The 45,366-nt window shown below is 68.7% G+C and carries 39 protein-coding genes; 14 read left to right on the plus strand and 25 right to left on the minus strand.

From position 1 onward, the window contains the following. Positions 1-146: 146 nt before the first annotated feature. Positions 147-458, minus strand: coding sequence for a helix-turn-helix transcriptional regulator (locus HHX35_RS41355; RefSeq protein ID WP_259405889.1), 312 nt, complete (start codon positions 456-458; stop codon positions 147-149). 269 nt (positions 459-727) lie between these two features. Next, a complete protein-coding gene (locus HHX35_RS44360) occupies positions 728-1,144 on the minus strand; it encodes a pyridoxal-phosphate dependent enzyme (protein WP_310739660.1) in 417 nt (138 codons plus the stop codon). Here HHX35_RS44360 and HHX35_RS41365 point away from each other — a divergent pair. Both HHX35_RS41365 and HHX35_RS41370 read left to right on the plus strand, forming a co-directional pair. Further along, positions 1,143-1,724: an MFS transporter gene (locus HHX35_RS41365; protein ID WP_182904061.1), complete on the plus strand. Its 582-nt coding sequence runs from the start codon at positions 1,143-1,145 to the stop codon at positions 1,722-1,724. The two genes, HHX35_RS44360 and HHX35_RS41365, sit on opposite strands and share 2 nt — an antisense overlap. 485 nt (positions 1,725-2,209) lie before the next feature. Next, on the plus strand, positions 2,210-3,361 hold the full coding sequence (locus HHX35_RS41370; RefSeq protein WP_259405891.1) for a cytochrome P450: 1,152 nt from the start codon (positions 2,210-2,212) through the stop codon (positions 3,359-3,361). Positions 3,362-3,632: 271 nt separating this feature from the next. Here the strand turns inward: HHX35_RS41370 and HHX35_RS41375 are convergent, their stop codons facing one another. From HHX35_RS41375 to HHX35_RS41390, 4 genes are all read right to left on the minus strand, one after another. Further along, complete coding sequence (locus HHX35_RS41375) at positions 3,633-4,853, minus strand: Dyp-type peroxidase (protein WP_220506507.1); 1,221 nt, start codon at positions 4,851-4,853, stop codon at positions 3,633-3,635. After that, entirely contained in the window at positions 4,850-5,338 is a 489-nt protein-coding gene (locus tag HHX35_RS41380; protein WP_182904063.1) for a copper chaperone PCu(A)C, read from the minus strand. Before HHX35_RS41380 ends, HHX35_RS41375 begins: the two co-directional genes overlap by 4 nt. Further along, positions 5,335-6,063, minus strand: coding sequence for an SCO family protein (locus HHX35_RS41385; protein ID WP_182904064.1), 729 nt, complete (start codon positions 6,061-6,063; stop codon positions 5,335-5,337). Before HHX35_RS41385 ends, HHX35_RS41380 begins: the two co-directional genes overlap by 4 nt. Positions 6,064-6,184: 121 nt before the next feature. Next, on the minus strand, positions 6,185-6,739 hold the full coding sequence (locus HHX35_RS41390; protein WP_182904065.1) for a hypothetical protein: 555 nt from the start codon (positions 6,737-6,739) through the stop codon (positions 6,185-6,187). Between the two features lie 506 nt (positions 6,740-7,245). Between HHX35_RS41390 and HHX35_RS41395 the strand changes: the two genes are divergently transcribed. The 3 genes from HHX35_RS41395 to HHX35_RS41405 are packed head-to-tail and all read left to right on the plus strand — an operon-like array spanning position 7,246 to position 9,994. After that, positions 7,246-8,163, plus strand: coding sequence for a copper resistance protein CopC (locus HHX35_RS41395; RefSeq protein ID WP_182904066.1), 918 nt, complete (start codon positions 7,246-7,248; stop codon positions 8,161-8,163). Between the two features lie 30 nt (positions 8,164-8,193). After that, on the plus strand, positions 8,194-8,667 hold the full coding sequence (locus HHX35_RS41400; protein WP_182904067.1) for a hypothetical protein: 474 nt from the start codon (positions 8,194-8,196) through the stop codon (positions 8,665-8,667). 10 nt (positions 8,668-8,677) lie between these two features. After that, the gene (locus HHX35_RS41405; RefSeq protein ID WP_182904068.1) at positions 8,678-9,994 is read left to right on the plus strand and encodes a hypothetical protein; all 1,317 of its coding nucleotides are present in this window, start codon (positions 8,678-8,680) and stop codon (positions 9,992-9,994) included. Positions 9,995-10,361: 367 nt separating this feature from the next. Here the strand turns inward: HHX35_RS41405 and HHX35_RS41410 are convergent, their stop codons facing one another. Both HHX35_RS41410 and HHX35_RS41415 read right to left on the minus strand, forming a co-directional pair. Further along, entirely contained in the window at positions 10,362-10,532 is a 171-nt protein-coding gene (locus tag HHX35_RS41410; protein ID WP_182904069.1) for a hypothetical protein, read from the minus strand. Positions 10,533-10,619: 87 nt separating this feature from the next. Then, entirely contained in the window at positions 10,620-13,109 is a 2,490-nt protein-coding gene (locus tag HHX35_RS41415) for a non-reducing end alpha-L-arabinofuranosidase family hydrolase (RefSeq protein ID WP_220506508.1), read from the minus strand. Between the two features lie 1,554 nt (positions 13,110-14,663). Between HHX35_RS41415 and HHX35_RS41420 the strand changes: the two genes are divergently transcribed. After that, entirely contained in the window at positions 14,664-15,413 is a 750-nt protein-coding gene (locus HHX35_RS41420; RefSeq protein WP_182904070.1) for a hypothetical protein, read from the plus strand. Positions 15,414-15,455: 42 nt separating this feature from the next. Here the strand turns inward: HHX35_RS41420 and HHX35_RS41425 are convergent, their stop codons facing one another. Continuing rightward, a complete protein-coding gene (locus HHX35_RS41425; protein ID WP_310739662.1) occupies positions 15,456-15,971 on the minus strand; it encodes a GNAT family protein in 516 nt (171 codons plus the stop codon). Between the two features lie 74 nt (positions 15,972-16,045). Here HHX35_RS41425 and HHX35_RS44365 point away from each other — a divergent pair, with 74 nt between their 5' ends. Then, positions 16,046-17,026 (plus strand): FadR/GntR family transcriptional regulator, encoded by a 981-nt coding sequence (locus HHX35_RS44365; RefSeq protein WP_259405890.1) that lies wholly within the window; start codon positions 16,046-16,048, stop codon positions 17,024-17,026. Here HHX35_RS44365 and HHX35_RS41435 read toward each other — a convergent pair. From HHX35_RS41435 to HHX35_RS41455, 5 genes are all read right to left on the minus strand, one after another. Further along, positions 16,978-21,411, minus strand: a complete 4,434-nt coding sequence (locus HHX35_RS41435; RefSeq protein WP_182904072.1) for a glycosyl hydrolase family 98 C-terminal domain-containing protein — start codon at positions 21,409-21,411, stop codon at positions 16,978-16,980. The genes HHX35_RS44365 and HHX35_RS41435 overlap by 49 nt on opposite strands. A 59-nt stretch (positions 21,412-21,470) precedes the next feature. Further along, on the minus strand, positions 21,471-23,417 hold the full coding sequence (locus HHX35_RS41440; protein ID WP_182904073.1) for an alpha-amylase family protein: 1,947 nt from the start codon (positions 23,415-23,417) through the stop codon (positions 21,471-21,473). 26 nt (positions 23,418-23,443) lie between these two features. Continuing rightward, the gene (locus HHX35_RS41445; RefSeq protein WP_182904074.1) at positions 23,444-24,292 is read right to left on the minus strand and encodes a carbohydrate ABC transporter permease; all 849 of its coding nucleotides are present in this window, start codon (positions 24,290-24,292) and stop codon (positions 23,444-23,446) included. Positions 24,293-24,297: 5 nt separating this feature from the next. Then, entirely contained in the window at positions 24,298-25,326 is a 1,029-nt protein-coding gene (locus HHX35_RS41450; RefSeq protein ID WP_182904075.1) for a carbohydrate ABC transporter permease, read from the minus strand. Positions 25,327-25,390: 64 nt separating this feature from the next. Continuing rightward, complete coding sequence (locus HHX35_RS41455) at positions 25,391-26,731, minus strand: ABC transporter substrate-binding protein (RefSeq protein WP_182904076.1); 1,341 nt, start codon at positions 26,729-26,731, stop codon at positions 25,391-25,393. 231 nt (positions 26,732-26,962) lie between these two features. Between HHX35_RS41455 and HHX35_RS41460 the strand changes: the two genes are divergently transcribed. Further along, positions 26,963-29,041, plus strand: coding sequence for an alpha-L-fucosidase (locus HHX35_RS41460; protein ID WP_182904077.1), 2,079 nt, complete (start codon positions 26,963-26,965; stop codon positions 29,039-29,041). Between the two features lie 628 nt (positions 29,042-29,669). Beyond that, positions 29,670-30,554: a pentapeptide repeat-containing protein gene (locus HHX35_RS41465; RefSeq protein ID WP_182904078.1), complete on the plus strand. Its 885-nt coding sequence runs from the start codon at positions 29,670-29,672 to the stop codon at positions 30,552-30,554. A 411-nt stretch (positions 30,555-30,965) separates the two neighbouring features. Here the strand turns inward: HHX35_RS41465 and HHX35_RS41470 are convergent, their stop codons facing one another. From HHX35_RS41470 to HHX35_RS41505, 8 genes are all read right to left on the minus strand, one after another. Further along, positions 30,966-32,201 carry an iron-containing alcohol dehydrogenase gene (locus tag HHX35_RS41470; RefSeq protein ID WP_182904079.1) on the minus strand — a complete coding sequence of 412 codons (1,236 nt, stop codon included), beginning with the start codon at positions 32,199-32,201 and terminating at the stop codon, positions 30,966-30,968. Continuing rightward, positions 32,194-32,691 (minus strand): Ldh family oxidoreductase, encoded by a 498-nt coding sequence (locus HHX35_RS41475; RefSeq protein ID WP_182904080.1) that lies wholly within the window; start codon positions 32,689-32,691, stop codon positions 32,194-32,196. Before HHX35_RS41475 ends, HHX35_RS41470 begins: the two co-directional genes overlap by 8 nt. After that, positions 32,688-34,148, minus strand: a complete 1,461-nt coding sequence (locus tag HHX35_RS41480; RefSeq protein ID WP_182904081.1) for an NAD-dependent succinate-semialdehyde dehydrogenase — start codon at positions 34,146-34,148, stop codon at positions 32,688-32,690. Before HHX35_RS41480 ends, HHX35_RS41475 begins: the two co-directional genes overlap by 4 nt. A gap of 307 nt (positions 34,149-34,455) precedes the next feature. Beyond that, entirely contained in the window at positions 34,456-35,532 is a 1,077-nt protein-coding gene (locus HHX35_RS41485; RefSeq protein WP_182904082.1) for an ABC transporter ATP-binding protein, read from the minus strand. After that, positions 35,532-36,599: an ABC transporter ATP-binding protein gene (locus HHX35_RS41490; protein WP_182904083.1), complete on the minus strand. Its 1,068-nt coding sequence runs from the start codon at positions 36,597-36,599 to the stop codon at positions 35,532-35,534. Before HHX35_RS41490 ends, HHX35_RS41485 begins: the two co-directional genes overlap by 1 nt. Further along, entirely contained in the window at positions 36,599-37,510 is a 912-nt protein-coding gene (locus HHX35_RS41495; RefSeq protein ID WP_182904084.1) for a carbohydrate ABC transporter permease, read from the minus strand. Before HHX35_RS41495 ends, HHX35_RS41490 begins: the two co-directional genes overlap by 1 nt. Then, positions 37,510-38,376, minus strand: a complete 867-nt coding sequence (locus HHX35_RS41500; protein WP_220506509.1) for a carbohydrate ABC transporter permease — start codon at positions 38,374-38,376, stop codon at positions 37,510-37,512. Before HHX35_RS41500 ends, HHX35_RS41495 begins: the two co-directional genes overlap by 1 nt. 77 nt (positions 38,377-38,453) lie before the next feature. Continuing rightward, positions 38,454-39,830, minus strand: coding sequence for an extracellular solute-binding protein (locus HHX35_RS41505; protein ID WP_220506510.1), 1,377 nt, complete (start codon positions 39,828-39,830; stop codon positions 38,454-38,456). 440 nt (positions 39,831-40,270) lie between these two features. Here HHX35_RS41505 and HHX35_RS41510 point away from each other — a divergent pair, with 440 nt between their 5' ends. The 3 genes from HHX35_RS41510 to HHX35_RS41520 all read left to right on the plus strand — a co-directional run bounded on the left by HHX35_RS41510 (position 40,271) and on the right by HHX35_RS41520 (position 42,516). After that, positions 40,271-41,014 (plus strand): GntR family transcriptional regulator, encoded by a 744-nt coding sequence (locus HHX35_RS41510; RefSeq protein ID WP_182904087.1) that lies wholly within the window; start codon positions 40,271-40,273, stop codon positions 41,012-41,014. A gap of 91 nt (positions 41,015-41,105) precedes the next feature. After that, positions 41,106-41,675, plus strand: a complete 570-nt coding sequence (locus HHX35_RS41515) for a DJ-1/PfpI family protein (RefSeq protein ID WP_041952814.1) — start codon at positions 41,106-41,108, stop codon at positions 41,673-41,675. A 19-nt stretch (positions 41,676-41,694) separates the two neighbouring features. Next, entirely contained in the window at positions 41,695-42,516 is an 822-nt protein-coding gene (locus tag HHX35_RS41520; protein ID WP_182904088.1) for an alpha/beta fold hydrolase, read from the plus strand. A 36-nt stretch (positions 42,517-42,552) separates the two neighbouring features. Here the strand turns inward: HHX35_RS41520 and HHX35_RS44370 are convergent, their stop codons facing one another. Further along, the gene (locus HHX35_RS44370; RefSeq protein ID WP_259405898.1) at positions 42,553-42,831 is read right to left on the minus strand and encodes a hypothetical protein; all 279 of its coding nucleotides are present in this window, start codon (positions 42,829-42,831) and stop codon (positions 42,553-42,555) included. On the opposite strand from HHX35_RS44370, the gene HHX35_RS44375 reads away from it, so the two are divergent. Continuing rightward, positions 42,815-43,054 carry an SDR family NAD(P)-dependent oxidoreductase gene (locus HHX35_RS44375; RefSeq protein WP_310739664.1) on the plus strand — a complete coding sequence of 80 codons (240 nt, stop codon included), beginning with the start codon at positions 42,815-42,817 and terminating at the stop codon, positions 43,052-43,054. The two genes, HHX35_RS44370 and HHX35_RS44375, sit on opposite strands and share 17 nt — an antisense overlap. A 550-nt stretch (positions 43,055-43,604) precedes the next feature. Here the strand turns inward: HHX35_RS44375 and HHX35_RS41530 are convergent. After that, positions 43,605-43,823 (minus strand): hypothetical protein, encoded by a 219-nt coding sequence (locus HHX35_RS41530; RefSeq protein ID WP_182904089.1) that lies wholly within the window; start codon positions 43,821-43,823, stop codon positions 43,605-43,607. A 513-nt stretch (positions 43,824-44,336) separates the two neighbouring features. Next, complete coding sequence (locus HHX35_RS41535) at positions 44,337-44,642, minus strand: hypothetical protein (protein ID WP_182904090.1); 306 nt, start codon at positions 44,640-44,642, stop codon at positions 44,337-44,339. Between the two features lie 138 nt (positions 44,643-44,780). Between HHX35_RS41535 and HHX35_RS41540 the strand changes: the two genes are divergently transcribed. Further along, positions 44,781-45,266, plus strand: coding sequence for a hypothetical protein (locus HHX35_RS41540; protein WP_182904091.1), 486 nt, complete (start codon positions 44,781-44,783; stop codon positions 45,264-45,266). The last annotated feature ends 100 nt before the right edge of the window (positions 45,267-45,366 follow it).

Consider the following 45,366-nt stretch of genomic DNA (forward strand, 5'->3'; position numbering starts at 1 on the left):
AGACCAGGGCGAGGGAGTGCGCGATGACGCCGATGACGACCTCGACCGCCATGAAGCCGAGGATGAGCGCCAGCGCGCCGGTCAGCAGACGCCGATCGGCCCCGGCGCTGACCGCGTGCCCGTGACCATGCCCGTGCCCGTGACCGCTACTCATCGTCCCGCTCCTGCTCGCCGTGTCGCATGTGGGTGATCGCCAGGTCGAACAGCATGCGTACGTGCGAGTCCGCGAGACGGTAGTAGGCCATCCTTCCCGCGCGCCGCACCTTCACCACGTTGTGGACGCGCAGCAGGCGCAGGGCGTGGGACGCGGCGGACATGCTGTGGCCGGTCGCCGCCGCCAGATCGCACACGCACATCTCGCCACCCTCCAGCAGCGCCGCGATCAGCCGCAGCCGTCCGGGGTCGGCCAGGAGCCCGAAGATCTGCGCGAGGTCCTCCACCGTCTCCGGGGCCGGCATCGCCCGCCGGACGCTCTCCACACGGTCCGCATCGACGACAGGCAGCGAACAGGAGTCGGCCGAGGCGATGGAGACAATATTTGTACTACTGTTCACATGTGAGAGCATAACGAGACGATCTCATCTGTCAACGCTCTCGACGCCGGGACACGCACACAGGCGTGAGATCTCGCCCGTAGCGTGTCCGGTTCACCGCGACCGCCGACAGGCGAGAACCGCGCTTACGAAAACCCCCGCTTCCGAGCCCGGGTGATCTCGGAAAGCGGGGGTCAGAGGTCGGCGGCCGGCCCAGCAGATGATGTGCCGCGCAGTAGGCGTCGTCGTAAATCGTGGTGTAGTAGCGGGCGGGGCCGTCGGGGAAGATGGCTGCGATCCGGGTGTCGGCGGGCGAGGTGGTGGCCAGCCAGGAGGCGACGACACAGACGGCGCAGGACTTTGGCCACCCCCGCCGAGTGGCCCCCGGTCCCCACGCTGCACACCAGCACGTCGACGCGGCCGAGTTGCTCGATCAGTTCGTGCGCCAGTCCGGCATAGGCGTCGACGTTGTCGGGGTTGTCGTACTGCCGAGGCCAGTAGGCTCCCGGATCCCGGGTCAGCAGGTGGTGCACCCGGTCCACGAGGATGTCAGCTCGGGATCGGTGGCATCGGGGGCCGAGGGACCCGTGTGGAATAGTCGTCTTCGTCATGCGCGCCTCCCTATCCTTACGGCTCGCGCGGTCGGCCGCCTTCTCGGTCGTCTGCGTGCTGCTCGGCGTGGGCGCGCACCGCTTCGCCGGCGGCACCGGCCCGGCCCTGCCGGTCCTCCTGGTGGGCGGGCTGACCGTCATGGCGGGAGCGACGGCGGTGGCGGGCCGGGAGCGGTCGCCGGCGACCGTCATCGGCCTGGTCTTGGCGGCCCAGGTCTTTCTGCATGAGCTTCTCGGGCCCGCCGTGCCGCCCGTCCGTGTGTCGGCCGTGTCCGGGGTGCACGCGCACGGCCACGCGCTGAGCGTGCACGCCGGAATGCTCACCGCCCATCTCATCGCGGCTCTGATCACCGGCTGGTGGCTGTCGCGGGGCGAGGCGGTGTTGTGGTCGATCCTGCGCACGATCGGCGCAGGCGCGATCGGGTGGCTCGCGCCATTGCTCGCGCTGTTGCAGGCCGGTGCCCGCGTGCCCGGCCGCCCCCGCCTGTTCCCGTACGCCGCGGACGACGCCCCGGGCCGCGAAGCCGTGCTGAGGCACGCGGTCGTCCGGCGTGGGCCGCCGTTTCTTCTGTCTGTGTGAGGTTCTCCGAACTCCTGTGAGCTTCGGAACGCCCGGATGCCTACCCCCGGCCGGGTTCCGTTCGGGCCGGTCGGTCGGCGGCTCGTCGGCCTGGACCGCCCCTGACGGCGGCCGGTGCCTGGCCGGGATCTCAGGCTGCCGGCGCATGCTGCCCGAGCCCGCCGTCTCCGGCCAGGGCGACGAGGTCACCGAGTCCGTCCGCGTCCACGGCACACGCGGTCATGGCGGCCGAGGACAACAGCCCCGAGGCGGGCAGCGGCTCCGACACCGAAAACCGGCCGACAGGGACACCCCTTCCTGCCCGTCGACACTCTCCAGTACAGAAAGCCACTGGGCCCGCGCGATCGAGCACGGCGCCGTTCTACGGCGCCGCCGCGAGGCGACGCCCCTCCGGCCCCTCATCGCTTGTGCGAACTCACGCCGGCGCGCCAACTCATCCCTCATATGAAGGACCATCCTCGATGGCAGATGACGAATTCCCCCTCATGCAGTTCCTCCGCCAAGGTTTCGATCCTGTGGCGGAGCTCGGACGCATTCGATCCGAACAGCCCGTCTACCCGATGCGTATGCCCGACGGGTCCACTGTCTGGCTGGTGACCCGATATGACGACGTCCGGGCGGTGCTGGGCGATACGGCCGGGTTCAGCAACGACTTCGCGAATGTGATCGCCGCTGGGGCGAACCAGGAGGACCCCGGCGGTCTCGGTTTCCGCGACCCACCCGAGCACACGCGGCTGCGGCGCCTGCTGACGCCCGAGTTCACCATGCGGCGGCTGCGGCGGCTGGACGGCGGCATCCAGAAGATCGTCAACGACCATCTTGACGCGATGGAGCGGGGCGGGCGTGAAGCAGACCTGGTCCAGGCCTTCGCCCTTCCCATCCCGTCGCTCGTCGTCTGCGAACTGCTGGGTGTGCCGTACGGCGACCGGTCCGATTTCCTCCGGATGAGTGCCGACAGGTTCGACCTGTCCGCCGGTCCCGAAGCCTCCATCCAGGCGGTCAACGACTCGATCACCTACCTGACCGATCTGGTCGCCAAGGAACGCGCGAACCCCGGCGACGGCCTGCTGGGCACGCTGCTGCGTGAGCACGGCGACGAGGTGAGCGATCGTGAGCTGGCCGGCCTGGCCGACGGCCTGCTGACCGGCGGCCACGACACCAGCACCAGCATGCTCGCTCTCGGCACGCTGTGGCTGCTGGAGAATCCCGAGCAGGCCGCCCTGGTCCGCGAGACCGACGACCACGTCGATCAGGTCGTGGAGGAGCTCCTGCGGTACTTCACAGTTGTGCAGGTCGCCTTTCCGCGCTTCGCCCGCGAGGATCTCGTACTCGCCGGGCAGCCCATCGAAAAGGGGCAGATGGTGCTCTGCTCGCTGACCGCCGCCAATCGCGACCCCGCCCTCGGCCCGGACATGGACCGGGCCATTCCGGGGCGGAAGGTGAGCCCTCACGTCGCCTTCGGACACGGCATCCACAGATGCATCGGGGCTCCTTTGGCGCAGATGGAGATGCGGATCGCTTTCCCCGCGCTGCTACGGCGTTTTCCCGGCCTGCGTCTGGCCGTGCCGTTCGAGCAGCTGGCCTTCCGCGAGATCTCCATCGTCTACGGTCTCGATGCCCTGCCGGTCGTCTGGTAACACCTCTCGTTGAGGGAACGACCGGCCTCCCGGTCGTTCCCGGACCACCTGCCGACGTCCTGCTCGCGTTCGCGGCAGACGCGGCCGGGAGGCGGCCGAGTGGCTCAGCAAGCAGGCTCAGGCGTAGAGCCTGTGAGGCTTGGCGCTGCTCGACCTGATGGTGGCGCGGCGCGTACGGCTCGGCCGTCTGCTGCGGTGCCTCCGCTGCCTGGGTCAAGCCGAACGCGCCTTCACCCTCCTGTGCGAGCGAGCCCGTGACGGTCCGGTGCGGTCACAGGGCGTCCAGCAGGCTCTGGCCGAGGTAGCCGCGGGCATTCGTCCCGGGCGGGACGGCGAACAGCGCGCTGGTCTCGTGCACGATGAACCGGCTGAGTTCGTCGGCCAGCGCCAGGCGCTGCTGGATCCGGGTGAATCCGTCCCTGGGATCGCTCTGGAAGGCGAGGAACAGCAGCCCGGCGTCCGGCGCCCCGTCGGGCCGGAGGCCGTCGAAATAGGAGAACCCCTTACGGAGGATCGTCGCCCCGCCGTTCGATGCGGGGGCGGCCTGCCGTACGTGGGCGCCGGGACCGACGGCCAGCCCGCCGTCGGGGTTCTGCCTGTCGAGGTCGAACGGGGTGAACTCGGTGCCGCCGGACAGCGGGGCCCCGGTGTCCTTGCGCCGCCCGATGATCTGCTCCTGCCGTTCGCGTGACAAGGTGTCCCACGCGTCGAGCAGCATCCGGATGCGCCGGAACACCAGATAGCTGCCTCCGCGCATCCACCCCGGATCGGTGGCGAAGATGTGCGTGTCGAACCCCGGCTCGCCCACTTTCGGGTTGCCCGTTCCGTCGAGCTGGCCCATGAGGTTGCGGGGGGTGGCTCCCTTGGCCACGGTGACTCCGTCGACCGCGTTGAAACCGCTCATCTGCCATCGCACGGCCGCCGTTCCGCGTGCCGTACGGCTCAGCGCCCGCAGGGCGTGGGCGACGACGATCGCGTCGTCGGCGGTCAGCAGCACGCCGATGTCGCCGTCGCCGCGCCCCGGGTCCAACTGGTCGCGGGGGAAGGGCGGGATCGCGGCGAGCTCGGCGGGAACGGCCGTCTTGAGCTTGCGCAACAGCGAGGCGCCGAAACCCACGGTGATCGTCAGGGAGGACGGCCCGTGGCCCAGTGCCATGGCGTCGTCTCCCGGCACGGGCTCGCCCGCCGTCAGCAGCCGGGCGTCACGTGTCCATGTGCGCAGCAGAGCTTCCAGCTGGCGGGCCGTGACGCCGGGGGCCAGGTCGAAGGCGGCGAACCACCCGTGTGCGGCGGTCGGGGCCAGGACGCCGGCCTGGTGGGCGCCGTCGAACGGAAAGCGCCGTCCGCCCACCTCCTCGGCACGCTCCCCTCGGAAGACCGAGGCCGCGGCGTCGCCGCCCACCGCTCCCGCGACGGCCGCCATGCCGGCCGCCGAGGTCGCCGCCAGCACGCCGCGCCGGGTGAACCGGCGCGGCGTGCCCGCCCCGCTCACGGATTCCGTGCCGGGGGACGATAGCCCACCGGCATGACGGGAGCGGTCACGGCGATCTGGCCGAGCTTGGCGAAGCTCAGCGTGAGCGCCACATGGTCACCCTGCCTCAGAGCCCGCGCCGGCGACTCGATCATGATGTGGTAGCGGCCGGGACTGAAGGTGAACGTGCCGTGCGCGGGTACGGTCACCACGTCGAGCATGCTCATGGTGGTGCCGGCGTTCTCGTGCATCATCGACATGTCGGAGACGTCGGTGTGGACGCCGGTGAGCACGGCGGGGACGTCGCCGGAGTTGGTGACGGTGAAGTAGGCGGCGGCCACGTCCGGCGAGGCGGGTTGCGGGACGTACGCCCCTGTCACGCGCAGATCGGAGATCTTCGCAGGCCCGGCCTGGCCGGTCGACACCCAGGCGATCGCCGCCGCGACGGCGGCCACGACGATACCCGCGAGGATCAACGGCGTACGCGATCTCGTGAGGAGGGTCATGACGCCGCTCCCTGACCGCTGGTGCCTGGAGTGGAGGTTGCCAGCGTGACCCGTCCGAGTAGTTTGCGCAGGTCGGCCACGTAGTCGGCGGATGACGTGCCCGAGCTGAAGATCAGACGGCCCTGATGGGTGCCGTCGAAGGCGATGACCTGGGCTCCGTGCGTCACCTCGTATGCGCCCTTTTTGGCCGCCGGCGGCTCCAGCGCGATCCCCGCCGACTTGGCCGCGGACCGGATCGTCGCATAGTCGCCGGTGAGCCCGACGATCGAGGAGTCGAAGGACGCGAGCCACGACTTGATGACGTCAGGGGTGTCCCGGTCGGGGTCGGTGGTGATGAAGACAACGGAGATCGCGTCGCGCTGGGCCTTGGTCAGATCTCTCAGCGCGCCGGTGAGGTCGGCCAGGGTGGTCGGGCAGATGTCCGGGCAGTGGGTGTAGCCGAAGTACACGAGCGTGAGCCGGCCCGCCGTGTCCCGCCGCAGGTCGAACGGCTTGCCGGAGGTGTCGGTCAGCGTCACGTCGGGCTCGGGAAGCGGCTGCTCCAGCCAGGTTCCGTGGAACTCGCGCGCGGGGCCGAGCAACCGTACGGGCGCCCCGGCGGTGTCCGCCGATCCCGCGCAGCCGGCGAGCACTCCGGTCAGGAGCAGCAGGGCGAGCCCGGCCGCCGATCGTCGCGCGGCTGACCTTCGCCGGGTCGCCGCCGATGTGATTGATGGGTGTGTCAAGGTCGTTCCTCGTTCTCGGGCAGGCTGACGGCACGCCTGACCATGCCGATGCCGAGGACGACCACAGGCGGCGCGGTGCCTTGAACGCCGCGGTGCCTTGCCCTTACGAGGTCCGGCGCGGTCAGACGGGATGAAGGGAGATACGCCGTCCCCTCGGGGGTCCCCGGCGGACCACGGTGTGCCGGAGCGCGGTCGTGGCCGAAAGATCGTCTTCGTCGTACGGCACGGGCGCCGCGCCCGGATGCGCGGGGGTCGGCACAGGCCCGATAAGAGCGAGAACCCGGCAGAGGTGAGACGAGACGGCGAACGCCAGCGAACGCAGGGCCCGCCAGAGCGCGCGTTCGCCCACCGACAGCCAGAAGGCGACCAACGCGCCCGCCACCGCGTGCGCGGCGAACATCGCCGGGACAGACATCCCGTCGTGCGCGGCACTCGCGCCGTGCGCGACGGTCACCGAGGCCGTGTGCCCCGGCATCATGGCGTGGGCGCCGGCGCTGTGGGTTCCGTCCGCCGGGGTCGTCCAGGTGAACCACGCGTGCAGGTAGAGCTGGACCGCCTCCACCGCCGCCAGAAGCCAGCGGGCCGACCGCTCGTGACCGGCCAGCCGGTAACCGATCACTGTGACCAGGCCCAAGGCCATGCCGGCCGACCATGCCGGCACCGGCCGTGCTGCCATCGAATCGTGACCTGCCTGGGACAGGCCGACACACACCAGGGCGAAAACCCCGGCACGCATCAGCCGAAACCATCCAGGCGGGCGCCGCACGACCTCCACCTTTGCTCTACGCCGCGTAGAGCAGCAGTCTACAGGTGGACCGGCGCACCACTTCCCCACCGAGCCCTGACCGGCCTCTGCCGCCTTGCCGCTCACGACGGCGGGATGCCTCGACGTCCTCCCGGCACCACAGCCCTCGTCGCTACCGCCGCGCCATGTCTCGGCAGTCGCGGATCGCCAGGTCACAGACTCGTCTTGTCGTCGTCATGCACGCACCCGGGGGCTGACAGCACGCATCGCCGTAGCAGCGAATAGAAAACACCGCTAATCGCAACATTCTCTACTTCTGCTGCCAACGATCCAAGTTCTGTTCTTCTGTGGTGAAAGTCGTTAACCTCGACGGAATTGGTCCCATTGGCCCAAGCCGCATCTCCCCGCCCAGGGGCCGTACCTCATGGAGAGCAGAAGTGACGTTGGCGCGCTGGTTGGGCCGGTTGCTTCTGCTCGTCGTCGTCGGCGTGGTGGCGATGGCCACCCTGTCGGCGCCCGCTTTCGCCCACGGACAGCTCGCGATGTCGACACCGGCGAAGGACGGCACGGTGCGCGAGCCGTTGGAATCCCTCTCTCTCTACTTCACCGAGGCCCCCTCCCCGAACGCGTACTTCGCGGTCACCTCTCCCAGCGGCGCCCGGGTCGACCAGCCCTGGACGCACGGCCGGCCGAAACGCCTCGACAAGCCGGTCCAGGAGTACAACCTGGTCAACGGGGTGTGGGAACCAAGCGTGTACAACACCGGATTTCCCGCGGAGGTCCCCGTCGCATACTGGCCGGAGCGGGGCAAGTACGTCGTCCGGTATCTGTCGATCGCCTCCGACGGGGAGCCGGTGCGAGGGGAACTGCGGTTCACCTACAAGGGCAAGACCTCGGGACCCCCCAAGGGCTGGCAGGCCCCGGACAACGAGCCCGACTCCATGTTGCTCGCCTCGGCCGAGCCCGGGAGCGGTGCCCAGACCCCGATGCCGGGGACCGGCGACAGTCCGGCGGCGATGGGCCCGGCGGTGCCCGAGGCCGGTGCCAGCCCGGCCGCGGTTTCCGAGGCGGGCGCCGGCCCGGCCGCGGTTCCCGAAACCGGCTCGGTCGGCACTGCCGCCGGGAACGCGCAGCCGGCCGACTCCGGCACCGGGTTGTCGGTATGGCTGGTGCCCGCGGTCCTCGTCCTGGGAGCGGGTGTCCTGGTGGTGCGGGCGGCGCGGCGGCCCGCGCCCGCCACCACGCCCGCCACCACGGCCGCGCGGCGGTCTTCCGGCCGCCCACAGGGCAGGAAGCCCTCACACGCCCCGGCGTCACGCACCCCGCACCGCCCCAAATCCGCCAAGCGACGCTGACTCGCCCGCACCCCCACTGGAGAACCACGCATGACGTTCGCCCCTGCACGCCTGCGCCCGCTGCTCGCCGCGCTCCCGCTCGGCGTGGCCCTGCTGATGGCCACGTCGGCCTGTGGCGGGTCGGATGCCGCGATCCACGCCCAATCGGCTCCCCCGGTATCGACCGAGTCGGCTTCCCCGGCTCCTGCCGACTCGGCTCCCGCGGCCCCCAGCGAGCCGGCCGCCGCCCCCGCCGACTCGGCCGTGAAGGAGATCACGGTCACCATCGCCGGCCGGAAGGTCACGCCGCCGCCGGGACGGATCGAGGTGACCAAGGGCCAGACGGTGCGGATCACCGTCACCAGCGACACCGCCGACGAGGCGCATCTGCACGGGTACGACAAGGAGGCCGGTCTGAAGCCCGGCACTCCCGTGAGCATCGAGTTCGTCGCCGACGAGACCGGGCTGTTCGAGATGGAAACGCACGAGTCGGGACTGCAGCTGTTCCAGCTCGTCGTGCGTTAGGGCCGCGGGAATGCTGCTGGCTCACGGCGTCGGCGGTCGTCAGGACCTGCCGATCCCGTTCTCGGCCGCGCTGACCGGCGCGGCCCTCGCGTTGCTGGTGTCCTTCGTGGCGCTCGGCGCACTGTGGAAACAACCGCGGCTGGATGCCGCCCTCACCGCTGCCCGCTCGGTGCCCGCCGCCCTCCAGGCGGCGGTGACCGCGCCGGCCTGGCGGTGGGTCTGGCGAGTCGCCGGGCTGGTCGCCGCCGCGTACTTCTGCATCGGGTTGATCTTCGGTCCCGATCGGGCCGACAACCCCACGGCCGGGGCGTTCTACGTCCTGTTCTGGGTCGGTCTGGTGCCGCTGTCGCTGCTGTTCGGGCCCGTGTGGCGCGGCCTGAACCCGCTGCGGACACTGCACCTGCTGGCCTGCAAAGGGCTCGGACGCGACCCCGAGCTCGGCCTGCGGCCGCTGCCCGCGGGCGTCGGATACTGGCCCGCCTGCGCCGGCCTGTTCGCCTTCGTCTGGCTGGAACTGGTCGCCCCCGAACGGGCCACCCTGCCGGTCATCGGAGCCTGGCTCGCGGCCTACGCCGTGCTCATGCTCGCCGGGGCGGTCGTCTTCGGCTCCCGGTGGTTCGGCCACGCCGATCCGTTCGAGGTCTACAGCGACCTCGTGGGCAGGCTGGCCCCGGCCGCCAGACGCCGCGACGGCGTCGTGGTCTGGCGCAACTCCCTCGACGGCATGGCCGGGCTACGACCGGCACCGGGACTGACGGCACTGGTGGTCGTGCTCCTGGGCTCCACCATGTACGACAGCCTGTCCAACGCCCCGGTGTGGGTGCGCTTCATGCAGGAGAGCGCGGTGCCGGCCCCGGTCACGGGCACCGCCGGCCTGGTCGCCGTCATCGGCCTGGTGCTCGCGGCGTACCGGGCCGCGACCGCGCTCGCCGGCCGATGGGGTGCGGCGGAGCCGGGTACGACGGCGGGCGAGATCGCCCACTCGATCGTGCCGGTAGCCGTCGGATACGTGGTGGCCCACTACTACACCCTGTTCCTCCTGGAAGGGCAGCGGACCATCGCACTGCTGTCCGATCCGCTGGACACGGGCGCCGACTGGCTCGGCACCGCCGGGTGGACCATCCAGGCGCTCGGCACCACCCCCGCGGGCGTCGCCACCCTCCAGGTCACGGTCATCGTCATCGGCCACGTGCTGGGCACCGTTCTGGCGCACGATCGTGCGCTGACCCTGTTCCCCCGGCGTACCGCCGTACTCGGGCAGATTCCCCTGCTCGTGCTGATGGTGGCCTACACCGTCGTGGGCCTGCTCCTCCTCTTCGCCGCCTAGAAGATCAGTGGAGATCTTTCGTTCTGGCCTCAGGCGAAAATGAATCACGTGCAGGGTGCGTGCCGGCGTTCTTGGTCGAGCATCGTCGGGCGCTCTTTCCCGCAGGGATGTTCGCGGACATGTATCCCTCGCGCGACCGGCGTCCGAGCGTGCCGCCACAGGTCCTGGCTGCTGCGGTGGCTCGCAGACGCTGCACGGGCTTGCCGGACGTCGATATCGTCCAGGCGGTGCTGTCTGGAAGGCGGCCTGTGGGCTGGGGTTGTGCGGGTCGCCGGCTGCTGCACCGCCCACGACTACGCCGATCCAGGCACGCCGCACATCGTCCGGGATGACGAACAGGCCCGTGCCGCGCTGGGGGATGCCCTGGTCAGCGGAAGTCGGCGTACTCCTCCTCGGTCGGCACGAACTTCACCACGTGCCGCCGCGGCACCGCCTGGCAGTGCAGAGCGGCGATCACGTCGGGTTCGGAGGGCCGGTCGTGGCCTGCGTGAGGTGGGCGGGCTCGGCCTGGCGCCGAGCCCGCCCGTTCCGGCTTCATGGTCCTGATCGTGTTTCCCGATAAGGGTCAGCTACGCCTTGGGCCTGGAACGTCAGGACCACCAGGGGCCGGATTCGCGTCATGCCGTCAGTGCTGCAGGGTCAGCAGGCCCGGCCGGTAGGGCAGGAGACCGTAGTCGACGCCGTCGGAGCTGGGGCTGCGGCCCTGGTAGAGCAGCTGCAGGTTGCAGGGGTCGACGGTCTTGGTCTGGTCGGGGTTGTTGCGCACCAGATCGCCGTGGCTGATGTCGTTGGTCCAGGTGGCGCCGCTGTTGGCCTTACCGGCGAAGGGGTTGCTCTCGGTCGCGGCGTTCGGCGTCCACGACCCGCTCAGGCTGTCGGCCGTGAACGAGCGGAAGTACCGGCCCCGCGAGCCGATCGCCTCGACGAGCATGAGGTACTTGTTCTGGCCCTGGAGCTTGTAGACCTCGACCGCCTCGAACAGGTTGTTGGTCGAGTCGCTCATGACCGTCGTGTAGTTGGAGCCGAAGCTGCCCGGGAAGTTGCCGATGGGCATGCTCTGCCGGTAGATCTTGCCGTTGTCGCCGGCGAAGAACAGGTACATGTTCTGGCCGTCACCGATCAGCGTCTGGTCGATCGGCCCGGTGCCCGAGCCGGAGATACTCGCGGTGGACAGGGTCTGCTGCGAGGACCAGCCGTTGGGGTTGGTGGGGTCGCTGGAGGTGCGGTAGGAGAACGCGGTCCCGCCCCACTGGTAGGCCAGCACCCAGATGTTCTTGGGCGCGAAGTAGAACAGCGTCGGCGCCACGGTGCCCGAGTTCATCTTGGTCTGGGTGGCCGAGGCCATGTCGGACCAGTTGGTGAACGTGCTGAAGCCCATCGAACCCCAGCCCGACCCGGTGTCGTGCGTCGTCGCGTAGACCAGGTGCTTGCCGTTGTAGACGACGTTGGTGAAGTCCTTGAGCGAGACCCACCCCGACTTCGGAGTCGCCAGCGCGCCCGTCGAGGTCCAGCGGTACGTCGACGGAAGAGCGCACGTGCCGGTCGGCGTCGGTGTGGGGCTTGCGGGCGGCGTGGGGCTTGCGGGCGGGGTGGGGCTGGAGGTCGTGGTGCCGCCGCTCCAGGTCCACTTCTGGTTGTCGCCACCCCAGCAGGAGTAGAGCTGGATCTGGGTGCCGTTGCCGGTGCCCTGTCCGACGGCGTCCAAGCACAGCCCCGACTGGACTCCGGCGATGGTTCCGTCGGAGTTGAGGCGCCACTTCTGGTTGTCGCCGCCCCAGCAGGAGTAGATCTGCACCTTGGTGCCGTTGCCGGTGCCGGCGGCGTCCAGGCACTTGTTGCCGTACACCCGCAGTTCCTGGGAGGAGGTGTAGGTCCAGGTCTGGTTGGTCTGGCCGTTGCAGTCCCAGATCTGCACCTGCGTGCCGTCCGTGGTGCTCACGTTCGGCACGTCCAGACAGCGACCGGAGCCGACACCCTTGATCGGCCCGCTACCACCATCGCCGCCGGGCTCCGTCGGCGTGGCGCTCGGGCTGGCACTCGGGCTGGCGCTCGGGCTGACCGGCGGGGTGGGGCTGGGCGAGGTGTTGGGAGCGCTGTTGAGGGCGTTGAGGACCGCGGTGTAGGCGGGCTTCTTGTTGCCGTTGCCGTCGAACAGCAGCGGGGTCTGGCTGGAGCGCCAGGAGTCGCTGTCGCGCACGCCCCACGTGGTGATGCCGACGCAGCGCGGCACGGCCAGGCAGTCGTTGACGATGTTGGCGTAGGTGGTGGCCGAGGCGCCCTCGACGTCCAGCTCGGTGATGGCCACGTCCACGCCGAGGGCGGCGAAGTTCTGCAGCGTCTGGCGGTAGTTGCTGGGATAGGGGCTGCCGCTGTTGAAGTGGGACTGGAAGCCGACGCAGTCGATCGGCACGCCGCGGGACTTGAAGTCCTTGACCATGTTGTAGACGCCCTGCGTCTTGGCCCAGGTCCAGTTGTCGGTGTTGTAGTCGTTGTAGCACAGCTTGGCCGCGGGGTCGGCGGCGCGCGCGGTGCGGAAGGCGACCTCGATCCAGTCGTTGCCGGTGCGCTGCAGGTTGGAGTCGCGCCGGCCGCCGCCGCTGTCGGCGTAGGCCTCGTTGACGACGTCCCAGTAGGGGATCTTGCCCTTGTAATGGGCCATCACGCCGTTGATGTGGTTGATCATCGCCTGGCGCAACGCGCTGCCCGACAGCGACTGCATCCAGCCCGGCTGCTGGGCGTACCAGGCCAGCGTGTGCCCGCGCACCTGCTTGCCGTTCTGCACCGCCCAGTTGTAGATCCGATCGGCGTTGGTGAAGTTGAACTGGTTCTGGTTCGGCTCGGTGGCGTCGATCTTCATCTCGTTCTCGGCCGTCACCATGGTGAACTCACGATTCGCGATCGTGGTGTACGCCGAGTCACCGAGCTTGTTCGCGCTGATCGCCGTACCGAAGTAACGGCCGCTCTGCGCGGCCGCGGCGCCCAGGGTGCTCGCCGCCGCGTCCGCGGGAACCGTCACCGCCACCAGTGCCGTGGCCGCGCCGAGCACGGCCACAGCTCCGACGACCATGGCCCGGCGCAGCCGGGTTCCGGGCGGGGGTAAGTCGTTTGCGCCCATGCCTGAGCCTCCGTAACTGAATCCAAGGGGGGGAGATCCAAAGGGGGAGTGCGCGGTGTCCCCGCGTGCTCGACGCCGCGCCCCGCCACAAGGGGACGCACACCACCAGGCGTCGTCGACGGGCGGCCCCCGCCCGTGCACCACCCACCGGGCATCGGCGGCCGCCTCGGGACTCAGTGTGGAAACCTCACCGAAACTTGTCAATACGACGACGGAAACTTTCGCTTGGGGTATCGGCGATGCAGACAGAGAATTGCACTCACAGAGGTAACTAGCTGCCGGAAACTTTCGGCCACCTTTCCTGCGAGAAGCGCCTAGATGAAAGTTTCACCGTAGGCACTTGCTGGCCCGGGAGCCGTCACGGTAACGCCCAGCCAGCTCGCACCCAGGCCCAGGCGCCCGACGCAAGCACGCGCCGGACCCTTGACAGTGGCACCCTCTCTCGTATTCGCTCTCCCCCACACCACCTCCACCCACCCGATGGAGAGGGGCTCGGCCGGTAGACCAAATGTTAACGCTAACAATAAGGCGTCCGAGTACTTCGGCGACGCATTGAGATCAACGTGCGGTCCAGCCCAACCTGGCCCTTGGCGGCCCGGAAGGATTCCTCAACCAAGGCATCGGATGCCGGCGCTGCGCACCAGGGTGGCCGGCGGAGCCGACCGGGGTACGCAGCCGCGATAGAAGGCCAGTTCCCCGGTGGGCCTGGTTGCGGCGGACCAGCAGCCGCCGGTGACCGGGTCGACATGTGTCGATGCGTGTCCGGACCCAGGCGTTCCAGCGACGCCCCTTGGCGCCGTGCCCGGCACCGGAGAAGTGCCGATGGTCGTCGGAAACGGGCGCATCTGGGAGGTGGCGTTGCCGCCGAACTCGCCTGCCGCGGCGGCGGATCGCCACGTGCCGCTTCCCACGCGGAAGCCGACCGCGGTGACGGTGAGGCCGCCGCGATCGCCGGCGGATGGGGACGGGCACCCGAATCAGGGGGTACGCCGACCGGCTCGTTCAGCGGGATGCCCATGAGGGCGGGAGCCCACCGGACGCGCCGATCGTCCCGGCCAAGACGCTCGTGGGTGTGGCGTGACTCCTGCGAACCGGCGGCGCACGCGCTGGACGGCGGTCCCTCCGGACCCTGGCACGACTGGCTGGAGTTTCCCTTCGGCGGCCAGTACAGACGGGGAGAGGAACCGGTGCGGCCTGCCGCGTTGGCCCTCGACGGCCCCCTGAGGCTAGGGAGTTGCAGTCGAGCCACCCGTTCACTGCCGGGCCAGTCGCTCACCACGAGCGGATCCAGCTCGATGTTCACCCGGCCCATCCCTCGCTCCCGAGCACGAGAGGCAGCACCGGCGGGCGGCCGTCGACGTTCCAGACCGCGTGTTCGTCGGCCGGCCTGCGACGCAGCCGGCCGGAAGGCCCACACGCGGATAGCACGCATCCGTGCTGCGAGTCCTGTCGTTTATAACAGGACCTTAAACACCGATCCCTTGACTTCCGCCATTTCCGGCGCTCTGCTGAGCCCAGTGACATAAACGTCGCGCGGGGAGGGAGGCGATATTCGTGGCGCGCGGACCGGCGTCGTCGTATCCGGACGACGAGAGTTTCGGCAGTCAACGGGTCGTTCGCCGCTCCTTGCTCTTCTTCCTGTTCCCGATGCTGGTGATCTCCCTGCTCGCCGGGAACCTGGGCTGGGAGGTTCTGCGCGCGAATATCGGCAGGAAGACCGCCGCGGTGCTCACCTTCAGCGTGATCGACGCGGCGACCACGGCGAACCTGCTCGCCCTGGCGACCGGCCTGCTCCTGGCGCGTATGCAGTATGCGAGAGCCGTACGGCCCGTCATCAGCTTCGCAATCGACGACGAGGGGATCCGTTTCAGTCCCGACAGCGACGAGTGGAGGGTCTGGATCTACAACGCCGGGTCAGGAATCGCTGTCGTCGAGGACTATCGGTACTACGTGAGATTCGTAGGCCAACCGGTACCGAACGATCGCTATCACTGGGTGCCGCTGTCCGTCGTCAACGACCAAATGCGATCCCGCGGCCTGGTGGATGGAAGGGACTTTCATATCCGGTGGAGAACGCGGGGATCCGCCCTGCCATCGGTGCAAAGCTACACCGACGGGTCGATGCTTGCCTGGTTCACCGTCAAGGCGCTCGCCGAACTTGAGCGGTTCGACATTGTCCTGCGCGTCACGGACGCGGTGGGGGACTCTCACCAGCGGGTGTTTCCCTGCGTGAACCGCCTTCCGAGCGTGGCGCGGGAGAGCGTTGCCCGGTATCGGCGCAGGCCATCGACGTCCACCGGCTGAGGACCTCCGGCAGGAGGCGTCCAGGCATACCGGTCACGTGCCTCAGATGTGGCCCCGCCGGTCCCTGAGTGCCGCGTAGAGGATCTGGTCGTGCCATTCGCCGTTCCGCCACTGCGCTCTGCGCAGCACGCCCTCTCGCTGGTATCCCGCCTTCTCCAATGCCCGCTGCTCCGCCACGTTGCTCACGTCGGTGAACGCCTGGATCCGTTCCGCCTGGGTGTGCGCGAACAAGTAGTCGGTCAGTTCCTTCTGCGCGGCGGTACCGATCCCCCTGCCGCGGAACGCCGGAAAAAGAATGATTCCGATGGTCCAGCCCCACGAGGTGACCTCAGGTCCCCAGAAATGCTTGGACCACGTGACCCACCCCGCGACCTCGCTGTCGTACTCGACGACGAGACCGCCCGCCTCCGGCCCCAGGTAACCGTCCTTCGTCACCCGCTCCCGCATCATATGAAAGGTGCGATAGCCGAACCACTGGAGCTCGCCCGTTCCCTCGGGAGTGGAGGATCCGGCTTCGATGCGAGGGATGTCCGCTTCGCGGATCGGTCGCAAAATCACATTCGGCAGTGTGTCACGGTCGCGTCCTTGTGTTAAGGCGACGAGAAAGACCATTGCCGGTATCGGGAGCCGACATGGCATCGGGATTACTCGGCACCGTACACGGCTGGGCGAGGCCGAGCGGCTGGCCGAGGGTGAATCGGACGGCACCCCGGACGGAACGGCACGGATACTGCGTTCTGCTCGGCGACTACTCGACCGCATACGTCTCGACCGCGAGACCATGGCCGACAGCCGGATGCGCCGGCCCGGGCCGGAGAAGGGCGTGGTGCACCTGTCCGCCGCGGCCGTACTCAACTCCGCCTGGGATCTCGCCGCGCGCAGGGCGGGCGCGCCGCCTGGCGATCGCGCGGGAGGAGATCGGCGAGCCGATCAGCCCCGACGACGTGCTCGGCCACGGCGCCATCCGCAAGGCCGTCGCCCCCGTCGGCGTCGCCACCGGCGAACACTGCCACAACAGGGTGATGTTCGAGCAGCTCCTCCAGGCGGGCGCGATCGACTTCTGCCAGAGCGACTTCTGCGCGATCGACTCCTGCCGGCTCGCGTCGGTCAACGAGATCGTCCCGGTCCTGCGCGATGGCGAGCTGCGTGCGGGCCAGAAGCTCCCGGTCGAGAAGGACCTCGCCGAACGGCTCGGCGTCGCCCGCAACACGCTCCGCGAGGCCGTACGCGCCCTGGCCGCGATGCGGGTCCTGCAGACGCGGCAGGGCGACGGCGCCTACGTCACCAGCCTGTCCCCCGGCCTGCTCCTCGACGCGATGAGCTCTCTCCCAGTCTGGCCTCGTCAGAACGGCCGCCGCCCGCACGTTCGCCCGCCGGTACGGCCTGGCCCACACGGAGGTGTGCACGGACGAGGCCGACCGCCCGGAATACGCCGCCAACGGCGCCGACCGCTGCTAGCCACGCAGGGCCGTCTGACCGTGCACGGCCGGGCCCGGGGCGGCTCGGGCGGCCGTCCGGGCCCGGGGTCGTCGCGGTGTCCGCCCCGCTGGGGCGGACAGCGGTGTCAGGAGGCGTACGCCGCGAACTCCATCACGGCGACGCCATACCGGTGAGCCGTGAGAGGTTCGTTGGAGAACACGCGGATGTACCGCGCGGTGACTGAGGCGCTCAGCGCGTGCCGGGCTGCTGCGACCGTGCCGACGCCGGACGACACCGTCGTCCAGATGTCCTTGTCGGCGCTGACCGTCGGGTGTCCGTTGCCCCCGCTGAGGCGGGTGCAGACGCTGGAGTTACGCTCGGCGGCCGTGTGTGCGGCGGCCTGGGCCGCCGTCAGCACCTGGATCTGGTACGGCGGGTCGAACATGTTGCCCCAGTTTGTGAGGTTCTCTCCAAACTGGATCTCGTACGACTTGATGGTCCGGTCGCTGCCCAGGTCGACGTACGCCCAGGTGCACAGCGAGCCCTGGGTCGAGCCCGAGGTGCCGTCGGAGAAGGCCCCGTCGGCGGCGCCGCCGGAGTACCAGCCCGAGGTGGGGTCGCCGTCGACCATCTTCGCGGGCACACGGTTGGCGTTCGAGGTCTGCCCGTAGGCCACCACAGGCTTGTTGAGCGCGAGGTTGTCGGGCTTGACGTCGAGCGTGACCGTGGCCTTGGCCTTCTCCCATGGGTGGTCGGCGATCGTGCCGGTGAGCGTCTGGGCCTGCTCCCCGCCGGCGGAGACCGTGATCGGCCGGTCCCAGCGGACGTACACGAAGCGGGTGAAGGTCACGCCGCCGCCGGCGTCGAACACCACGTTGTTGAAGGTCTGCGCGGGCAGCGCGGGCTTCGCGGGGTTGTACTTCAGCGTGGTCGTGATCGGTTGGGCCAGCTTCGGCATCACCGTGACCGGCAGCGACGGCTTCCGGGTAGTGCCCTCCACCGTGCCTTCGACGGTGAACTTCCCGCGCGACTGGCCGTCGGCGAACGGGGTCGTCGCGACGGCCAGCCGGTCGGCCGCGATCTCGGGCCAAGTGACCGCGACCTCTCCACGGGTGCCGTCGGAGTAGAGAGCGGTCACCGTCTCCGGCAGCGCCGGCTGGGCGTCCTTGGCCGTCTTCACGCCCTGGACGTCGTAGCCGACGACGTGCCGCCCGGCGACGCCGTCCTTCGCGATCACGGCGACCGTGTCCGGCCCGGCGGCGGGCAGGGCGGGCAGCACGGCGACGCGGGCGTCGTCGAAGCTCCCCTTGGCGCCGGCGGGCAGGTAGTAGCCGACGCCGCCCTTGGCGAACGTCGCGTCCTGGGCCGACAGGGCCTGCCTGCCGTTCACGGTGACCGTGATCAGCGGGCCGCGGGCGCTCACTCTGACGGCGTACCAGCGATCGGCGGCCAGGTCGACCGGCGCGGCGGCCGAGGAGACCTGCGTCCACTCGCCCTTGACGCGCCGGTCGACCGTCACCCGCTGGTGCGCGGCGTCGAGCGTCGCGCGGTAGAGGTTGCCGGCGTCCTGCACGCGGAACAGCAGCCCGGCGGCGTCGCCGTCGTCGATCCGCACCTGGGAGGAGTAGAGGTAGCCTCCCCCGGCCGCCCAGGCCGCGTCGTCTCCTGCGGTGACCAGGGCGTCGGCGTCGCCGGCCGCGCCGGTGTAGTAGCCGGTCTCACCGCCGGTGAAGGCGTCGGTGTTGACGACCTTCCACGTGCCGGACGCGGCCTGCCAGCGCCACGGGAACTCGAAGCTCGACCGGGTGTCCCTGGCGCCGAACACCAGGGCGCCCTCGGTGATCCAGCCCTTGGCCGCGTCCCAGTCGGCGAAGTCGCTGTGGTACAGCTCCGTGCCGTCGGGATCGGTCAAGCGGACGTCGTCGAGCAGGACGAAGTCGCCCATTCCGCCGCCGTTGCGCTGAGCGATGCGGATGCCGGTGTAGCCCGCGCCGCGGCGCTGGGCGGCGGTGACGGTGTAGTCGATGACGAGGTTTCCGTCGATCCACGCCTGGATCCGGTCGCCGATCGCCTGGAACCTCACGGCGTACTGCCGGCCCGTGACCAGGTCGACGCTCGTGTTCACGGCGAGCTGGGTGGCGTGGTCCAAGATGAGCTGCACGTCGCCGGTGGTGGCGGAGGCGCGCTCGCCCTCGCCGACCCGGTTGGGGTCGAGCCGGAGCATGTAGCTGGTCTTGTTCTTCTCGTCCGCCCGCAGCATGAGCTGGCCGGTGGTGCCCTTGAGCAGGGTCATCTTGGCCTCGTACACCACGTCCTGCGCCTTGACGTCGGTGTTGTAGACCGACACGTCGCCGAAGAACGGGAAGACGTACGGCAGCAGCTTCAGCTGCCCGTCGGCGACCCGCCACTTGTCGGAGCCGTAGACGGTGTCCTGGTCCTCGGCGGCCGTGGCGTAGCTGAAGTCGTCGTCGTGGATGTCGGTGAGCATGTGCTCGACGGACGGCACGTAGGCCAGGTCGCGGATCCGCACGCCGGGGCCGTCGACACGCAGGGTGTGCGGGCCGTTGGGCAGGCCGGTGGCGCGGGTGACGCCCGAATAGTCGGCGCCGTCGATCGTCACCGTGGCGTTCTTGCCGAGCAGCGCCCACTGGACGGTCGTGCCGTCGAAGGCGACCTCCTGGGTGTGACCGTGCTTGATCACGCGGTTGTCGCCGTCGCCGAACCGGATCCAGGGCCGCGCGGAGCCGGTGCCACCGGGGCTCTCGTCCTCCACCGAGGTCCAGCCGTCGGTGTTCACCTGCGTGCTGAGGTCCACGTTGACCACGCCGTTGTGCTTGAGCGTCAGCGTGTAGACACCGGTGTTCTCGTTCCACTGCTGCTCGTAGGTGTAGTGCCCGTCATAGCCGGAGATGGTGAGCACCGGTCGCTTCGTGGCGTGGACCCGGATGGTCGTGGTGCGCAGCTGCCTGTCGGCGGCGTTCGGGACGTAGGCGTACTTCGGGTAGTCGCGGATGAACTCCATGTCCCGCCGGCCGTCGTCGCGCATCAGGTCCTGGCTGCGGTCGGAGCGGTAGTCGTCGACCTGCATGGTCAGCCGGTGGTCCGACGCGTCGATCATCGCGTACGTGTGCGGCGTGATCTCGGGCATATCGAGCCGGGTGAAGTCCGGACCGCCGAGGTGGAGGACCGCGTCCTGGTTCACGTTGTCCATGTAACGCGAGTTGTAGACCAGCCATTGGTCATCCCACCGCTGCACGAACGCATCACCTGAGGAGATTTCCGGATACTTCGCGTCGAAGAACGCGCGCTTCGCGTCCCCCGCCGTCAACTGGGCACTGTAGGAGGACTTGGTGACGATCGTGGGGATCTTGTCCACGATCTCCTGGGGAGCGAGCTTGGGCAGCCTGGGGACGATGCCGTACCGGCCCGACGACCGCAGGTAATACCACAGTCCCTGGCCGCCGAGCGCGTCGGGCACCTTCTCATAGAGGTCGAAGAAGGTGGTGCGGGCGTTGCGCGCCGACACGGTGTCCGGCAGCGAGCTGATCGTGCCCTCCTTCTCGGAAAACGCGATCTTCGTCTTGGCGAGCACCTGCTCCCTGGTCGGCCCGGGGTGGCTCAGGATGTAGCGCATCGCCGGGAGGATCGACTGGTAGAAGACCGGGGAGTACAGGTTGCCCGGCGCCGGCACGTCGAGCTGGTTCTCCAGGTGGAAGACCGTCGCACCGTTCTGCCACTGGTCGAGCATCGCCATCGCGTACACGGTCTCCGGCTGGGACCGGGAGCACCGGTCGCCGCGGCTCAGCGAGGTGTAGCTGCCCTGCCCGAAGACGTTGCACCCGTAGTAGGCGTAGCCGTCGAAGTACGGCCCCCAGTTGCCGATCTCACCCGCGAGCCACGCGCCCAGCGCCTGCGCGTTGGACGTGTCGAAGTTCTCGTGCATGTTCTTCGGGTTGAAGATGAAGTTCTCCGCGTATGGCCGGACGCTGTCCCAGTACGCCTGGTCTTCCAGCCTGGCGCCCAGGAGGTTGGCCTCCTCCATCGAGCCGAGCACGTGGAAGCCGCCGTACCTGTGCGCGACCTCGAGGATCTTCGGCAGCGTGTTCAGCGTTCCGGTCAGCTCGGAGACGACCGTGCCGACGAAGTTCGGGTACGTCTGGTAGAGCTTCTCGATCCACTCATAGCTGTCGGCCGGCGCGGTCGGCGACTCGCCCCACAGGACGAACATCGGGATGCCGAGATCGCGGCCCTCGGCCAGGTTGTCCTCCACCCAGCGCCGGGCGACCTCCGGCTTCGCGTCGGCCCATTGGCTGTGCCCGGGGTGGAGCACGAACGCCGTGTTGCCCTTGAGCTCGTCGGGCAGTGCGGCCCAGCTCTGCCTGATGTTCCAGCCGTCGTTGAGGTCGCGGCGGAACCCGGGGTCCTCACCGAAGTTGTAGCCGATGAGGACCTGGGTGATGAGCAGCGGGTGAGCGTTGTCGATGGTGAGCCGGAGCGGCACGTCGTCCGCCTGGGCGGGGACGGCGACCAGCATCACCGCTCCCAGGATCAGCGCGACGAGCGCCGATATTCGTGACATGGGGTACCTCTGGTCAGGTCGGAGGTGATGGGGGGTGGGAGGGACGGGGAACGTGGAGGTCAGCGGGCGACGACGACCATGCCGTGGCCGTCGGGGACGTCCACGGTCACGTGGACGTAGCCGTTCTCGTGGGTGAAGGGCAGGTCGATCCCGTGGGGCTCCAGTCGCACGGCGGCCGGCGGGGCGTCCGACCTGACCGCCACCTCGGTCGACACCAGCGGGAACGGATCGCGCAGCAGGTCGATGCCCTCGATTTCGAGCGTGATCGGGCTGAGCCCCTCGGCCTGCCGCGACGGCAGGAAGCTCAGCAGGTGGACGATCCGCGCCGGGGGGGTGTCCACGACCACGGCCTCCAGGTGAGAGGGACCGCCGGTGCGTACCACCGGGTCGGGCAGGATCCGGCCGAACAGCTCGCGCAGCATCGCCAGGTACGCCAGCGGCGCATGCCTGCCGTACGCGGTGAATATCGGCGCGGCGACGACAGCGACGCGGTCCTTGACGACGGCCGCCGCGTAGCGGGAGGGCTCGGTTCCGGCCGGGGTGTAGTCGTGGCCGCTGAATGCGTCCCACGACCGGGGAAAGTACGGCTCGACCACCTCGTACAGCGCCTCGGCGCCGTGCTCGGGCAGCAGTCCTCGCACGGGCTCGTACATCGCGTACGGAAAGGCCTCGGGCCGGCCGGCCGGGCGAAGGAACGTTCCTGCCAGCGGCTCGCCCTCCGCCTGCGCCGCCACGCCGGGGAACGGCTGCCCGGCGACGAGCACCGCCCCGCCGCCCTCGGCGTACGCGATGACGTCCGGTGTGAGCGGCGTGCTCTCCGGTACGACGACCGCGCGATAGCCGGACAGGTCGGCGTCGGGGGCGAGCACGTCGAACTGGAGGCGGAGCTGCTGCAGCGCCCGGACCAGGCCGGTGCCGACGGGCCCGGGATCGTCACCGAGCGCCGGGTCCATCAGCACGGCCAACTCGCGCACGTGTGCGGCATCCTCCACGTGCGGCTCGCACCGCTTGAGGTAGGCGTAGGCATCCCCGATCAGCTCGTAGGTCTCGGGGTTGAGGCGCCCGCTGGGGTGGAGCAGGTCGCCGACGCCGGCCGTCAGGCCGTAGGCGAGCATCTGGGCGCACTCGTACTTCAGCGCCGCGGGGGGCTTGAGCCCTCCGTTGTCCCCCCAGCTCTTGTGGAAGCGTCCGGTGTGCGCGAGTGCGGGCACGCCCAACGGGCGGACGAACCGCGACACGTAGGGCAGGTAGCCGTACCCCCATCCCCCGGTCGGCAGCGCTTCGATCTCGACGTGCGATACATAGCCGACCTCCTCGCCGAGCGCGGTCTTGGGGCGGCTGTTGAACCACACGCTCATCGGCGCGTCGTCGGCCAGGTGCGGCACGATCATGTCCCGGTAGCGGGCCATGTACTCGTGGGCGACTTTGCGGGCGTACCGGTTCCGGTCCCCGGCGTCGGCCGGGTCGAGCCCAGCCCGGCGCATGCCGTCGACGGCCCACTTGGAGGCGCTGGGCTGGTCCCAGCACATGTCGATGAAGATTCCGTCCACCGTGCCGAAGTGGGCGAGCACGTCGTTCAGCTGATCGGCGAAGTAGTCCTGGTACGGACTCGACGGGTCGAGAACGTACCAGCCGGGGTCGAACCGTCCGCGCGACCGGCGCACCTGGCGGCCGTCCGCCTCCAGCGCGATCCACTCGGGGGCGAGTTCGGCGGCGTATTCGTCCACCAGGAAGCTCAGGTAGACGGGCGTGCGGATGCCGGCCCCGCGCAGTGCCTCGATCTGCTCGTCCAGGAGGTTCAACTCCTTGGCCAGGCCCGGGTGCCGTTCCGGCCGGTCGGTCTCGTAATACAGCAGTCCGTGGTGGCATTTGGCGAACAGGGTCACGCTCTCCGTGTGAGAGTCGACGAGCGTGCGGGCGAAGGCGTCCGGCTCGAAGGCGGTGCCGACCTCCGGCACCTGCGGGCCGGTGTGGAAGTCCAGATGAACGGTTCTTCTGGGCAGCATGAAGGAAGACCCCCGAGAGGTGAGGCTCAGTCCTTGAGCGCGCCGCTGGTCAGACCGCTGGTGATGAAGCGCAGACCGAACACGACGAGCAGGACGGCGGGAAGGGCGAGCAGGACGAGGCTGGCGCTGTAGCGCGCGCTGTCGGCGGGCGAGGCCGACAGGGCGTTGTGGAAGGTGGCGACGGCCTGCGCCGCCGTAGTCATCTCCGCCTTGGTGTTGAAGATCGAAGGCCACAGGAAGTCCTGCAGCGACCACATGAAGCACAGGACGGTCAGGTTGGTGATCGCCGGCCGGGCCATCGGCACGAAGACGTGCCGGAAGATCTGCAGGTGCCCGGCCCGGTCCACGATCGCCGCTTCCAGCAGCGCGTCGGGCACGTTGTCGGCGTAGTTGCGCATGAGCAGCACGCCGAACGGCACGGTCAGCGCCGCCTCCGGCAGCCCGACGCCGATGTAGGTGTTGAACAGGCCGAGCTCGTCGGTGACGTGGTAGAGCGGCACCAGGATCGCGGTGCCGGGGATGGCCAGGAACAGGATCGTCGCGTAGTAGAGCGCTTCCCGCCCGCGGAACTGGAGCTTGCCGAAGGCGTACCCGGCGGGCAGCGACACGGCCAGCACGACAAGCGTGTGAACGATGCCGTTGGCGAAGGAGTTCGCGTACGTGCGCCAGATGGGAACGCCGCCGAGCGGATCGGTGAACAGGGACGCGAAGTTGGCCAGGCCGCCGACCTTGAGGGCTTCGCTGACCGCCGAGTACACGGGAAACAGCCAGATCAGCGCCGTAACGGCCAGCATGACTTGCATGATGAGCCGGTCTCTGCGGCGGCGGGCCAGCAGGCCGAATCCGGTCGCGTCCGACGGGGCGGAGCGCTTCATGCCGATCATCGTGCGGTTCCCTTCGCCGTCTCTTCCGCGCTCTCTCCCGCGCTCTCTCCCGCGCTCTCTCCCGGGCTCTCCTTCGCGGCCGACGGCTCGGCGGCGGACGCGGCGTCCTCGACGCCGCCGGGTGCCTCCGGGTTCTCACGATCCCGCCGCCCCGGCCTTCTGGTCACGATCACCTGGACGGCCGATACCAGCAGCGCCACGATCAGGACGAGCACCGAGGCCGCCGAGGCGTACCCGATGGACGACCCGCCCGAGGTGACGAACCGGTAGGTGTAGGTGCCGACGATCTCGGTCGTGTCCTCCGGCCCGCCTCCGGTGGACAGCAGCACCACCTCGAACGCGCGGAACGAGCCGAGCAGCAGGGCGAGGATCACCGTGACGTGGGTGCTCCTCATCATCGGGTGGATGATCACCCGCATGATGTGCAGGGGGCCCGCGCCGTCGAGCACGGCCGCCTCGATGACGTCGGTGCGCAGGGCGGACAGGTCCGCGGTGTAATACATGATCGGCAGCCCGATCAGGTACGCGAACAGCCCGCAGACGGCGGCGAAGGCCCAGGCGGGCTCGGTGAGCCAATGCGCGGCCAGCGCGTCGAGGCCCACGGCACGCAGCGCCTGGTTGAGCGCGCCGTCCTGGTACTGCAGCATCCGCCCGAAGACGGTGGCGATCAGCGCGATCGGGGTCAGCGCCGGCACCAGGAAGATCGTGTAGTAAAGCCGTCGTCCGCCGATGCCGCTCGCCAGCAGCACCGCGATGACGAACGCGAGGGTGAGCGCCACCGCGATGCTGGCGGCCGCGAACAGCAGATTGTTCCTGATCGCGTGGAGGAACGTCTCGTCCTGCAGCAGCAGCCGATAGTTCTTCCACCCGACGTCGACCGCGTTGCGGAACCCGATCGAGACTTTGGTGAAGCCGGCGCCGACCAGGAACCAGAAGCTGTACGCGAAGTAGACCGCGTACATGAGGAACAGCGGGACCAGGAACAGGGCGGCAACCCGCCCCTCCCCCTTCAGCTTGCGCCGCATTCATGAACCTTCCGGTGGAGCCCGGCCGGGCGCGCGGTCAGATCGCGCCCGGCCGGCGACTGGGTCAGCTGAACTTGCCGCTGTCGAGGTCGTCCTGCATCTTCTGCGCGGCCTCGGCCGGATCGGCGCCGCCGATCACCGACAGCACGCCCTTGCCCACCTCTGCGGAGAACGCGCTGAGGTTGTTGCGGTCGCTGTGCGGGTTGGCGATGAGGTCCTGGACCGTCTTCAGGCCGGTCTTCTCCGCGTCGCTCTTCACCGACCCCTCGGGCGCGGTCCACCCCTGCAGCGCGGGGATCAGGCCCAGATCCTTGGCCCACTCGTTCACGCCCTCACCCGTGGTGATGTAGGCGATGAAGTCGGCCGCCTCCTTGGGGTATTTGGCGGTCTTCGGGACGCCCATCGTGACGTCGAGGAAGGAGCGCAGCGAGCGCGTGGACGGATCGCCGACAGCCGGCACCGGCATGGCGCCGACGTCCTTGAGGCCGATCTTGTTGGCCTCGCGGTAGGAGGGGGACAACAGGACCGAGTCCCATGTGCCGTTGAACAGGATCGCGGCCTTGCCGGTGGCGAACGCCTCCTCGGCCTTGGCGTAGTCAGCGTCGATCATGTTCTTGTCCAGGCCGCCATCGGCGTAGATCTTCTGCAGGTCCTTCAGGCCCTGCACGTACGACGCGGTGTTCCACTGGCCGTTGTTGTAGCGGACGTTGTCGAAGAAACCCTTGTCGTTCTGGCCGACGAGGGTGAGCAGGAACTCGTCCTGGAACCACGAGTCGGTGCCCGCGGGCATCGCGGCGACCGACACGCCCGGCTTCTTCTCCTTCAGCGTCTTGGCCAGCGCCGCCATCTCGGCCCAGGTCTGCGGCGGCTGCACGCCGAGTTCGTCCAGCATCTGGGCGTTGTAGTAGCCCACCGCCGAGCCGGACATGCCGAGCGGGACCGAGTAGAGCTGCCCGTCGCTGTAGAGCTTCTTGTTCTGTGTGAGAGCGAGCGGCTGGAACTTGTCCATGGTGCCGGCCGGCATGTCCTTCTGCCAGGACGAGACCGGCAGAAGCTGGTCCTTGATCTGGTCGGCGAACAGGTTCGGCTGCACCGCGAGGACGTCGATCTGCTCGCCACCGTTCAGCGCGAGGGGCACCTTGGCCTTGAAGTCGTTCTGGGCGATCTCGGTGTTCTTGACGGTGACGTTCGGGTGTGCCTTCGTGTAGGCGTCGATGGCCCGTTGCATGGCCGTCTTACCGGGGGCGCCCGTCCACGTCCACAGGTTCAAGGTCGCCGGGCCCGACGCCGAACCGCCGGCCGACTCGTTCGTGGCGGGTTCCGAGCCGCCGCCACCGCACGCGGTCACCAGCGCCAGAGCGCCTCCGGCCGCCAGTAGGGCGAGTGCTCGCCGGTTGATGCTCATGGATTCCTCACAGGGGGTTGGACCACTTGAGACAGCGCGAGGAAATTGCCCCGATGACTTCCCGGCGCAGCAGAGTTCTACCTTCGCATGACCTGCATGTAAAGGGACTGTTACGAGATATTCATCCAACAACCTCCGGTCAGACGAGGCGATGAAGATCGAAACACCCCGAGGACTAGCCGAGATTGGTCCGATGACTTAAAGTACCCATGACCACTAGATGGAGGATGCATGACCGAGGACCAGCGCGCCGGAGCGAGTCGCCCCGCCGTCTCGTGGGCACTGCGCCAGATCCTCGATCTCATCGCGAAGGGTGCGTTCGGCCCGGGGCAGCAGTTGCCCGTCGAACGTGACCTGTCCCTGCAGCTCGGGGTGTCCAGGGGATCGATCCGCGAGGCGATGAGCGCGCTCGTCGCTCTCGGGCTGGTCGACCCGCGGCAGGGCGCGGGTGTGTTCGTCACCGCGCTCGAACCCGACCAGCTGATGTCCGGGCTCCGCCTGGTGCTGCCGATCGCCGACGAGACTCGGTGGGCCGAGCTGCTTGAAGTGCAGGCGGTGCTCGAGAGCGCGGCGGCGGCACGGGCGGCCGGCCTTGCCGGGCCGGACGGAGTCGCGGAGCTGACCAAGCTCGCGGCCGAGGTCGCCGCCGCCGGCACCCCCGGCGAGGCGGCGGAGGCGGACCGCGAGTTCCACAGCGGACTGTGCCGCCTGGGCGGCAATGGCATGCTGAGGGCACTGGCCGACGCGTTGTCGGGCGTGAACGGCCGGCTCGCCGTGTGGCAGGCCGCCTGGGAGCAGGGCCGCGAGCACCTGCTGCAGGACCACGACATGGTGATCTCCGCCGTCGAGCGGCACGACGCCGACGCCGCGCGGGCCTGGGTGCTCACCCACGCTGCCCGGGGAGTCGCCGCCCGCAGGAACCCCGGTCCGGCCCCGAAAATCAGGAAGCGGCGGCGGCACGCGGACGTGGAGGAGGAGGCGCCGGCGCGGGAGACACCCGCCTGGTTCCGCGACGCCAAGCTGGGCGTCATCATCCACTGGGGGCTCTACTCGGTGCCCGGCTGGGCTCCACTGGACGAGTCGCTGCTCGAGCTCCTCGTCGACGAGGAAACGCAGCCGCGCGGCACCGACGAGCCCGACCCTCTCGTCGTCCATCCGTTCTCCGAATGGTACGAGAACGGGCTGGCCATAGAGGGCAGCCCGACCTGGCACTACCACCGCGCGACCTACGGCAGCATGCCGTACCGGCAGTTCCGCGGGCCGTTCGCGAACGCGCTCGACGACTGGGACCCGGCCGAGTGGGCGGACCTGTTCGCCTCCTCCGGCGTCCGGTACGCCGTCCCCGTGGCCAAACACCACGACGGCTACCGGCTGTGGCCCTCGGCCGTACCGCATCCCGATGATTGGACCGCCTCCCGTGACGTCGTCGGCGAGCTGGCCCGGGCGGTACGCGAGCGCGACATGCGCCTCGGCGTCTACTACTCCTCCGGGCTGGACTGGTCGTTCGCCAACCTGCCCGTGCGCCGGATGGCGGACGTCCGGCACAGCTGCCCGCCTGGACCGGAGTACGCCGCCTACGTGGACGCGCAATGGCGCGAACTCATCGACCGCTACCGGCCCGAGATCCTCTGGAACGACATGGGCTACCCGGGCGACCCAGCCGCCCTGTTCCGGGACTACTACGAGAAGGTGCCCGAGGGCCTCGTCACCGACCGGTTCTGGTCGGGGACCTACGACGTCGCGACGCCGAACCTCGCCCGCCGTCACGTCGTCGACTCTCGCCCCTGGGAGATGGCCCGGCCGGTCGGCATCTCCTTCGGGTGGAACCGGCAGGAAGGCCCCGAGCACACGCTCACGGGACCGCAGCTCGTGCACCTGCTGCTCGACGTGGTGAGCAAGAACGGCAACCTGCTGCTCGGCGTCTCCCCTGACGACCGCGGACGCATACCGCTGTTGCAGCAGCGGGCCCTGCGCGAACTCGGCGCCTGGCTGAACGTGCACGGCGAGGCGGTGTACGGCACGCGTGCCTGGACCACTCCCGAGTCGGCGACGCAGGATGGTGTGGCGGTGCGCTTCACGGCCAAGCCGGACGCGCTCTACGCCCACTTGCTCGGCCCGGCGGCCGGGGAGACCGTGATCACCGGACTGCATCTGCCGGCCAGGGCGAAGGTCCGCGACCTGTCCACCGGCGCGCTCGTCCCCGTGTCCCCGGGGAGGAAGGGCAGTGTGCTCACCCTGCCCGCGCCGTCGCCCGGCGACGCGTCGTCAAGCACCGCTGCCCGCGTGCTGCGCATCACTCCGCTGCCGTAGCTCGCCGACAGCCGGGACTGTAGTCCGGCGCGCGCTTGCCGGCCGCGCAGGAGACGCGGTGACGGTGGGGACCTCGCGCCAGTCAGTGCGCACTGAAGACGAGCCTGCAACCCCTCGAATCCGGTGACACGCTGGCCATACATCTGTCACCGGACGGCACGGTCCGGGAGGGCGACTCTTGATGACACCTGGGTGACGCACCAGAAAAGCCACAATCGCCTTATTCAGCCCGCGGTACCCAGTCATTGAGATCGGTTACTCCGCACCGCCCAGAGTCGAAACCCGTACAGTGGCGCTCCTGGCCATGTAACTGCGCTCGCGAGACAGTGGAACCCCCGCTCCCATTGCCGATGCCTCAGGTGCCATGAGCCGCTTCGAAGATCACGTGCCTCGTCTCCCCGGCCACCCTGTGCGAACAGACAAGATGGCACGAGGACGCGCCCCATGGCGATATTGGATATCCGCGCCTCTCGTCTTCACTGCGCTCTTAGGACTCGTCACACTGGCCTGCGCCCTGTTTCTTCCCCGCTATGTCCTCGCATGGGACCTGGGCACCGCCAAGCCACCGGACGACTACGCCGCCGCAGTGAACGGCATACGAACCGCCCTGCTCCAAGGAGTCGGTGGTTTGGTACTGCTGATCGGCGCCTATCTGACCTGGCGTCAACTACAGCTCAGCCGTCACGGGCAGGCCACCGAGTCCTTTGCCGCTGCTATCACCCACCTGGGCGATTCGAACCTGGACGTCCGCCTCGGCGGCATCTACGCTCTCGAACGCATCTCCCGCTCCTCCTCAGACGATCGTCGGTCTATTTCGGAGATCCTGTCCTCGTTCGTCGGCAACCGCAGCCGCGATCCTCAACGAGGTGCCGGGCACGCGCGGCAGGCCAGCACGCTGCATGGCAGCGATGTCAACCTTTCGCTCCGCGCCCCTGACATCCACGCAGCGCTGACTGTGCTCGGCCGCCGGGCCCCGATCCGAGGTCAGGTGCTCTTTCTCGACCGTCTGGTCCTTCCCAAGGCCAACCTCGCCTCCGTTCGACTCCGGGACGCGGATCTCCACTTCAGCGACCTGACAGAGGCTTCCCTCATCGGAGCCGATCTAACCCGAGCGGATCTCACCGGAGTAAGACTGGCTGGGACGAACCTCATTGACGCCGTTCTCTACCAGTCCGACCTACGCGACGCCGCCCTGACCGGGGTCATCGCGGAGGGCGTTGACCTTCGTGGAACAGATCTGACCAGGGCCGACCTGCGAAATGCCAACTTACGCGGCGCTCGCATGGACTACGCCGACCTTCGCGAGGCCACGCTCACCGGCGCCGACCTGACAGGCGCCTCGCTGAAACGAGTGGTCTTCGACGAGAAGACCAAATGGCCCAAGGGCTTCGACACCTCACGTATCAAGCCAACGCGCCAACGGAATCTCCCACCCATCAGTCCCCGCACCTACGATGAATTCGCCGTCCCAAAGCTAGCCGCCAAGAAAGGCCGGCCATCGGGGTCCACGTAATCTGCCGATGATCACGCCGCGCGGGGATGCTCGACGAGTTCACCATCGCACTCGACGGCGCATCGGCGATGCCGGCCGATGTGCCCCTTTCCTCAGCACTGACCAGCCGCTGCACTTGACCACTGGTCAAGCAACGCCATCAGTGCAGAACGCAAGACGATCGTGGTCCCCGGAATGTCGAAAGGGCCGACCCGATGTTTCGGATCAGCCCTCCGCAGCGGAATGATTACGTCATGTCACCGCGTGGAGCGAGGTGCGCCGGTGGGGTTGTGGCTGTTGTGGCCGTGGCCGGCCTGGTGGGCGTGCAGCCGGCGCCAGGCCTGGGAATGGGCGGCTCCCATTAAGGCGTAGCCGACAATTCCGATACCCAGGGTGGGGCAGGGAACTCGTCGTCATGCGAAAGGCCCGTCACTACCTCTGCCCCGGAGTCAGGACGTGTCGGGTCCGGTCCCCGGTCCAGGCCGCTTCGAGGATCGCGGTCAGGCTGGCGGTGTCGGACGGACCCGGATGGTTCTGGATCAAGCGGGTGACGCCACTGGCCATCTCCGCGAAGCGCGGGAGGTCGGCGCGTGCCACGCCGATGTCCGCCAAGGTGGCAGGGATGCCGATGTCGGCAAGGAGCCCGTCGAGCCAGGTGAGGAACGCATCTGCGGCCTCGGCATCCGAGGCGTCGGTCACGTCGAGCCCGCACACCCCGGCGAGGATGGCCAACCGGTCGCTGATGGCATCCTTGGCCGCGTCCAGCGCGTAGGGCAGCAGCAGCCCGACGCCCAGGCCGTGCGGCGTGTGGGTGGCTGCGCCGATGGGGTACTGGAGGGCGTGCGGAGCCGCGGTGCCTGCATGGGCGAATGCGAGCCCGGCCAGCATGGACCCATAGGACATGTCCGCGCGCGCGTCCTTGTCGCCTCCGTCCCTGACGGCACGGGGCAAGCTGCGGGCGATCCGCTCCGCGGCCAGGAGCGCGTAGTGATCGGTGATCGGGTTGCGGCCGAGGAAGACCTGCTCCACCGGGTCGCACGGTCCGTGGGCCCGGGGTCGCGCGGTGTAGCTCTCCACCGCGTGACAAAACGCGTCGATGCCGGAGTGGGCAGTGACGGTCGCAGGGCAGGAGTAGGTGAGCTCGGGGTCGACGATGGCGAAGTCGGGCACGATGTGGACGCTGGACACCCCCACCTTCAGCTCGCGGTCCGGGTCGGTCAACACCGAGACGGGCGTGAGCTCGGAGCCGGTGCCTGACGTCGTCGGGACCGCGACGAGAGGAATCGTCGGCCCCGGCACCTTCGACTCGCCGTAGAAGTCGCGCGGCGTCCCACCGTGGCGCCGGATGACGCCGACGATTTTGCCGAGGTCGATCACCGTGCCACCCCCGATGGCGAGGATCACGTCGGCGTCCACCTCTGCGGCGACCGAGACGGCCAGGGCGACATCGGAGAGTGGCACGTCCGGAGTCGCGTCGGCGAACACCCCGACGACTGCGACCTTCTCCCGCACGGCGGCCACGATCTCGGCCACGCCCGGCTGCCCCAGAAGAACCCGGTCGGTCACGACGAGGACCCGCGAGCCGCACTCGGCCACCACTCGTGGGATGTTCTGCGCGACCCCTTCGCCCACTATCAGCTGGCGTGGTCCGCGGACGGTCTCAAGCATGTCGGTGCCTCTCTGGAACGTCGGCGGTGATGTGCTGGGCGGACGTCCAGGTCACCTGCGAGACCGGGACGGCGTCGGCAAGGTTGGCTGCCGGGTGGCGGGGGCGCGCGCCGGGCTCCCGGCCTCGGTCGTGCCCGGGCGCCCTCGGGTCCATCGCGACGAAGACGTCGCCCTTGGCGGGCGGATCGGTCGGGTCGAGGGTCCCGCGGGCATCGTCGCCGAGGGCGGTACGAGTCAAGGTCGCGACCAGCACCTCGATCGTGAGCCTGAGGGCGTAGCCTTCGGGACCGCCGAAAGGGCTGATCGCCCCATCCCCCGCCGCGGCCGCGTCTGCGGCGCGCACACCGGCGGAGTCGACGGCGTCCCCCGGTGCCGGCGGATTCGTGCCGGCCATGGCCCGGGTCCCGCCCCACGGGTGGAGGCCGGTCAGGTCATGTGTGCACAGGGCACGGTGATCCTCGGCGGGCCCCCGGAGCAGCAGGCCGGTCACGGTAGGTCGATCGCCGCGTAGGTGACGTCGAGGTACTCAAGGATGCCCTCGTGCGACCCCTCCTTGCCGATCCCGGACTGCTTCACGCCTCCGAACGGAGCCGACGGGTCCGAGATCAGACCACGGTTGATGCCGACCATTCCCGTCTCCAGCCCCTCGGTGAACCGGAGCGCCCGCTGGAGGTCACGGGTGAAGACGTAGCCGACCAGGCCGTGCTCGGTGTCGTTGGCCTTCGCGATCACCTCGTCGTCGGATGTGAACGAGATGATCGGCGCCACCGGGCCGAAGATTTCCTCCTCCAGTATCCGCGCGTCTTCGGGCACGTCGACGAGGACCGTAGGCGGGTAGAAGTGGCCCTGCCCGTCCGGACGCTCGCCGCCCACCAAGACACGGGCGCCGCGATCGACCGCGTCGGCGACGAGCTCGTCGATCTTGGCGACCGAGGCCTCGTCGATCAACGCCCCGACGTCCACGCCGTCGTCGAGACCATGGCCCACCGAGAGTTCGCCCATCCGCTCGGCGAAGCGCGCGGTGAACTCCTCGCGCACCGGCTCCTCGACGTAGATTCGGTTGGCCGCGATGCAGGACTCCCCGATGTTGCGCATCTTGGCCACCATGGCACCGTCGAGCGCGACGTCCAGGTCCGCGTCGGCACACACGATCAAGGCCGCGTTGCCGCCCAGTTCCATGGAAGTGCGCAGCACGTTGTCCGCCGCCTGTCGTAGCAGCACGCGCCCGACCTCGGTCGACCCGGTGAACGAAAGCTTGCGAGTCCGACGGTCGGCCAGCAGCGCCGAGACCACCTCGCCGGAACGCTTGGTCGTCACGACGTTGACGACGCCCGGGGGAACGCCGACCTCCTCCATGATGCGGGCCAGGAACAGCATGGTGAGTGGCGTCTGGGCGGCCGGCTTGGTGATCGTCGTGCAGCCCGCCGCCAGCGCAGGAGCGATCTTGCGGGCACCCATGGCCAACGGAAAGTTCCAGGGCGTTACGAAGACGCACGGTCCGACCGGCTTCGGCACGGTGAGGATGCGATATCCACCATTGGGAGCGGTGTTGTAGCGCCCCTCGACGCGCACCGCCTCCTCGGCGAACCAACGGAAGAACTCGGCGCCGTAGGCCACCTCTGCCCGAGCCTCGGCGAGCGGCTTGCCCATCTCGAGCGTTATCAGCCGGGCGACCTCCTCGGATCGCTCGGTCAGTGCCCGGTACGTCGCGGTCAACAACTCTGACCGTCTTCGCGGCGGGGTCGCCGCCCACTCCGCCATCGCCTTGCTCGCCGCGTCCAGAGCGGCGAGCCCGTCGACGACGCCGGCGTCCGCCACCTCGGCGATGGTCTTGCCGGTGGCCGGATCCTCGACGACAAACGTGGCTCCGCTGGCGGCGTCGCGCCAGGCGTCGCCGATCCGGAGCCGCCGGTGCTCGGGGGCCAGGACGTTCATCGGGTCACTCATTGCGTCGCCTCCTGTGATGTTCTTGGTGATGTCCAGCGTGACCTCGGCGATCGCGCCACGCGCGTTGACGAACGGGTCACACGACCTCGTCGGAGCCGAGGTCGCCGAGCGGGTCGAACGTGGCCTTGGCCCTGGCCGCAGGGCGACGCCCCGCGCCACCGATCGCCTTTCGGGCCATGGCCGCGTCAGTGTCGTCAGGCCGTGCTCACCGGTGACGGTCCGCCGGGGATCGATCTCGCCACGTGCGGGCGCAGGTCGACGTCGCCGCCCTGTGCTGTTACCTCCCGGGCGGTTACCTCCCGGGCGGTTACCTCCCGGCCTCGGACAACGCCAGCCCGGTGCCCACGTCGAACAGGTGCGCACGGTCCAGGTCGACCGTCACCTGCAGCCGCTCGCCCGGCGTACCGGTGAAGGTGGGTCGGGCCTTGACCTTGAGGATCTCCGTCCCCACTTGGACGTCGACCACCGTCCGGTCACCGAGCGGCTCAAGGCCGTAGAGCTCACCCGGCAACGACGCGTCCCCACGCCGTTCGACGGACAGGTCCTCCGCGCGCAGGCCCAGCATCAGCGGACGGCCGTCCTCAGCCGTGGTCCAGCGGGGCCGCGGCAGCGTCCAGCCTGCCGCCCCGACCAGCTGACCTGCCTCGGCGTGGCAGGCGAGCAGGCTGATCGGCGGGCTCCCCACGAATCCCGCGACCCACTGGTTGGCCGGACGCTCGTACACCTCGGTCGGCGTGCCGACCTGTTGCACCTTTCCCTCCTTGAGGACCGCGACCTGGTCGGCCATGGACAGCGCCTCGACCTGGTCGTTGGTCACGTAGATGAACGTCGCTCCGAGGCTCCGGTGGATACGGGTGAGCTCGGTGCGCATCTCGACGCGGAGCTTGAGGTCGAGGTTCGTCAGCGGCTCGTCCATGAGAAACGCGCGCGGGCTACGGACCAGCGCCCGGGCCAGGGCGACACGCTGCATCTCACCGCCCGACATCTGCGCCGGACGACGCTGCAGCAGACGTTCGATGTGCAGCAGGCTCGACATCCGCTCGACGGCAGCGGCGATCTCGCTCGAAGAACAGCGGCGTGCCCGCAGCGGCGAAGCGATGTTCTCGTACGCCGTGAGTTTCGGGTAGAGGGCGTAGCTCTGGAAGACCATGGCCAGGTCGCGTTCGGCCGGGGCGTCACCGGTCGCGTCCCTCCCGTCCAGATGCACCGACCCGGCGTCGAGCTTCTCAAGGCCGGCGATCGCTCGCAGGGTCGTCGTCTTGCCCGCCCCGGAGGGCCCGAGCACGACGAAGAACGAGCCGTCCGGCACGTCCAGCGTCACTCCGTCCAGGGCCTGGACTTCACCGAAGGACTTGCACAGCCCGTGCACTGCCACGGTTCCCATCAGGCCACCAGCTCTTCCGTGCTCACGTCGTAGACCGGCGGGGGTCCGCCGATGTGCCGCAGCCCGACCGGTGCGTCAGCGGCGAAACGGACAGTCGGTGGCATCCGAACCCGTACGTCGCGCTGGCCGCCGTGGTCGACCACGTAGATGATTTCGTCGCCCAGCCACTCCGCCGAGACCACGCGGGCCGGGACCGAACCTTCCGCCCCTGGTTCTGTGACTTCCAGCGCCTCCGGCCGGACGCCTGCGACCAGGCGACGGTCGCGCGGCAGGCCCGGCGGTGGCGTGAGGACCAGTCCGCCCTGACCGCGCAGCTTCCCGTCGGCCACCTCCACCTCGATCAGGTTCATCGGCGGGGAGCCGATGAACGCGGCGCAGAAAAGACTCGCCGGACGGTCGTAGACTTCCAGCGGCGTGCCGATCTGCTCGACGCGGCCCTTGTTGAGGATGGCGACTCTGTGACCGAGCGACATCGCCTCGACCTGGTCGTGGGTGACGTAGACCATCGTCGTCCCCAGCTCACCCTGCAGGTGCTTGATCTCCGTGCGCATGTCCGCCCTCAGCTCCGCGTCCAGATTGGTGAGCGGTTCGTCCATGAGGAATGCGCGCGGTCGCCGCACCAGGGCGCGAGCGAGCGCGACGCGCTGCTGCTCCCCGCCGGACAGCCGGTGCGGTCGTCGGTCCAGGAGCGGACCGAGCCGCATCAGCCGGGCCGCCTCGTCGACCCGCTCCTGCACCTCCGCCTTGGGCAGTCCCTCGGCCCGCAGTGGGAACGCCAGGTTGTCGCGGGTTCTCAGATGCGGGTAGAGAGCGTAGAACTGGAACACCATGGCGATGTCGCGCTCGCCGGGCGGCAGGTCGTTGACCAGCGTGTCGCCGATGCGGATGTCGCCCGACGTCTGCCTCTCCAGGCCGGCTATGGCCCGCAGCGTGGTCGTCTTGCCGCAACCCGAAGGGCCGAGCATCACGAACAGCTCGCCGTCGCCGATGGACAGGTCCACGTGCTCGACTGCGACCGTCCCGTCCGGGTAGCGCTTGTGCAGGGAGGTCACCTCGATGCCCGCCATCAGCGTCGCACCGCCCCGAGCGTCACACCGGCGACGAGGTGCTTGCGCACCAGGTAGGCGAAGACGAGCACCGGCAAGGCGAACACCACGGAGGCGGCGGCCACGAGACCCCAGTCCACAGTGGTTCCACCGATGAGGCCGGCGATGGCGGGCGGGGCCGTCCGCACGCTGTCGCTGGAGGTGAGGAAGATGGCGAACACGAACTCGTTCCACGAGAAGATGAGTGCGAAAACCGCCGTCGCGGCGATGCCGGGCAGGAGCAGGGGAAGGGTGAATTTCCAGAACGCCTGCAGGCGGGTGTAGCCGTCGAGCATGGCGGCATCCTCATACTCCGCGGGCACCTCGTCGACGAACCCCTTCATCATCCAGATCGTGAACGGGACGTTGAACGCGGTGTAGATGAGGATCAGGCCGAGCTTGTTGTCGATGAGTCCGACTTGGCGGTACATGAGGAAGATCGGAATCACGACCACCACGGGCGGCATGAAGCGGGTGGACAGGATGAAGAACAGTTGGTCCTTCTTGGCCTTCACGGAGAAGCGTGAGTAGGCCCAGGCCGCCGGGACCCCCAGCACGGTGGCCAGCGCCGTGGAGGCCCCGCCGACCACGACGGAGTTGAGGAACGAGACGGACAAGGCCGAACGACCGCCGCCGGAGCCGGCGAACACGTCTTTGAAATGGTCCAGAGTGACCTTGAAGTCGAAGAACTTGGCCGGGATGGCGTAGACGTCCCGGTTCTCCTTGATGGACGTCTCGATCATCCACAGCACCGGAAAGAGCATCACGACGGCCAGCACGGTCAGCAGCGCGACCTCCAGCACGGAGCGGCCCCGGCCGCCACGGCGGCGCGTGGAGGGCGTGTGATCCCGGCCAGGACCTGTGGACACGGCCTCGTCGACGGAGACGGCCATTAGTCCTCCTTGAGCTTGTTCAAGTAGCGCAGGTAGAGCTGCGTGAGGACGAGGACGATGAGGACCATGAGGATCCCGTACGCCGAGGCGGTTCCGGTGTTGAAGCCCAGGAACGCGACCTTGTAGACGTGGAACGACAACGTCTCGGTGGAGACCCCCGGACCTCCGCTTGTGAGGATGTAGACGAGGTCGAACAACCGGAAGGCCTCGATGGCCCTGAACAACACGGCGATGAGGAGCAGCGGCCACACCAGTGGAAGAGTGATGGTGCGGAACCGGAACCACTCGGACGCCCGGTCGATCGAGGCGGCCTCGTACAGGTACTTGGGAACCGCGGTGAGGCCCGCAAGTGCGATGAGCATGATGAACGGTGTCCATTGCCAGGTGTCGACCACGATCAGGGAGAGCAATGCCGTTCGCTGCTGGGTGAGCCACTCCACCTGCCCGAGGCCGAGCGAGCCGAGCATGCTGTTGATCACGCCGAACTGCGCGTCGAGCATGAATCGCCAGAACAGCCCGACCACGACCGGCGACAGCATCATCGGAACCAGGAACAGAGTGGTGAGCACTCCTCGCCCGTGCGTGCGCCGTGAGATCAGGTAGGCGATGGTGAAACCGAGCACGGTCTGCAGAACGACCGCGCCGACCACGTAGATCAACGTCGTCAGGGCCCTCAGGTGGACCTGCGCCGAAGCCAGGATGGCGGTGTAGTTCCCGAACCAGACGAAATTGGCCGGCCCCCCGCGGGTGGCCGAGTAGTCGGTGAAGGACAGGTACAACGCCCACAGCAACGGGAACACCGACATCGCGAGCAACAGCAGCAGCGCCGGGGAGATGAAGGCCACGGCGAGCCAGCGGTCGCTCAAGCGGCGGGACCGACCCGGTGCAGGCGGCGTCGCGGACGCCACCTGCCCGTGGTCGATCGTCAGAGGGACGGGGTCACTCACAGTCCGCCGCCGCCCTTGTGACCGCTGGAGTCGAGCACGCTCTGCTGCTCCTTGGCGATGTCGTCGAGCGCGTCCTTCGGCTTCTTCGCGCCGTTGAGAGCCGCGTTCACGTTGGTGTTCTCGATGTCGACGAGGCGCGCGTACTCGGGCACGTTCCACATGTCCCGCATCCGCGGAACCGAGTCGGCGTACACCTTGTTGAACGGCCCGGCATTGAGGAACTCGGGCGACTGCAGGGCGTCCGTACGCGCTGGCACGCCACCGGCGGCGGCCCACTTCTTCTGGATGTCAGCCTGCTCGAACCACTTCATGAAGTTCAGGGCCTCCGCCTGGTTGGCCTTGGAGGAGTAGGCCGACACGTGCATCCCCATGCCGCCGAGAGGCACCAGGTTCGTCTTCTGGCTCGGCAGGGGCGCGAAGCCCAGCTTGTCGAGAATCTGCTCCCGCGTGGTGCCGAGCGTCGACTGCTTCGGGTCGAGCAGGCCACCGCTCGCGGCGATCCAGTTGAACGCGATGCATGCCTTGCCCTGGGCGACCGCCGCGTTCACCTCGTCGATGAACCAGTTGCCGGAGCCCTTGGCGGTCAGCGGCTTCATCTTGTTGACCAGGACGTCCATCGCCTCCTGGCCCGCGGCGTCGTTGAGGACGCCGTCGATCTTGCGCGTCTTGGCGTCCCAGAGGTTGCCGCCGTAGACGCCGTTGACCGTGTTGTAGGTCACGGCCGCGGCGTCGGAGCCGTTGGCCTGGTGGAACGCCAGCCCGCTGACGCCAGGGTGGTCCGCCTGGCACTTCTCGGCGACTGAGATCATCTCGTCCCACGTCTGCGGTGGCTTGTCGCCGATCAGGTCCTTGCGGTAGATCATCGTCCAGGTGTCGCCGAGCAGCGGCAGTCCGTACAGGCTGGCGTTTTCGTCGCGCTTGCCGGTCTCCGCCTGGGGGTACTGGCCGTAGGCCGCCAGGAGGTACGGGTTGTATGCCTTGACATCAATGTTCTTCTTGACGAAGTCGGTGATGTCGAGGATGTTGCCGTTCGTCACGGCCTCGCCGATGTGCTGCGAGTCCAGGATCGGGATGTCGAAGTCGGTCTTGTGCGCTGCGAACTGGGTGAACATCGCGTCGTGCCAGTTCGCGTTCGGCACGGTCTTGACCTTGATGGTCACGTTCGGCCGCTCCTTGGTGTACTCCGCGTTCGCGAAGTCTTCCAGCGCGTGGGCGGGCGGCCAGTCGAACCAGATGAAGCTGAGGGTCAGCGGGTCCTTGGTGAGCTCCGGGATGGTCGCCGGCGCCTTCGGGGCGCTCGCCTGCGTGCCGTCGTCCTGGCCGCAAGCCGCCATGGTCGTGGCCACCAACATGGCCGCCGTCGCCAGCCGCACGTTTCGACCGGTAATGGACAGTCGGCCTATTCGCTTGGGAGACCGCATCTTCTTGCCTGCTTTCTGGGGGGGGCTTCTGGAGCCTTGCTGCGTGCTTCGCCGAGCAGTTGCTGGGGGGTGTTCAGGCGTGTTGCCGGCTGTCGCAGGGGCTGACCCGCAGACCGGCGTCACGGGTACGCCGCGACGTAATGGGGCTTCAAGCAGTCGAGAAGTCCTTCGGTCCTTACCGGCCCGGTGGCGAATCGAGTAGGACGTCGAGCATGCTCATAAGAGCTCCAACTGATCGAAGCGGAGCGATTGCGGGGGTTTCCGCGATGGGTGAAGGATGGCTGGCATCCGCCACCTTTCCTATACGATCCGATTGGGGGCGTCAACACTCTGCAGCGTTGCGACCGAAATCAACAGGTTCCCGAAAACGTAAGAAAGGACCTCACGTCACGATGGACGACGAAGCGATGATCGTGCGGCGCCGTGAGGCCATGACGGGCGGAACGCCGCCGAGAAGATCTCGCGGCCGGCTTGCCGACGAGGTGTACGACACGCTGCTCGGACAGCTGATGTCGCTACGGATCGAGCCCGGCTCCCGCGTCACGATCGACGCGCTGGCGCGAGAGCTGGGGGTCTCGCAGACGCCGATCCGAGACGCTCTCAACCGCATGGAGGCCGAGGGCCTGGTCGTGCGTGTGCCCCATGCCGGCTATCGCATTCCCCCTCAAATCACCCGTCACCGATTCGAGGACATGCTTGAGCTCCGCCTGCTCCTCGAGCCGGCAGCGGCGCGCAGAGCCGCCGAACGCGCATCCTCGGAGCAGGTGGCCGGTCTGCGGCGGATGCTGGAGGAGATGGCGGAGCTGGAGGGGGGCAACGGGCTCATGGCCTATGGCGCCTTCGGGCTACGCGACGCCGCTTTTCACGATCTCGTCGCCCTGAGCGCGGAGAACCAGGTCATCCGCGAAGCGCTCGCTCGCCTGCACACGCACGTGCACCTGTTCCGGCTTCTCCACGACACCCAGGTCACCCACTTGGCCATGGCCGAGCACGAAGAAGTCCTGGTCGCGATCGCCGCGCGTGACCCCGACGCCGCCGCCTACGCCATGCGCCGGCACATCCTGCTGTCCGGCGAACGGTTCCGGCGATTGTTCGACGAAGTCAAGGGTTCGGACGGAATGACGGTAAAGGCTTGACGGGCGGGCTTGGCCGGGGAATGCTGACTCAACCGGATCGGATCGGATCGGATCTGATCCTCTCACCCGCCTCAGATACGAGGAGAAGCAGGTGCCCAGAGCGCTGCTCCTTACCGGCGACGCCGCCGAGGAGCTCGACACCATGTATCCCTACTATCGCGTGCAGGAGGGCGGCTGGGACGTCGACGTCTCGTCACGGACGATGCGTGACGTTCAGCTGGTCATCCACGAGTTCGACCCGAACTCCGACGCCTACGTGGAGAAGAACGGCCGGAAGCTGCCGGTCGACGTGCCCTGGGCCGAGGTCGACGTCGAGCGCTATGACGCCCTCATCATTCCTGGGGGACGTGCCCCCGAGTGGATCCGGGTCGACGCCGACGTCAGGCGCATCACCGAGCACTTCTTCGCGCGCAACCTCCCGATCGCGCTGGTGTGCCACGGCGCGCAGGTGCCGGCTGTGTACGGGCTGCTGAAGGGCCGGAAGACGGCGTGCTTCCCTCCCATCACCGGTGACATGGAGAACGCGGGCGCGACGGTCATCGACGCTCCCGACGTCGTGGACGGAAACCTTGTCTCCTGCCGCGGCTGGCCCGACATGCCGCAGTTCGGCAGGGTGATGATGGAGGTCTTCTCGAAGTCCATCAACTCCGCCTCGGCATGAGCACACCTGGCCTGTCCCGGTGACGGCTCTTCGGACCGTCACCGTCGGCGGCTCCCCCGTCCACGTCCTGGAGAGCGGCACGGGGCCCGCGGTGCTGATGCTGCACGGCTCCGGACCCGGTACGACCGGATCCGGAGCCTGGGCGACGACGGCAGAGGCGCTGGGCACGTCCTGGCACCTGGTGGCTCCCGACCAGGCGGGGTTCGGCCGTACGCCGATCCCGGCGGGCTCCAGGGGTGGGCTCCGGCTGTGGACGGAGCAGGCCGCGGGCCTGATGGATGCTCTCGGTGTCGAGCACTACGCCGTGGTGGGTCACTCCATGGGCGGTGCCGTGGCGCTGGCGTTGGCGGCCGCGCGTCCCCAGCAGGTCACCCGTGTCGTGGCGGTCTCGACGATGGGCGCCCCCGGGGCGCCGCTGTCCGCCGAGCTCGACGCGCTCTGGGCCGCCCCCGCCGGCCCGGTCGGGGCACGAGACATGTTGAGTCGCCTCGTCTTCGACCAAGCGCTCGTGACCGAGTCGGCCGTCGCTGCCCGTGCAGCTGCGATGCAAGCGGGGGCGGCCGCATACGCGTCGTTGTTCCCTCCACCCAGGGCACGTTGGGCCGACGATCTCACCCTCTCGGCGCAAACGCTGGCAGGGATCCGCGCGCCCGTGCTGCTCGTCCACGGCGCCGAGGACCGAGTCACCCCGCTCGGGACGGCGGCCCTGCCCCTGCTCGAGCACCTGGCCGATGTCCGTCTGCACGTGCTCGGCCGATGCGGGCACGTGCCGGCGCTCGAGCACCCGCACGACTTCAGGCGACTCCTGTCGTGCTTCCTCGGCCGGGAACGAGGTCACTGATCGCTGCGACAGGTCCGCAGCCCGTGCTCAAGCAGATCAGCATGAAGCAGGCGTGAGCCGCGCAGAAGCTAGTGCCGCAGCAGGGACCCGAGCCATGACGAGGCAGTGGCCGAGGTCATCGCTCGACATGGTCGCATCGGCATCCTCGTGGACAACGCCGGACGTAGCCACGTCGGTGCCGTGGAGGAAACCGGCGAGGCCGAGCAGCGGGCCCTGTTCGAGGTCCACTTCTTCGGCCCCGCCCGCGCTGACCCGCGCCGCCCTGCCCCAACTGCGGGCACGGTGGTCCGGCGCGATCGTGCAGGTCAGCAGCATGGAAGGACGATTGTCGTTCGCGGGAATCTCCGCCTACAGCGCGACGAAGTTCGCACTCAAAGGCTTCTCCGAAGCGCTACGGGCCGAGGTCGCCCCATCGGGCGTAACCGTGCTCATCGTCGACCCGGGCAACTTCCGCACCGGACTGCTCGCCGCGTCCGGCAAGAGATTGAACGAGACCGAGGGTCGCGCACGGCGCCGGCGGGCAGCTCGCTGTCCTTGAACCGGGCCGCGCCTGGCCTGGCGTGACATCGGGTCATCCCGGCGACGTGGGCGCGTACGACCCTTTTGCCTAATTCTGGTCGCGTCGGACTTCCACGCCCCGATGATCCAATCCGGATCGGTCGGCCCGATCACCTTCGGCCCCCAGTACCGAGGTCGCCGCAGGCCGGAGACACTGCGCCAGATCCCGCCTCCGGGCCTGAGGGTCCGGCCGGGTCGTGAGCAGCACGCCGGGTACGTACAATCAGATCGCGTCGGGGTGCTGTTCGTGGACATGCTGGGCTACGACCCCGCCCGCCGGGTGGACCCCGACCGCGCGGTGGAGGGGTTCCTGCGCGCGATGGCCGTCCCCGGCGAGCACATCCCCACCGGCCCGCATGATCGCCTGGTGTTGTACCGGTCGGCAGGCCGAAAGCCGCAGCCTCTGCGCGGTTCCCTACCGAGACAGTGCCCTGCGCTGGCTGGACACCGAACTGGCCAACCTCACCGCGACCATCGAGCACGCCGCCACCGGCACCTCCCATCACCAACGCGCCCTAGCTGCTAGCGGGTCAGACGACGGCGGCGCTCCAGCCGAACTGTTCGAGGCGGTGCCGGGCGACCTCGATCTCGGCTGCCGTGAACAGTTCCGCGAACCTCGGCTGCACGACCAGAGCCTCGACCGTGAGGTCCAGCCGGCCGCGCTCCCACAGGGCCGCGAACCCGTCGGACACCGCCGGCGAGCGGAGCAGCCTGCGGGCCGTCGCCAGGCTGCCATGCTCGGCCAGCATGCTGAGGTAGTAGGAGGCGTGATAGTTGGCCTCGCTCCGCGTAGACGGATCGCATCGCGGCGTCGAACTCCGCGTGCACGCCACTGCTCGCCGAAGTGGGCGGCGCGACCGGCTCCTGCGGCGCCTGCTCGTTCCCCGCCGCCATCTCGTTGCGGCGCGTGGCGTAGCCGAGCAGCGCGTCCACAGAGGTGAAGACCTCGTACCCCAGCTCTTCCAGCCTCGGCAGGTCCGCCACCTCGGGGTCGAGCTCCAGGACGACCGGCTTGCCCTGGCCAGGCTGCAATCCGTCGGACCAGAACGCCTCGGCCATAGCCAGCGCCCGGCCACTCGCGGGGTCGGCGATCTCGCTGTCCAGCGCCGGCTCGGCGTAACCCAGCCGCACCAGCTCCTCGATCATCGCCTTGAATCTGGGCGGTTCGTACGTCGTCCTGCTCGTCGGCAACGACGGCAACCGCGTGATGTTGCGCAGTAGCCAGTCCAGCGAGAATTCGAAGCCCTTCGCCTGCCACTCGTTCAGATGGTCGCGCATGACCTGTCGCGCCGGCGCCACTGCGCGCAGATTTTGGCCGGGGCGAGATCACCCTTGGAAAGAGCGGTTCCCCCCGAGTTGACCCGGTTGAAGATGCCGACGACGACGTCGACGTTCTTGTCCGGGCCGGTGATCTTCTCCTCGTGGAACTCTCGGTTCTCCAGGTTCTTCAGCTTGTTCAGCCGCGCGATGTAGGTCGGCTCCCGCGGCGAACAGCTTCTCCTGCCGATCGAACACGTGGGGGGGTCCTTCCTCGCCTGATCTCTGACGCGGTTGCTCCTGATAAGCATCTGAAGGACGCGTGGACGGATCGTAAGGTTTGCGCTCAACCGCCGGTTGAGACTCCTGCTATCCAGGAGAAGACAACGATCCCGAGCACCACGCGGACCATCGGCGTCCTTACGATTACTCCGTGTAACCTCCTGACCATGACGACCGCCGATCGAGCCAAGATCCTGGAGCTGGTCCGCAATCGCCCTCTGCTCGCAGCGGAGCTTCTCGGGGACGCCCTCGCCGAGGATGGTGAGCCGATCGATGCGGAAATGCTCCGGCGGCGGTTGGCCCGTCTGGAACTCGCGAGCACGGACGCGCCCACCCACCGCCGGGGAATCACGGCCGACGCACACCTGCCGGATGCCGAGTTCGAGGGGTTGATCGCGTTTCTGCATGCCCGCATCGCGGAGGGCTTGGACCAGGCGCACAGGGCGGCGGACGCCGGGGAGCCCGGCTGGCCCAAGGCGGAGCGGGATCTGGCCGCGAAACGGGACCGCGTAGATTTCATGGAGTCCGTGCTCGTCAACGAGCTGTACCTGGCGATCGAGGAGCACGCCCAGGCGGAGCACCTGCTGAAGCTGGAGGCATCGGCGTACGACTGGCACGACGAACTACCGGTGACGTCCCCTCGAGTGGTGTAACTCCAAGCTGTTGATGCAAGCCCCGGACATGGGGCGAGCCATCGTGTGACGGTCAGCGAGTTCCCGACCAAAGGTTCTCGCGGAGGACACCACACGATGG

Source organism: Microbispora sp. H10830 (assembly GCF_014161375.1).
GTDB lineage: Bacteria > Actinomycetota > Actinomycetes > Streptosporangiales > Streptosporangiaceae > Microbispora > Microbispora catharanthi.

Excerpts from the sequence above, each read along its gene's own strand:
- HHX35_RS41445 (WP_182904074.1), bottom strand. The coding sequence starts at position 24,292 with ATGAAGCGCTCCGCCCCGTCGGACGCGACCGGATTCGGCCTGCTGGCC.
- HHX35_RS41355 (WP_259405889.1), bottom strand. The coding sequence starts at position 458 with ATGCCGGCCCCGGAGACGGTGGAGGACCTCGCGCAGATCTTCGGGCTC.
- HHX35_RS41495 (WP_182904084.1), bottom strand. The coding sequence starts at position 37,510 with ATGGCCGTCTCCGTCGACGAGGCCGTGTCCACAGGTCCTGGCCGGGAT.
- HHX35_RS41540 (WP_182904091.1), top strand. The coding sequence starts at position 44,781 with ATGACGACCGCCGATCGAGCCAAGATCCTGGAGCTGGTCCGCAATCGC.
- HHX35_RS41400 (WP_182904067.1), top strand. The coding sequence starts at position 8,194 with ATGACGTTCGCCCCTGCACGCCTGCGCCCGCTGCTCGCCGCGCTCCCG.
- HHX35_RS41415 (WP_220506508.1), bottom strand. The coding sequence starts at position 13,109 with ATGGGCGCAAACGACTTACCCCCGCCCGGAACCCGGCTGCGCCGGGCC.
- HHX35_RS44360 (WP_310739660.1), bottom strand. The coding sequence starts at position 1,144 with ATGACGAAGACGACTATTCCACACGGGTCCCTCGGCCCCCGATGCCAC.
- HHX35_RS41365 (WP_182904061.1), top strand. The coding sequence starts at position 1,143 with ATGCGCGCCTCCCTATCCTTACGGCTCGCGCGGTCGGCCGCCTTCTCG.
- HHX35_RS41530 (WP_182904089.1), bottom strand. The coding sequence starts at position 43,823 with ATGCTGGCCGAGCATGGCAGCCTGGCGACGGCCCGCAGGCTGCTCCGC.
- HHX35_RS41460 (WP_182904077.1), top strand. The coding sequence starts at position 26,963 with ATGACCGAGGACCAGCGCGCCGGAGCGAGTCGCCCCGCCGTCTCGTGG.
- HHX35_RS41470 (WP_182904079.1), bottom strand. The coding sequence starts at position 32,201 with ATGCTTGAGACCGTCCGCGGACCACGCCAGCTGATAGTGGGCGAAGGG.
- HHX35_RS41455 (WP_182904076.1), bottom strand. The coding sequence starts at position 26,731 with ATGAGCATCAACCGGCGAGCACTCGCCCTACTGGCGGCCGGAGGCGCT.
- HHX35_RS41510 (WP_182904087.1), top strand. The coding sequence starts at position 40,271 with ATGGACGACGAAGCGATGATCGTGCGGCGCCGTGAGGCCATGACGGGC.
- HHX35_RS41435 (WP_182904072.1), bottom strand. The coding sequence starts at position 21,411 with ATGTCACGAATATCGGCGCTCGTCGCGCTGATCCTGGGAGCGGTGATG.
- HHX35_RS41380 (WP_182904063.1), bottom strand. The coding sequence starts at position 5,338 with ATGACCCTCCTCACGAGATCGCGTACGCCGTTGATCCTCGCGGGTATC.
- HHX35_RS41490 (WP_182904083.1), bottom strand. The coding sequence starts at position 36,599 with ATGGCGGGCATCGAGGTGACCTCCCTGCACAAGCGCTACCCGGACGGG.
- HHX35_RS44370 (WP_259405898.1), bottom strand. The coding sequence starts at position 42,831 with ATGCTGCTGACCTGCACGATCGCGCCGGACCACCGTGCCCGCAGTTGG.
- HHX35_RS41450 (WP_182904075.1), bottom strand. The coding sequence starts at position 25,326 with ATGCGGCGCAAGCTGAAGGGGGAGGGGCGGGTTGCCGCCCTGTTCCTG.
- HHX35_RS41485 (WP_182904082.1), bottom strand. The coding sequence starts at position 35,532 with ATGGGAACCGTGGCAGTGCACGGGCTGTGCAAGTCCTTCGGTGAAGTC.
- HHX35_RS44365 (WP_259405890.1), top strand. The coding sequence starts at position 16,046 with ATGGCATCGGGATTACTCGGCACCGTACACGGCTGGGCGAGGCCGAGC.
- HHX35_RS41480 (WP_182904081.1), bottom strand. The coding sequence starts at position 34,148 with ATGAGTGACCCGATGAACGTCCTGGCCCCCGAGCACCGGCGGCTCCGG.
- HHX35_RS41410 (WP_182904069.1), bottom strand. The coding sequence starts at position 10,532 with ATGAAGCCGGAACGGGCGGGCTCGGCGCCAGGCCGAGCCCGCCCACCT.
- HHX35_RS41370 (WP_259405891.1), top strand. The coding sequence starts at position 2,210 with ATGCAGTTCCTCCGCCAAGGTTTCGATCCTGTGGCGGAGCTCGGACGC.
- HHX35_RS41390 (WP_182904065.1), bottom strand. The coding sequence starts at position 6,739 with ATGGCAGCACGGCCGGTGCCGGCATGGTCGGCCGGCATGGCCTTGGGC.
- HHX35_RS41535 (WP_182904090.1), bottom strand. The coding sequence starts at position 44,642 with ATGCTTATCAGGAGCAACCGCGTCAGAGATCAGGCGAGGAAGGACCCC.
- HHX35_RS41440 (WP_182904073.1), bottom strand. The coding sequence starts at position 23,417 with ATGCTGCCCAGAAGAACCGTTCATCTGGACTTCCACACCGGCCCGCAG.
- HHX35_RS41405 (WP_182904068.1), top strand. The coding sequence starts at position 8,678 with ATGCTGCTGGCTCACGGCGTCGGCGGTCGTCAGGACCTGCCGATCCCG.